Here is a 56,093-nt window from a genome sequence, read left to right as displayed (position 1 = left end):
ATAAAGCAATCCTAGGCAGGTACCGAACGAAATACCGAGGGCGATACGCTTCGACCATTTGCCCACCAGCCTTCTTGACGATACCGTCTTCCACCTGCCTGTCGGCAACGGTGTGAACGTATGCACGCCGGAGTTTTCCGTTAGGGGTCTCGCGCATTCCACTCCGTAAGCACGGCGCGCGTCGTCGTTGCGTAGATGCCCCCACGCCCAGTTCACGCGCGTGGCCAGCGACGCTTCCCAATCCTCGCCGCGGCGATCCGGATGCAACCAGCGTTGCAGCCAACGATAGTGTTCGCGAATACGTTCCTGCGTGGTGTCCTTGCGCACACCGAGCACCCGGTACGCGTCGGCGTCGGGCTGGAACAACGCCTGTTGCAGATAAAACCGCGCTGCCTCAACTATATCGACTTCGGTTTCGTTGACCTCGCCGGCCAGATCGTGCAGGAGAGGCTGGGGCGCCGACGCCAGCTGGATGACAACGCCGATATCCTGCGGCAATTCCATGCCGCGCAGCGCATGGCGCTGAACGGGCGCGCGATACAAAGCAAGTGCGAGCTCCAGCGCTTCGCTTGCCATCGCCGACCCTATTTCTTGTTGAGCTTCAATGTGTCGCCATAACTATAGCCGTAGTAGTTATAGCCGTATGCCACGGTCTTGTAATTGTGCTGATTGATCATCGCCCCGATCAGGCGCGCGTGTGCTCCCCACAGCCGCTTGATCGACGATTTCGCCGAGGAAATCCGGGTTCCTCCCGCCTTCGTGACCAGCAAGGTACCGGTCGCGATATTCGCCAGCACCGGAGCATCGGCGATGCCCAGCACCGGCGGCCCATCGATGATGATCTGATCGTATTTTTCCCCCGCCGTGAGCAGCAGGGAAATCATTTTCGGCCCGGCCAGCAGTTCGGTCGGATTGGGTGGCACCGGGCCTGACAAGATAAGGTCAAGACGCGGGTTTTCCGTCTTCATGACGGTCTGCGCCATGGTGGATCCACCTGCAAGCAGGTTGCTCAGCCCAACGTCTGCCGACACGCGCAGTGTTTTGCCCAGCGACGGGCGGCGCATGTCGCCTTCGATAAGCAGCACACGTTTACCCAGCTGCGAAAGTCCCCGCGCCAGTGTCAGTGCCGCTGTCGACTTGCCTTCGCCAGGAGCCGGACTGGTAATCAGCAACACCTTCGGCGTACCACGATCAGTGGAAAACTGCAGCGCCGTACGCACTGAACGGTAGCTCTCGGAAAACGCTGAGCGTGGGTCTTTCTGTACCTCCTCGGTCGACTCCTTGTTGAGCTTCGGAATGATACCGAGCACCGGAAGGTGCAGATGCTTTTCGATATCCAGCGGCGTTCTCAGGGTGTCGTCGAGATACTCCAGCAGCAGCGCCATCAGGATTCCAAGCATGGAACCCAACAGCAAACCGACGCCGAGATTGCGCGATAGACTGGGCGCATAACGTCCACCGGGAACTTCGGCGCGATCCACGATGGAGATATTGCTGGATTTGACGCCACCCGCGATGCCGATTTCCTTGTAGCGCTGCAGCAACGCGTTGTAGAGCTGACGGTTCGTATCCGCGTCGCGTTTGAGGATGTTGTATTGGATGCTGCGGCTGTCGACATCGAGAGTCTGCACTCGCAGCTTGTCGATTTGCGCCTCGAGCATTTTTTGCTGCGCGACGGCAGCGTCATACTCTGCCTTGACTGAGGAGCGCACATTGGCGAACTCGCCCGCAATCTGTTTTTGTACGTTGTCGATCTGCCCCTTCAGGGCCAACATGGACGGATAGTCCGGCTTGTACGTCTGCAAGTTGTTTTGGTACTGCGCCTGCAGCTGCGCGTGCTGCTGCTGAAGGGTCAGCAGAACAGGATTGCCGCTGAGCATGTCTGCCGGCAGCGCCATGCCGCTTGTCGACTTCGCGGCATTCCAGCGCGCCTCCGCACGAATACGCTGATCCTGCGACTTCGCCATTGAAGCATTGAGGTCGGAAAGATTTTCCGCGACGAGCGAAGTACCGTCCTTGGTCGGTACGATATTTTCCTTCTGTGCGAATTCGACCAGCGCCCGCTCCGAGTCCTCGAGGCGCGATTTCAACTGCGTCAGTTGCTCCTCCAAGTACTTCTTCGCATAGGACGAAGCGCCGAACTGCCTATCCATGGTCGATGCGATAAATCCATCCGCGACGGCATTCGCAACCTGGGCGGAGAATGCCGGGATGACGCTGTCGAAATTGATTTGCACTAGGTGCGAGTTGCGCACGGGGTCGATCGACAGGCCACCTTGGACTATGCCGGCGGCGGCGCGCAACTTTCCGGCTTTGGCACCTGGAGCGGAGTCGAGATCCTTGCCCGGAGATTGGGGCTGATTGGTCGCATGTGATCCAAACCCCAGCAATCCGAACAGACGTCGCCACCACGTTGGCGCTGCAAGTCGTTGGCCCACGCCGCTGTCTGTCAGATTCAGATCTTCAGCCACGCGCTCGGCAAGCGAACGGCTTCGCAACAATCCGAATTGGGTCTGGTTATAACTCGGGTCGTAGTCGATATCCGTCTGCGACACGCCGTGGACATCCATGACCTGGATACTGTCCTTTTCGATCTGGATGACCGCCGTTGCCCGGTAGATCGGGGTGGTCAGCAGCGTCTGGATCAGGGCCAAAGCGACGACCGTCGAAATGATCCCAAGAATCAACCAGCGTCGCTTTACCAGCAACTGCCAGTATGCGAGCAGGTCGATTTCGTTCTGTTCCGCGCCGCGTTGACTATCTGAAATCTGTGGCGAAATGGATTGGCCGGGATTGAGTACGGCTACTTTGCGACCTGCTCCCTGGGGGTCTTGGCGGATTGGGAATTGATCCTCGCCGCCGCCAGGCGGGACCGGAAATTTGTCGTCTCTCATCGTGCTTTCTCGTCCGGTAACCGTACAGAAACTAAAGCAACAGGAACAAGCCGATTATCGGGATGGCTTCGAGTACCCTGCGCTCCGCGGACTTGCTTCCAGACTGCTCCACCACAATCACGTCATCGCCAAAGACTTGCGGATCCAAACTCCTTCCCGCCTGAATTTGGCGCAGATCGAACAGGGCCGCCATCTTCTTTCCTTCAATCTGACGGAATACCACGACGCCTTTCAAGTCGGCGAGTGGATCCAACCCGCCTGCAATGGCGACTGCCTGGAGCAGTGTCGTTTTCCCGGTAATCGGATAGATACCCGGGTTTTTCAGTGAGCCTTCCAAGGTGATTCTCTGGCTCGTGAACTCCTTGACGAAGACGCTGACTTGCGGGTTTTGCAAATAACTCTTTGCCAATAGATCCGCGAGAGCTTGCTCGAGCTCGGGAATGGTGTGTCCCCCCGCCTGCACCCCACCGATCAACGGCAGGGAAATCTGCCCGTTCGAGTTGACGCGAACGGTCCGGCTCAGGTCGGGCACACCGAAGACCGTGACATCGAGCAGATCCTGCGCGCCGATACGGTAGTCCGACTGCCCCTGATAGGCACCGGAAGCATTCGTCGTATCCGGCGGCGGCAGTGGAACGCCCGCCGGATGGGTCGTGCGTACTGGCACCGAATCGCAGCCAACGAGCACGATGGCCACGAAACAAGCGACAAAAAAGCGAAAAAACAGCAACTTCATAGGTACGTACTTGCCCTTCCGGGCCGCGGATTATGCCCTACCGAGCAAGGATTTCCAAAAGCTTCGCGAGGTTTTCGAAGGGCTCGGCCTGTCGAACCGTACCAACAAGTCGCTTGGGCTCATGTCGTCAACGATACCCTGAGGCCGCGTGACGACCATCCGCTCGGCCTCATCTGCGCCGACACGCCGCGCCGCGGCCTCGCGTCCTTCGCTCAGCAGCGGAGGACGTCGTGCCGAATGATGCGAATCGGTGGCAATAATATGAACCATTCCCTCGTCCAGCATTTTCTCGGACCAATATTTGGGAGATTTTCCGAATCGCCCGGTCAGGCTGCCCGAGGTAAGTTGCATCCAGACGCCCATTTCGACCAACTTCACAAACTCCTCGTAGTGGTCTTCGATCCATGTCAGCCGTTCAGGATGGGTGATGACCGGCACATACCCCGCGACCACCAACTTGAATACCGCATCCTGAAACCCCGGCGGTGCGACATGATGCGGTGGTTCGAGCAAGAGGTAGCGTGAGCCCGCCAGCGTGGGCACCCGCCCGGCGCGGATGCTGGCGGCCAGATCCGGTTCGAGATGCACGTCCGCGCCTTCCACCAGGCGCAGCGGAATTTCACGCTTGTCGAATTCGCTCCGCAGATTCGCGATCGCGGCGCGAATGCCGCTGGCCGTATTTTCGTACAACCCCGGATAGATATGCGGTGTGCACGCAATCGTACGGATGCCGTCGTTCGCCGCGATCCGCGCCATGGCCAGCGACATATCAAGGTCGGCTGCGCCGTCATCGATCCCGGGAAGTATGTGGCAATGAAGATCGATCATCGATTGGGGGAGTACGACGCAAGCAGGTTGTTCCGCCTGCAGATGTATCGCGCTACGACAGCTCCGTGTTTACCCGCTGATCCGACTCCGACGGGAACTCGGGATCATCGGTACGCAAAAGGATCGGGCGGCGAAGCCATTTGAAGAACTTTATCGCACGAGTCCGGCGAGCGCTCATCCAATACCACAGCACACACAGTCCGACAAAGGCAATGACCAGAAAAACATGCGGTACATGCAGGCGCAGCAATTGAGCAGCCGCCAAACCGCAGCCACAACTGAACAGGGCAAGGTCCACTGCCGCTCGCGTGGGTCCGAACCCGCTCTCGATCATCAGGTGATGGATATGATCGCGGTCTGCCGAAAATGGGGATCGCTTGCTGCGCAGTCTGCGAATCATCAGTACCAGGCAGTCGATGATCGGGACGAGAATCAACCACGGACCCAGCACGGGGCTCACGGGATGCGCGGGATTCTGCGTCAAGCGCACGGCGAAGCACGCGAGCGCCAGACCGAGAAAGGCGCTGCCCGCATTGCCCATGAAAATTTTCGCGCGCGGCTGCCAGGGAAAACGCAGGTTGTAGATCAGGAATCCCGCCACGGCGCCAATGAAGACCGGCAGCCGAAGAGATACAGCCGTATTGCCCGAATACAGCGCTGCGGCCTCGAACATCAGCAGGGCGCTGAGTACCAGCAATCCGGCCAATCCATCTGCTCCATCGATCATGTTGATCGCATTGATGATGCCGATGGTTATGAATACCGTGAACGGTACCGACAGCAATCCCAGCGAACCGGGCGGCAGGCCAACGATGTCGCCCAGTTGCTCGACGCGAATGCCACCCAGATAAACCATGACCAAGGCGGCGATCGCCTGTCCTCCAATCCGGGTTTTCCACGACAAATCGTGTTTGTCGTCCAGCACACCGACCAGTATCACAATGGTTGCAGCGAGCGCGAAGCCAAGCGAAGCGACACCGCTGTCGCCGACAAAGAAGATTCCCGCGATCAGCACGCCCCCCAGCATGGCGATGCCACCGGTCGCCGGCGTAGGACAACAGTGATCCTTGCGCCCGGCCGGATGGTCGAGCAGACCCAGGCGCCGCGCATGCGGGGTCAGCAGCCACAGCCCCAGGAGAGTCAGGGTGAACGCGACCGCGCAGCTGTAGAAGTCTCCAACTTCAAGCACGAATCCCCCATCTACCTTGCAAATGATCCTGTTCGAGCAGCGGCTATTGTGACGCTGCTTGTCTGACTGTGACGTTACCGGTCTACAGGATTCTGCGATCCTTGTCCGCCAGCCATTCAAGTTCCATCGATGATCCGGCCGGGAACGGGTCTTCGATTTCTACTTACCGAGTGCGTTTCGACTTAGCGACACAGGTCTCTAACCTGCTTTTCTGACATCGACAAGATGGCCCCGCTCCATTCGCAGCACACTATCTGCCAGAGCCAGACTGGCCGGTCGGTGGGTGATCAGTACCACCGTACGCTGGCTTAACAATTCCTTGCTCTCCTCGATAAACTCCCGCTCTCCCTCAGGATCGAACATCGCGGTCGCTTCATCGAGGATCAGTACAGAAGGATTCCTAAGCAAGGCTCTTGCCAACGCGATGCGCTGTTTCTGACCGCCGGAAAGCTTGATGCCCTGATCGCCGACAACCGTCGCATAACCATCCGGCAGACCGGCGACAAAGTCATGCGCGCGCGCCGCACGCGCCGCATCCTCGATTTGCTGGCGCGTCGCGGCGGCAAGCCCGTAGGCGATGTTGTCGTGTACAGAAGCGTTGAACAGCAAAACGTTCTGCGAAACCAGGCCGATATGTCCACGCAGGTTGCGCAGGCTGAGCTCGCGCAAATCGTGGCCATCGAGCAGGATGCGTCCGCTGTCGGGATCGGCAAAACGCAGCAACAGATGCACCAAGGTGCTCTTGCCGGCTCCGTTCACCCCGGTGATTGCCACGGTTTTCCCAGGCGCAATGTGCAGGTCGAGTTCATCCAGTACGTTCCCGCGTCCCGGATATCCGAAGTTTACCTTTTCAAAGGTGATCTCCCCTTTCACCGCCGATAGCTCCAAGCGGCCATCGTCAGGTTCCGGCATCTCGCCAAACAGTGCGACCAGCCGTTGCGCCGCACCGCGTGCCGATTGCAGCCGCCCATAGACGCTGGCGAGGCCGCTCATCGGTTGGGTCAGCAACAAACCATAGAGCAGCAGACTGACGAGATCGCCTGCGCTCAGGAAACCTTGCGCCACGTCGCGGCTCGCCAGCCACAGGAGCAGCAGCACTGCGAACGCCGAAACCACGCGTACGATCGGGCCTACTCGCGATTCGAGTCGCGCCTGGGTGATCTCAAGATCGCGCAGCACATGCGTCTGCGAAGTGAACCGATCGGATTCCGCAATTTCGCCGGCGTAGGCTTTCACGATCGGCAGCATCACCAGGTTCTGCTCCGCAATCGCGCTCTGGTCGGCATAGGCCTGCATGACCTCGTTGCCCAATGGCCGCAGTCGTCGCCCGATCAGGCGCAATGCAATGAACAGGACTGCGATCATCACAATGGCGCAGAGTCCGATCCAAGGCTCGATGCGCAGCATCATCAACGCGGCGCCCGCGCAGGTCACCAGCAAGGGCAGCAACGGGGTGGCGGTCTGGGTGACGAAATATCCGAGGCGGCTGACGTCCTGGGTCAATAGCGACAGAACCTCGCCACGGCGCCGATCATGATACCACTGCAGGGGCAAGGATTGCAGATGATCGAAACCGCGCGTGCTGACGTCGGCGATCAATTCCACGGTGGTTTTTTGCAGACGCAATTCCGCCGCGTAACTCAAGATGCTCTGCACGGCGAACAGAAGGAACCACGCCAGCAACAGGTAGGTCACATCCTCATGACGCAGGATCGCGCTGGAAAACCTTCCTGCCAGCCACGGGTTGACCAAAGCCGCGAGGCTCTGCAACAGGGTCAAAACCAGGGCGATACCCAGCGCGCAGCGATAGGGCCGCAGGAGTCCGAACAAAAAACAGTAATCCGCCGCCTCGCCAGGACGAGGCGCTTGTGTGCCTGCCACTTTGCTTCCGGAAGCGGTCGGCTCTACCCTAGCAGACGTCATTCAACCTACTCATCTCAACGAAACCTTCATGACCGCCTCCGCGACCAAGATCACCCTCGCTTCGCGTGTCCGGCCCTCGGCAAGTGCGCTGATTCAACCTACCGGCGATGAAGCCATTGTGCTTGATATCACAGGAGAGCGGTATTACGGCCTCAACGAGGTCGGCGCGCGACTATGGGCCTTGTTGATCTCCAATCCGCTGCTGGAGGACGCGCATCATCGTTTGCTCGATGAATACACAGTGACCGCGAGCGATCTGGAACGCGACTTGATCACGATCGTTGACCATCTCGCCGAAGCAGGATTGGTGAGTGTTGATTGAGTTGTCTCGCCATTGGTCGCGTTGGCGGCAACTGCCACGAGCCGAACGGCGCACCCTCGTTGCCTTTGCGCTCGCCCTGCCTTTGATCGATATCGGGATTCGAGCTTTCGGTTTGAAGCGTACGCAAAACGGACTCTCCTGGCTGGCTCGCAAGACGGTGCTTCGTCCGTGCTCAGGCGACGATCTGGTCAACGCGAACCGGCTGGCTGAACTTGCCAACATTGCCGGCACCCACGGCATCTACCACATCAGTTGTTTGCGCCAGGCAGTCCTCGTGCAACACCGGTTGCGACGGCAGGGTCTGCCCGTGAAACTACGTATTGGCGCAAGAAAAATTATCGATAGCGCCGTCGAAGCGCACGCTTGGGTCGAACTCGAAGGTGTTGCTCTGGGTCAACGGGACCTGGGTTACTCGGCGTTTCCCGACATGGATCAGCCGTCGCCGTGACGAAAAAATGATCACTCTCGGACGATGAAAGCGATCTGTGGTTTTTTCCGCCTCGATGGCGCGCCGGCAGATCCCTCGCAATTGGCGGCGATGCGCGCCGCACTCGTATTCAACCCCGCTGTAAATCCGGCGTCATTCGACGGTCTTACAATCGGGCCCGCTGCACTTGGCACGGCCGAATGGACCCGCGTATCGGCAAACAGCGACGAGGGCAACCTTGCGCACGACACGCAATCGGGTTGCGTGGCGGTCGTCGATGCACGCCTGGATGAACGCGGCAACCTGATCAAGCGCCTCGATCTGGGCGATGCGGCCGCGCACTCGACGCAAGCCAAGATCATCCTCCATGCCTATCTGCGCTGGGGCGAGCAGTGTGCTGCCGCGTTATACGGCGATTTCGCGTTCGCGATCTGGGATCCACGTCATCGGCGCCTGTTTTGCGCGCGCGACATCATGGGTGTGCGCCCGCTTTACGTTCACCACAGACCAGGAAAACTGTTCGCGTTCGCATCACGCGCGCAAGCGTTGCTGAGTTTGCCCGATGTACCCAACGACTTGAACGAGGGCCGCATTGCCGACGTACTCGTGCAACAACTCGAAGGCATCGACAAGACCTGCACGTTCTTTAACGCCGTGCAACGCCTGCCACCGGCCCATTTCGTCGCAACACAGTCCGATCGTAGTCAGCAGCAACGGTACTGGCGTCTGCAACCGGGCTTGATTGCGCACGTTCCAGCCACCGACGCGCAATGGGCCGCTGGTCTCACTGAAGTGCTCGAACACGCCGTGGGCAACCATCTTGCTGGTGGTGACCGTGTCGGCTGCATGCTCAGCGGGGGTCTGGATTCTTCCACCTTGGCCGTCATCGCCAGGGACCAGCTTGCCGCGGCCGGCAACGCGCTACTGCCAACGTTTTCCAGCATCGGGAATGATCCTGACTGTCTGGAAACTCAGGCGATCCGTGCCATGCTCGAACTGCCCGGATTCGCTCCCACGCTGATCGATCCCGATGCGCTGGAAACGATGCGCGCCGAACTCATTGCGGCAGTTCAGGAATCTGAAGAACCGTTCGATCATTCGATGCTGCTGATCCATGCCCAATACATGTCCGCGGCGCGAAACAAAATCGACGCGCTGATGGATGGCATCGATGGCGATACGCTGTTCTCCGAAGCGGGGGGGCTCAAGCGCCAATTGCGGGCTGGACATTGGCTCGCCGCCTGGCGCAACGCGCGCGGCGACCAACGCATTTACCCGGGTCTGCCCGCGTGGAAGAGCCTCGCTTTCGCCGCGCGCAGCGCGCTGACGCCCGATTGGCTGCGTCAACGTACGCGACAGCAGCGCTTGGGTTTGCGAACCCGCGACTGCGTCAGGACGACTGTGATCTCACCCGATTTTGCGGCCCGCATCGACCTGCAGGATCGACTGCAGCGGTTCGATGGCTGGCAAGGCGTGACCCCACGCGACGTTGTCTCCCAGGCGCTGCAGTCGCTCGACCAAACTTACACGACCTGCGGTATCGAGCGTTATCACCGTGTTGCCGCCTGGCATGGCGTCGATCCCCGCCATCCATTCAGCGATCGCAAAGTTCTGGAATTCTGCGTCAATCTTCCGGATGCGCAGCGCATGGCCAACGGTTGGAGCAAGTATGTATTGCGTCGAGCCATGCAATCGCGTTTGCCGGAAACAGTCTGCTGGCGCCTTGGCAAACAACATCTGGGCTGGAGTCTGATCGAGCAGTTGCTGTTGAAAAATGCCGAGGATGTGCATCAATGTCTGGCCGCTTACCGCAACGTGCTAATCCCCTACGTCGATATGCACAAGCTGGATCTTGCACTGCGCCAGTGGCAACAACCAAAACAGTACGCCGCGCGAAACGCTGTATTCGACACACTGACCCTTGGCGGCTGGCTGGCGCATCGCGCATCTGCGGGTGGGTAACGTCGCCTGTTCCTCGACTAGGCAGCCAAATGAGGCAAACGTTCCACCCTAGTCGTGCCCAGGTGACCGATGCGTCTGAATACCCTCCCATGTTTCGAGCCGAGGCCAGCTTGAAGAGATTCGCAATCTGTTATATGTTGGAACCAACAGTAGGGGTGCCTGTCATGGTTGCGGATCGTAAATCCAATGAGTTGGCGGAAGGCGTTTTGCAACGGAAAGCTTATGCCGCACCGCTCGTGGTGCTATATGGAGCCGTCACCGATCTCACCGCTGCCGGATCGGGCAGTTCAAAAGAAGGCATAAACGGCGGCGGCAATTGCAATCAAAGCCCGCGCAAGGCGCATTGCTAGCGCCAATCGGCTCGGCTTGGCTGCGCCTGTAGCCTCAGCGAATCACTTTGCGCTGCACGAGTCCTATCTGGCTCAGAAATTCGACCCGTTGCCGCGACTCGATCAAACTCGGTACGCCATTGAAGTTGGCGCGAGGGGAGTAACACTCCACCTGATGGCCGCGAGCGGTTGACCTCGGTGATCTATCTTTTCGCGGGCCATACCGTCTCATCTGCCTTCGTCTTACTGGGACTGCCGGTCGCGCCGGCTGTTTGCGGACTAGCGGATTTTCGTGTCGTCATCGAGGATGCGGGCGATTCGCTCGCTGCCGAGACCACATGGCAGCATCGGTGGCGCGATCCGTTCGGCAATATTTCGTTGTCGTTCGCACGATGTGGTGACTCGCTTGTCCTGCATTTCCCGGACGCCGCCAAAGTAACTGCCTCTCCTGATGGCACGGTTGCGGTGTCACGCGCACCCAGGGCGAGCGACGAGACCCTTTGCCACGTCCTGCTCGATCAGGTCCTGCCGCGATTGCTGGCCCACCGCGGCCATCTGGTCGTGCATGCCGCTGCCGTCGTAGATGACGACCGCCACGGCATCGCGATCATCGGCGACAGCGGTCGCGGCAAATCGACTCTGTCTGCTGCCCTGGCGGCAAGCGGCTGTCGTTTGCTGAGCGACGATTGTTTGCTGCTCGAATTGGACGAACGTGCCGTACACGCCATCCCCAGTTATCCGGGCCTGCGCTTGTTGCCGGATTCGCTCACGGCGCTGTACGGCGAGACGCCTCCGGACACGAGCCCGGTCGCGCACTACACGGACAAACGTCGCCTCGCGCGTACCGACAACCGCAAACCGCAACCATCGACGGTGACGGCCATGCTGCTCCTGCAGCCACCTGTGGACAGCGCTGAAATTCGGATCGACCCGCTGTCGCCGCAACAGGCCTGCATCGAATTGGTGCGCAACGCGTTTCAACTCGATCTCGGCGATATGCAGCGCGCTAGCAAGCTGTTGGCGCAGGCCGCGGAAATTACGCGCCGTGTACCGGTCTTCTCCATCGCGTATCCACGCCACTACGCTGCACTGCCCAACGTGACTGAGCAAATCCGCACGTTGATTTCGACAATTGCGGCGAGGCCGCCGGATCCAGACAGAATGTGAAATCGTCATTATTGGTGGGCCGTGCTGGATTTGAACCAGCGACCAACGGATTAAAAGTCCGCTGCTCTACCAACTGAGCTAACGGCCCTGATCCAACAAGACAACGCGTCATGCATGAACGCGGTGATAACCGAGCGTGGCGGCACCTGCAGTCGCGCTTTGCGGGCCGCGCAGTTTAGTAGTCGCAGCGCAAATCAGCAAGAAAAGCCGGCCGAACCCGTCGTGCCGACGGCATATTCCGCGATGTCAGCGATAGCGCGTCGGATCGGCGACTCCGGCGTCGGTGAAGCCCTGCGCACGCAAGCGGCAGGCGTCGCAACGGCCGCAGGCACGACCTTCGGCATCGGCCTGGTAGCAGGACACGGTGGTGGCGAAATCGACGTCGAGGCGCAGACCTTCGCGCACGATATCGGCCTTGCTCAAATGGATCAGCGGCGCGTGAATGTGCAACTGCGCGCCTTCGACGCCGGCCTTGGTCGCCAGATTGGCGAGCTGCTCGAATCCGGCGACGAACTCAGGGCGGCAGTCCGGATAGCCGGAATAGTCGATCGCATTCACCCCGCAGAAAATATCGTTGGCGCCGAGCACCTCGGCCCAGCCGAGTGCGATGGCGAGCATGATCGTGTTGCGCGCGGGCACGTAGGTGACCGGAATGCCCGCAGCCGCGTGCTCGGGCACCGCGATTTCAGCGGTCAGCGCCGAGCCGCCGATGCTGCGCAAATCCACTTTTACCGTTTTGTGCACAGCGCCGAATTGCGCGGCGACGCGCTGCGCGCCGGCGAGTTCGGAAATGTGACGCTGGCCATAGTCGACACTGAGGGCGTGGCAGGCGAAGCCTTGCGCGCGCGCGATCGCGAGCGTGACGGCGGAGTCCATGCCACCTGAGACGAGTATGACTGCGCGTGCTTTTTTTATTTCTTCGAACATATTGATGCAATGGATTCCAGTGGATGAATAAAGCGCCCCCATCCGACTGCCGCCACCTTCCCCCGCTTCGCAGGGGAAGGATTCGCGGCCCGGCGCTCTCCCAAGTCCCGAGTCCCGAGTCCCGGCTCTCTATCTTCCGGACACCTCGCCCCACAACAACTTGTGCAACTGCACCTGCATGCGCACTTCGATCCGGTCGGCCAGAATCCATTCGGCCAGTTCGCGTGACGCAAGCTTGCCATGCACCGGCGAGAACAACACTTCACAACGCTCCGTGAGATCGCGTTCACGCAACACGCTCAGCGCCCAGTCGTAATCGGCGCGATCCGCGAGCACGAACTTGACTTGATCCTGCGGCGTCAACAGCGCGAGATTGCTCCACAGATTGCGCGCGACTTCGCCGGAACCTGGCGCCTTGAGATCGACGACCCTGGTCACGCGCGGATCGACCTGCGCCACGTCGAGCGCACCCGAGGTTTCCAGCGAAACCTCGTAGCCCGCATCGCACAGCCGTTGCAGCAAGTCGAGACAGCGCTTCTGCGCGAGCGGTTCGCCGCCGGTCACGCACACATGCCGCGTTTTATACTTTGCCACTTCCTGCACAATGTCGCTTATCTCGCGCCATTCGCCGCCGTGGAACGAATATTCGGTATCGCACCAGACGCAGCGCAGCGGGCAACCGGTCAGGCGCACGAACACGGTCGGCCAGCCGACGCAGCGCGCCTCGCCCTGCAGGGAGTGGAAGATTTCTGTGATGCGCAGCCGGTCGCCTGCGGCTGCGGCGGTTGCGTTCGACATCGCGCCTGCGTCGTGGTGCATGGCGCGTTCGGCCGCGCCGGTCCGCGGACCTAGTGCCGCTCGAGCTTGAGCGCGCGCAGGCGGCCCTGCGCGAGGTTCGCTTCCTGCGTGCCGGGATATTTCTGCCCGACCTCATTGAGCGTCGCCTCGGCCTTGTCCCACTGCTTCAGTTCGTACTGGCAGTAGCCGACCTTGAGCAAGGCGGCCGAGGCTTTCTGGCTGTTCGGAAACTGCGCGAGCAACTTGCTGAAGGTGTCGAGCGAAACCGGATAGTTCGCGGTGACGTAATACGACTCGCCGAGCCAGTAGTAGGCATTGGGCGTCAGGTCGCTGTTCGGATACTTGCCGATGAACGCCTGGAACTGGCGCGCCGATTCCGCGTAGCGGCCGTCCTTGAGCGCGCCGAAAGCCTGATCGTAGGCAGCTTTCTCATCGCCCCCGCCCACTGCCGGGTTGCTCAACTGCGCAGTCGGTGCTGCTGCAACGGCTGGCGCAGCATTCTGTTCAGGCGCAGGTGGTGGCGCTGCATTGCCTGCTGTGGCGGCAGTTCCGCCGAGCGGCACGTCCTGCATCTGGTTGTTGGCGGGCGCCGGGGCCGGCGCTGCGGCAGCCGCACCGGGTGAGCGTCCTTCGAGCCGCGCGATGCGTGAATCCAGATCGACGTACTTGTCGTTGCTTTGCTGCTTCAGCTGATCCAGCTGATGCTTCAGTTCCTCGTTCTGGCCCTGCAGGGACTGTATCTGCGCCTGCAGCGCATTGATCTGATTGACCAGATCGACGCTGCCCTGTGCCTGCGTCTGCTGCTGTTCGAGTTTGTCGACACGCTCGGCCAAGCTCGCACGCTGGGCGTGGGCGGGAAGGGAAAATGCGACGGCGGCCCCGAAGGCCGCCGCGCAAATGGAACGAGTCACGCTTGTGTGCATCGAATTACTGCTTCGCGGTGTAGACGATCTCGACGCGGCGGTTCTTCTGCCAGCACCCTTCACCGTGTTCGCGGCAGACCGGACGCTCTTCGCCATAGCTGACGACATTGAGCTGACTGGTCGACGCACCGGCGGCGGACAGCGCGCTGGACACCGAGTTGCCGCGGCGCTCGCCGAGGCCAAGGTTGTATTCACGCGTACCGCGCTCGTCGGCGTTGCCTTCGAGGGTCACGCGCGCACTCGGAAACTGACGCAGGTAGGCGGCATGGCAGGCAATCGCGGCCTCGTACTCGGAATGGATATCGGTCTTGTCCAGATCGAAATAGACGATGCGCTGACGCAGGCAGGAGTCGGAATCCAGGCTATCAACGGTGTAAGAGCCGGCCCTGGCGGGTGCGGTCGTGGTGGCGGCGACTTCATTCGCCGGCGCCGGCGGTGCGGGCTTCTTCTGGTTGCTGGAACATGCGACCAGGGTTGCACTTGCCACAGCGGCGGTCAGGATGACGCGAAACGGGAGCTTCATGTTATTTGCCTCAATCGGTTATTCAGGGGGTAGGTTGCTTGCTTCGACTTCCTTTCGAACTACAAATTATTGTCCACGCTGCCGGTATGGCGACCAAGCTGGCGAACGAACATCTCCGTCGGCCAATACGAGCCGCTGACGCACACGTCCGTCGGCCGATACAGCGTAGAGCACATCGCGAGAACCCTCCGTCGCGGCGTACAGAATCATGCTCGCATTCGGGGCGAAACTGGGCGATTCGTCGAAATTACCCGTCGAAACGACCGTGGAGGTGCCCGAACTGCGATCTAGAACAGCAATATGATACACATTTCCGTTGCCTTGCGACATAGCGATCTTCTTGCCGTCAAAGCTTACCGACGCTCTGGCATTGTACTCGCCGCTGAACGTGATACGCGTGCCGTCGCCGCCGCTACTGGCTGAAGTCTCATAGATCTGCGGCTTGCCCGAGCGATCGGAGGTGAAATAGAGGCTCTGGCCATCCGGCGTCCAGGTCGGCTCGGTATCGATCGAGAAGTGCTTGGTGATCTGGGTCAGATGCCGGCTGCCAAGGTCCAGCACGTAAATGTCGGGATTGATGCCGTTCGACAGGGCCAGCGCAAGCTTGCTGCCGTCCGGCGAAAACGCCGGCGCGCCGTTGATGCCCTTGTTTGCCGACACGACCTCGCGCGAACCAGTGGAAATGTCCTGGATATAGATCGAGGAATTGCCGCGCTCGAACGACACGTAGGCGAGCTTGCGCCCGTCCGGCGACCATGCCGGCGACATCAGCGGCTGCCGCGACGAGACCACGGTCTGCGGGCCGTAGCCGTCGGAATCGGCCACCATCAAGGCGTAGGCCGTGTTGCTGCCGCTGCCCTTGGCGGTGACATAGGCGATGCGCGTCCAGAATGCGCCGCGCACACCGGTGATTTTTTCGTAGATGATATCGGCAGCCTGATGCGCGATGCCGCGCAGATCGCTGCGCTGGCCGCTGATCGAGAGGGCTGCGAGCTTCTTCTGATCGCCGACCGTGTACAACTCGAAATCGACGGTTGCCTCGCCGCCAGTGCCGCCGGTCACCCGGCCCACGACGATGTAGTCCTGCTTGAGCAGGCGCCAGGTCGGGAACTTGATGTCATCGCCGCGCGCGGGGAATTCGATGATGTCGCTCTTGGCCAGCGAACGAAACTGGCCGCAGCGGTTCAGGTCGCTGCGGATCACGTCGGCGACATCGGTCTCCGGCGGCGTGCCGCCACCCTCGTTGGCAAACGGCACGGTCACGATCGGAATCGCCGAGGCATTGCCGTTGGCGATTTCCAAAGTCAGGCCCTGTGCGAACAGTTGCGGCGCGCACAGGCCGAGTATCAGTGTGGCAAGCCATAGTGAAAGTTGCTTGTGCATGTTCTAGTTCCCTTCGTATTTGAAGATGAAAGTGATTTCGCGCTGAAACACTTTTTCGTAACCCCTATAGGGTAACGGTTGCGCCTTGGTAACTGCTTGCTTGATCGACTCTTGCGTGATTTGATCCGCGTTGCACGGCGTACCGATATTTGCCGAGATCACAGTACCACCGGGAATCTGAACAATACGCACAGCACAGCGTAATCCGGTGGGTGCCGTATCCGGCCGATTCCAATTATCAGTTACTACCTTGGTGATCGCTGAATTGTATGCAGCGGCCAAACTCGCATCCTCACCATTCGCTCCTGTTTTCGCCACTGCCGCATCGGGCACATCCGCCTGCTTGGGCTGCGACTGCTGCTTCTGCAGATCGTCCAGCTGCTTCATTTTTTCCTGCGCCAGCCGCGTCTGTTTCGCCGCCTTGTCGCGTTCCTTGTGGATATCGTCGAGCTGCTTCTGGATCTGCTGCTGCTTGGCTTCGGCTTCCTGGCGTTTTTTCTCCTCGTCGAGCAGGATCTGCTGCTGGCGATGCTTCTCCTCCTGCTCGCGCTTGGCCTGTTCGGCCTTCTGCTCGGCGATTTCCGCGATCTTTTCCTGTTCCTTGTTGTCGTTGCGCTGTACGGTCGGCGGCGGCTCTTTCACTTCCGGCGGCTTGGGCGGTTCCGGCGCGGGCGGCGGCTCCACCGGCTTGGGCGGCGCGGGCTTCGGCTTGCTCGGCGCGCGCGCGCGCGGTGCGGCCGACGGGCCAACGATCTCCGCGTCGATCGTCGGACCTATCATCGCCACCGGGCGCGCACTCTGCGTCCACAGCAAGCCGACGAACAGCGACGCGAACACCGCCAGATGCACCATAAATGCATACAGATAGGCGCGTGTTTTGTCCCTGATAGTCTCCATCTGACGTCGCGCAGCCTTACTTTTTCGCGTCTGCTTGCTGGCCGTTACCTGGCTGGCTCATCAGCAGCAGCTTGGTCACGCCGCTGTCTTTCAGGCCCGGCAGGATCTGGTAAACCTGCCCGTACAATGCGCGCTCGTCGCCGCCCAGCAGCACCGGCACCTGCGGATCCTGGCGCACGACCGCGGCGACCTTTTTGATCAGGTCTTCGGGACTGATCTCCTCGCGCGGCGAGCCGCCAAGCGTGAGGTAGAACTTGCCGTCCTTGTCCACGCTGATCAGGATCGGCTCCTTGTCGATCTGCACCGCTTTCGCGGTCGATTGCGGCAACTTGATGTCCACGCCGAGATTGAGCAGCGGCGCAGTGACCATGAAGATGATCAGCAGCACGAGCATGACGTCGATATACGGCACGACGTTGATTTCGGCCTTGAGTTTGCGTTTTTTGCGAGTGCGCATGTCTAGGGTTTCAACGGATTGGGCATCTGCGCAGGTCAGGCTGGATCGTCGGAATGCGCCTGGCGCTGCAGGATCGAGGAAAATTCCTCGACGAAGGCGTTGTAGCGCGTGGCGATGCGCTCCAGCCGGGTCTGGTAGCGGTTGTAGGCCCACACCGCGGGAATCGCCGCGATCAGGCCCATCGCGGTCGCGATCAGCGCCTCGGCGATGCCGGGCGCGACCGTTGCGATGGTCGCCTCCTTCATGTTCGCAAGACCGACGAATGCGACCATGATGCCGGCGACGGTGCCGAGCAGGCCGACATACGGACTGATCGAACCGACATTCGCGAGAAATTCGAGATTCTGCTCGAGCCGGTCGATCTCGCGGCTCTCGGCCACGCGCATGCCGCGCTGCGCGCCTTCGAGCATAGTGCGCGAATCCATCTGGCGGCGCTGGCGCAGACGCGCGAATTCGCGGAAGCCCGCCTCGAAAATGCTTTCGATGCCGGTGACCGCGCCGCTGCCCGCGGTGACTTCGCGGAACAGGCCGGCGAGATCGGCGCCGGACCAGAAACGCTCCTCGAATTCGTCCGCACCGCGCATCGCCTTGGTCAGCATGGCGCGCTTGCGGAAGATGATCACCCAGGACATGAAGGAAAAAATCAGCAGGATGGCCATGACCACTTTGACGAAGATACTGGCTTGCAGCATCAGGTCGAGAATATTCAGACCGCCGTTCATTGTTATTTGTTCTCCACAAACAAGGTTTTCGGGATGCGACAGGGTTTGAAGTCGGCTGCCGCGACACACGCCGCGCGTACCCGCGCGCGCGCGATGACGGCGCCATCGCTGCGCCGAAGTATACATTGCGTGAAAGTCATCGAAGCTGAACGACGCTCCACGGGTTCGAGTTCGACATCGAGTTCGTCGTCGAGTTTCGCCGCCTGCAGAAACTCAATCGACATATCGCGCACGACGAACGCAATGCCGAGATCGGCGCGCACGCGGCTCTGATCGATGCCCTGCGCGCGCAACCACTCGGAACGCGCGCGTTCGAGGAAGCGCAGATAGCTTGCATGATAGACCACCCCGCCGGCATCGGTATCTTCCCAGTAGACGCGGATGGGCCAGGTGAAGGCCGGGCCCGGGACTAGGGACTCGGGACTCGGAGAAGCGGACCGCGCGGGAGTCATGGCGAAACCATTTCCATTGAAACGATTGAAGATGCAGGATGCGTGCGCACGCGCAGCACGAATTCTTGGCTCATGCTTTTTCCCCGAGTCCCGAATCCCGAGTCCCGAGTCCCGAATCGTCCTCGAACAAATCTTCCACGACGGCGCGTTTCGGCGCCCTCAATCCCAGATGCCGATACGCCTTGCTGGTGACCATGCGGCCGCGCGCAGTGCGCATCAGGAATCCCTGCTGGATCAAATACGGTTCGAGCACGTCCTCGATCGTGCCGCGCTCTTCGGACAGCGCTGCGGCGAGCGATTCGACGCCGACCGGGCCGCCGTCGAAATGGTCGATGATCGTGCCGAGCAGACGGCGGTCGAGCGCGTCGAATCCGGCGGCGTCAACCTTGAGCATTTCCATCGCCGCGATCGCAACCTCGCGCGTGATCTTGCCGCTGGCCTTGACCTCGGCGAAATCGCGCACGCGGCGCAGCAGCCGGTTCGCGATGCGCGGCGTACCGCGCGCGCGGTTGGCGATTTCCACAGCACCGGCGTCGACGCAGGCGATGCCGAGAATTTTCGCCGAGCGGCGCACGATCGCGGCGAGTTCGTCGGGTGTGTAGAACTCCAGACGCTGCACGATGCCGAAGCGGTCGCGCAGCGGACTGGTCAGCAGGCCCGCACGCGTCGTTGCGCCAATCAGGGTGAACGGCGGCAGGTCGAGCTTGATCGAACGCGCGGCCGGGCCTTCGCCGATCATGATGTCGATCTGGTTGTCTTCCATCGCCGGATAGAGGATTTCCTCGACCACCGGCGACAGGCGATGGATCTCGTCGATGAACAACACATCGCGCGGCTGCAGGTTGGTCAGCAGTGCGGCGAGATCGCCGGCGCGCTCGATGACCGGGCCCGAGGTCGAACGCAGATTGACGCCAAGTTCGTTGGCGATCACATGCGACAGCGTGGTCTTGCCCAATCCCGGCGGGCCGAAGATCAGCACGTGGTCGAGCGCCTCGCCGCGGCGCCGCGCGGCCTCGATGTAGATCCCGAGCTGCTCGCGCACCGTTTGCTGGCCCAGATATTCGGCGAGCTTTCTCGGTCGGATCGATGCCTCGATCACCTCGTCTTCGGGCATGGCAGTGGGGGAAATGGCGCGGTCGGTCATGCCAAGGATTATGGCACGCGCCGGCGTGGAGACGGGTAGCCGGGTAGACGAAGAGACGGAAGAGTTCAGATGCAAACGTTGCGCTCTGCCGTCTCTCCGTTTGCCCGACTCTTCGTCTGCCCGTTTCTCATATCTCCACCCTCGTTCCCAGTTCGATCATGCGATTGCCGGGAATGCGGAAGAAGGTCGTCGCGGACATGCCATTGCGGGTGAGGAAGGCGAACAGTTTCTCGCGCCACAGCGGCATGCCGGCGTGCGCGCCGGCGATGACTGTCTCGCGGCTGAGGAAGAAGGTCGTGTCCATCATGTCGAAGCCGAGTCCTTTCGCTTCGCAGCTTTGCAGCGCGAGCGGCACGTTGGGGTCTTCGGCGAAACCGTAGCGGATGACGACCTGGTAGAACTCGTGCCCGAGCGCGGTGATCTCGGTGCGCTCGCCGTACTCGGCGGTCGGCACATCGAGCGTGCCGATCGTCATGAGGATATTGCGTTCGTGCAGCACCTTGTTGTGCTTGAGGTTGTGCAGCAGGGCGCTGGGTACGCCCAGCACGTTGGCGGTGAGAAAGATCGCCGTGCCGTGCACACGCAGCGGCGGATGTGCGACGACGCTTTCGATGAAGGGCTCGAGCGCGAGTCCGCTCTGGCGCAATTCGCGTACGACCAGATCGCGTCCCTTGCGCCAGGTCGTCATCACGGTGAACGCGACCAGAGCGATCACCAGTGGAAACCAGCCACCTTCTTCGATCTTGACCGCGTTCGCGCTGAACAGCGAGGTGTCGATGCTGACACCGACGATGCCAAGACCGATCACGACCCAGCGATTCCATCCCCACAGGCGGCGTTGCACGACCAGCGCCAGCAGACTGGTGATCAGCATCGTTCCGGTCACCGCGATGCCATATGCCGCAGCGAGATTGTCCGAGCTGCGAAAACCAAGCACCGCAGCAATCACACTCACAAACAGCATGCGGTTGACCCAGGGCAAGTAGATCTCGCCATGCATTTCGCGTGAGGTGTGCTTGATTTCCAGTCGCGGCGAATAGCCGAGCTGGATCGCCTCGCGCGTCATCGAAAACGCGCCGGTGATCACCGCCTGCGAGGCGATCACGGTCGCTATCGTCGCCAGCACGACCATCGGCAACTGGAACGTGTCGGGCACCAGGTGATAGAACGGATTGTCGACCGCGGAAGGGTCGTTCAACAGCAACGCGCCCTGGCCGAAATAGTTGAGCAAGAGCGAAATAGAGACCAGGCCGAACCAGTCGAAGCGAATCGGGTTCTTGCCGAAATGACCCATGTCGGCATACAGCGCTTCGCCGCCGGTAATTGCCAGCACGACGCCGCCAAGCGCCAGGAATCCGTGCCAGCCATTGGCAAGGAAAAACGAAAGGCCATAAAACGGATTGAGCGCGAACAACACGTGCGGTTGGGTGATGATCTCCTTGAACCCGAGCACGGCGATGATGATGAACCAGATCAGGGTGATCGGCCCGAACACGGCTCCGACCTTGCCCGTGCCGCGGCTTTGCACGGCGAACAAGACGGCCAGGATGAGGATCGTCACCGGCACGACCCAATGCGAAAGCGACGGCGCGGCCACCTTGAGGCCTTCGACCGCCGACAGCACGGAAATCGCCGGCGTGATCACGCCGTCGCCATAGAACAGCGAAGCGCCGAGCAGGCCGAAAATCACGATCCAGCGGCGCAAGGTGACGTTGTCGCGCGCACCACGATGGGCGAGCGCCATCAAGGCCATGATGCCGCCTTCGCCGCGGTTGTCGGCGCGCATGACGAAGACGACGTACTTCAGCGACACAATGACCACGAGCAGCCAGAACACCAGCGACAGCACGCCGAGGATGTTCGGCTCGGTAACCGCCACGCCCTCATCGACGAAGGTGCTGTGGATGGTGTAAAGCGGACTCGTGCCGATGTCGCCGAACACGACGCCGAGCGCCCCCAGCGCAAGGCGCGCGAACGCCTTGCGACGATCGGATTCGGTCAGAACTTGCCCAGGCGTGCGTTGCATGATTGGCTCTATGCTGGGGATTTAAGCGGATTAACGCAATGCCGCCTTGAGCGCCTTGCGGATGATCGCCTCAGCGTCGTCTCCTGCGGCGGCGACCTCCTTGACCAGACGCGCGACTTCCGCCGGCTTGTAGCCCAGCTGCTGCAAGGCGCTGGTCGCCTCGCTCACTGGATCTTTCGCCACCCCACCAGCGCCGCCGGAAAACGCAAGCGCCATGCCCTCGACGCGATCGCGCAATTCGACCACGATGCGCTCGGCCGTTTTCTTGCCGATGCCTGGAATGCGCGTGAGCGAGGCGATATCGCCCGATTGCACGAGACGCGCGAATTCGTCGGTGGAGACGCCGGAAAGCACGGCCAGCGCGGTCTTCGCGCCGATCCCGCTGACTTTCTGCACGGCGCGAAAAAGCAGCCGTTCGGCTTCGCGCAGAAATCCGTACAGCGCCACCGTGTCCTCTTTCGTCGCATAGTGAACGAACAAAGCGACTTCGCGGCCGGTTTCCGGCAGATCGAAGATCGTCGACATCGGCGCCTCGACCTCGTAGCCAACGCCGCCGACATCGATCACCAGCCACGGCGGCTGTTTCGAAGCGAGGGTTCCGCGCAGGCGGCCGATCATGATTCCGACCATCCTGAGCGCGTCGAAGAACGCCGTCTCCAGGCGCTGCGCCGGGCACCGGGAATATCCGCACCCCTCATATCGGCGGCGACCGCAGCGCCGATGCGCTGCATGCTCGCGCGCGTATGCGCATGGGTGAGCGCGATCGCCAGCGCGTCGGCCGCATCAGCCTGCAATTTCTGCGTGATGTTCAAAAGTATACCCACCATGTGCTGCACCTGGCGCTTCTCCGAAGCGCCGCCGCCGACCACGCACTGCTTGATTTCGCGTGCCGAGTATTCGGCGACGCTCAACCCCTGGTTGGCCACCGCGCAGATCGCCGCGCCGCGCGCCTGACCGAGCTTGAGCGCGGAATCGGGATTGCGCGCCATGAACACGCGCTCGATCGCCACCTCGCTGGGCCGGTGCTCGGCGATGATCGCGCAGACCTCGTCGAAAATCTGTTTCAGGCGCAGGGGAAAGGTGTCGTGGCCGAGCAGCACCACGGCGGCATGGAACACGTGGCTCGTGCGCCCGGCGGCATCCACATCGATGATGCCGATGCCGGTGCGCTGCGAGCCGGGGTCGATACCCATGATGCGGGTGCAGGAGCCGGGACTCGGGGCTCGGGGTTCCGGGCTCGGCAAAGCGGGTTTGCGCGCAGACATGGCTTCCAGAATCAACTGCTGCAAGACAACGATGCAGGGATCGGCCCGAAATTCTCCGGATTTTGCCGAGTCCCGAACCCCGAGCCCCGAACCCCGAACCCCAATTCCATCGCGGCATCGAACATACGCAAACACTTTATCACGGGCGCGCGAAGCGCCGGTTACGCAGGAACGAGACCGTCTGCGCCGCCGCCTCGTCGGAGAACAGCAGGCCGGTGTGCGTGGCCGGAACCACACAATGATCGGCCAGCCCGGGCAATTGGGTTTCCTCCACGCTGACCGTGCCGTCGTGCGGCGACGGCAAGCCGCCGAACACCAGGCCGAGGCCGAACGGCAGCCGGCCGGCGATCGCGCCGACCGGGCGTTTGACGTTGCATCGATCCAGGCCCGCGAGCAGCACGTCGAGGCTCTTGCCGATCACGAATGCGCCGCCCGGCAATTCCGCGATGCTGCGCGCGACCGCACTGCCGCGCAACGGCGAGCCGAGACAGACCACGCAACCCGGTGCCAGATCGGGCATCTGTTCGAGCGCGCGCAAGGCCATCAAGCCGCCGAGGCTGTGGCCGACGAAATGGATCTTGTCCTTGCGCCCTGTTTTTGCCTCGACTGCGCGTGCAAACGCAATGAGCTTCTCGATGCTCGACTCTGGCTCGTGCAGCACGCTCGCGTAATCGAACAGATCGACCTCGTAGCCTTCGCGTTCGAGGCGGCGGCGCAGCGCGGCGAGGGTAAAGCCCCGCATCCACAATCCATGCAGAAGAATGACGTGTTCGCTCACGCGCTAGTCCGTTCAGGTTTTTTGCGGCTTGGCCACGCGCACATGCAGTTCCTGCAGCTGCGCCTCGGCGACATTCGACGGCGCGCCGGTCAGCAGATCCTGCGCGCTCGCGGTTTTCGGAAACGCGATCACGTCGCGGATCGAATCGGTGCCCGCGATCAAGGCGGCGATACGGTCGATGCCGAAGGCGATGCCGCCGTGCGGCGGCGCGCCGTATTTCAGGGCTTCGAGCAGGAAGCCGAACTTCGCCTGCGCCTCGTCGGCGCCGATGCCGAGCAGCTCGAACACGCAACTCTGCATCTCGGGGCGATGGATACGGATCGAACCGCCGCCGATCTCGTTGCCGTTGAGCACCATGTCATAGCCGCGCGAAACCGCGCTGGCGGCATTGGCTTTCAGATCGGCAACGTCATCGACCCTGGGCGCGGTGAACGGATGATGCAGGGCGCCGTAGCGCTTCGCGACGTGGTCGTATTCGAACATCGGGAAATCGGTGACCCACAGCGGTTTCCAGCTGTTCTCGACGAGACCGTTGTCGCGTCCGACCTTGAGGCGCAAGGCGCCCATGAAATCGCTGACCGTCTTGTACGGGCCGGCGCCGAAGAAGATCACATCGCCGTTCTGTGCGCCGACGGCCTTGAAGATGCCGTCAAGCGCCGCATCGTCGAGAAACTTGGTGATCGGCGAAGTCAGCCCTTCGCGCCCCTTGGCGAGATCGTCGATGCGGATCCAGGCCAGCCCTTTCGCGCCGTACTTGGCGACGTGCAGGCCGAGGTCGTCAAGGTATTTGCGCGGCTGGCTCGCGCCGTTCGGCAGACGCAGCGCGGCGACGCGACCGCCGGCATCGTTGGCCGGGCCGCTGAACACCTTGAACTCGACGTGTTTCACATGCTGCGCAACATCGACCAGTTGCAGCGCAATGCGCAGATCCGGTTTGTCGGAACCGTACAGGCGCAAGACTTCGGCATAGGTCATGCGCGGAAAGGATGCGTCGAGTTCGACGTCCGCAACTTCCTTGAACACGTGACGGATCATCGCCTCGACCGTGTCCTGCACCTCGCGCTCCTCGACGAACGCGAACTCCATATCGAGCTGGGTGAATTCCGGCTGGCGATCGGCGCGCAAATCCTCGTCGCGGAAGCAGCGTGCGATCTGATAATAGCGATCCATGCCGGCCATCATGAGCAACTGCTTGAACAGCTGCGGCGACTGCGGCAACGCGAAGAACTCGCCCGGATGCACACGCGAAGGCACGAGATAGTCGCGCGCGCCCTCGGGCGTCGCCTTGGTCAGGATCGGCGTTTCGATGTCCTGAAAGCCGCGCACATCGAGATAGTGACGCAACGCCGAGACCAGCCGCGTGCGCATGCGCAATCTGCGCTGCATTTCGGGCCGGCGGATATCAAGATAGCGGTAGCGCAGACGCGCGTCCTCGCCTGCGGCGTCGTCGAGCATGAAGGGGAGCGGCGCTGCGGCATTGAGCACTTCAAACGTACCTGCGAGCACTTCGATGCGCCCGGTGCGCAGGCGCTCGTTGACCTGGGCGTCGGGACGCATGCGGACTTTTCCGCGGATGCGCAGGCAGAATTCGTAGCGGACTTGTTCGGCCACCGAAAATGCCGTGGCATTCTCCGGCTCGATGACCACCTGGACGATGCCTTCGTGATCGCGCAGGTCGACGAAGATCACGCCGCCATGATCGCGGCGGGTATCGACCCAGCCGCAAAGCGTGACATCGTGATCGATCAGGGTCTCGTCGACGAGACCGCAATAGTGCGTGCGCATTGAAACCAGCTCCGAATCCAAAACCCGCCCCGCGGGCAAACAACCGGGCCGCGCATCCTACGAAGGTTTGTGCTGCACTGCAAACTAAAACGCCCGCCAAGACGGCGGGCGTTTCAATTGCACAGTGCGGTCAAGGACGCCGCTTTGCGACTGCCGCCATCACAGACGACGGCATTGAGCCGATATCAGCGCCAGCGCCGATCAATCAGAAATTCAGCGCCGCAACCCTGATCCACCCACACGCCACCGCGATTCCAGCCCCAGGTGCGGCCTTCGATGCAGGCCGAACTGGAGGTTTGACGCTGGACCGAGACGCGTCCGCCGCCGCCGACGTCAACCGCGCAAAAGTTATAGCGGTATTGCGGACTGCCGCAACTCACGGCGAACCGGTTATCCCAACCCGGACCTGGCTGCCAGGGACCGCCCTGACCCGGGCCTGGCCCGCCTGCATAACCGCGGGCTGGAACGAAACGACCGGCACAGCCTTTGTCTACCCACACGAAACCGCGCCGATCCACACCCCAGGTACGACCACGCACGCATTGCGTATCGGAAAGCTGACGAGCAAGTTGCGCTTCGCCCCGCCAGGGCATTTCGCAACGCTGATAATTGTAGTTGCGGCTGGCGCACTCCACTACATTGCCGTAACCATTGCCGTAACCACGGTCGCCGTAAGGCTGGGCCTGCAAGGTTGTGGTTGGCAACAGCCCGGCGCAGAGAATCACAAGTACGGAAAAAATTCGAATCGACATCGCTTACTCCCATTGACCTACCCCAGCCGAGTGTAACCCAGAGCGGTTGACAGGGAATGCGATGACCCACTCCAGAGAAATGTCGTTTAGCCCGCAGTCGGAAAACCGTTATTGATCCGGCCCATAAATACGCTCGTCCTGAGCCGGTCGAAGGACGCTGCCAAGTGGGTTTCGACTGCTCAACCCGAAACGGACTCCTGATCTGTTCGGGCCGAATCAATAGCTGCCGTTCGCCGCAGAACAATCGACCCTCGCCCGCGCATACTCAGTTGCCGTCCACCCGCCGCATGCCGCTTCCGCCGTTGGTTTCGCTGTCCGCGCGCCACGTCAGTGGCCAGCGTGTGGCTCACGCAGGTTAGGAGGCGTAGACTCACTCGCGGGTCCAACGAAGGAGGATGTTCCATGCTAGTTCAAAAATTGGCATCGGCAATAATTGTAGCGGCGGGTCTGTCAGTAAGCGCTGCGGCTTTGGCGCAGCCTGCGCCCGAAGGCCGTTACCACGAAACACATGATGAGGCCGTGGAATGCGCCAGCCACAACGACAATTACCAGCGCTGCGAAGTGCCGTGGAGCGACGCGCGTCTCGCTCGCAACCTCTCCGACACACAATGCGTGCGCGGGGAAAACTGGGGCTTCGACCGGCACCGTGGTTTCATCTGGGTCGACAAAGGCTGCAGGGCACGTTTCATAGCGTCCGGTACTACCCAACGCCCCGAATACGGCAATGAATGGCGCCCCGGCCCGGAATGGGATCATCGCTTTTCGATGACCTGCGAGAGCACCGACTCGCGGCAACGTTTTTGTGCCGTGGACGCTGGTGGTGGCGGACGCGTATCACTCGAGCGCCAGTTGTCGTCAGCAGCCTGTGTCGAGGGTGAGAGCTGGGGGTGGAATCGCGGAGGCGTCTGGGTGAGCCGCGGCTGCCGCGCCACGTTCACGATCGATCGCCGCTGGCATTGAGTCGGGCTTCGAGGTTCCGACACCTGGCGCTTTTCGGCGCCAGGTCGCTGTGAGATAAGAATGCGAACACCCGCCGCGCGGCGGGTGTTTCGTTTCAGCAGCGAGCGAGGGGGGTCGGATGCGCGTGTTTTTGCGTCCGACAGGGTCCTTGTTGATCGCGACGGTGCGCTGCGCGAGTGGTCAGTGTATTTCGTCGTTATCGCGACTGCTTGTTCACCGACGAAGAGTCGCCCTTCGGCTTCGCCGATTCGGTTGCCTTCTTCGCAGCGCCAGCCGATTCAGTCGCGGTTGGTTTGTCTGCAGCCCGTTTCGCCGCCCCATCGCTTTTCGGCGCAGTGTCGGGCGCCGCTTTGGGTGCGTCGTCGCTGCCGGTGAGATTGCGCTTCTTGTCGCCCTGCTTCTTGAAATCGGTTTCGTACCAGCCGCTGCCGCTCAGGCGGAACGCCGGCGCAGTCAGACGGCGATGCACGCGCGCCGCGCCACATTGCGGGCAATCGCTGGGATCGGGATCGCTCAATTTCTGCAGGCGATCGAAACGCGTGCCGCAGGAAGCGCATTCGAATTCGTAAATCGGCATCGGTTGTTCCGTCGTTTCTGAAAAGCGGAGCGCGAACCCAATTGGGCAAGCCCGTACAAGCTGAGGACTCTACACATAAATTCAAGTCGGCGCGGCGGTATCGCATATCCGAAGCGTGTTCGCGCGTCGCAGCGGCAGCGGTTTTTGTGCATACTGCCGGCTGCTTCAGCGGAGCGGCCTATGCGCAGCAACGACAGCGATATTTCGATCAGTCGGCGCCAATTGCTGGCGCGAATTGGCCAGACAGCCGGCGCGGCGATGATGTACCAGGCCATGTCGACCCTCGGGCACGCGAAGGAATCGACCTATAACAGCGCAATCAACCTCAAGGGCGCACCGCCCGGAACGTCGGTCCTCATTCTCGGTGCGGGCATTGCCGGGCTGGTCGCGGCGTATGAATTGAGCCATGCCGGCTACAAGGTCAAGATACTCGAGTACAACCATCGCGCCGGTGGTCGCGCGTGGACTTTGCGCGGCGGCGACGAGTACACCGAACTGGGCGGCTTCAAGCAGAAATGCGAATTCGACCCGGGGCTGTACATCAATCCCGGCCCGTGGCGCCTGCCCTATCATCACTATGCGATGCTCGACTACGCCAAGCGCCTCAAGGTGCCGCTCGAGCCGTTCAACCAGATTAATGTCAACGCCTACCTGCATTCCCCGACTGCGTTTGGCGGCAAGCCGCAGCGCGTGCGTCAAGTGCGTGCGGACTTTCAAGGCCATGTCGCCGAACTGTTGAGCAAGGCGACCAACCAGGGTGGACTCGATGCCGAGCTCGGCAAGGAGGACAAGGAGAAACTGCTGGAGGCCCTGCGTAGCTGGGGCTTGCTCGACAAGCAATACCGCTACACCACCTCGGAATTGACCAGCGGTAAGCGCGGCTACGATGTGGAGCCCGGTGGCGGCCTGATGCCGCGCGCGGTTCCCTCCACACCGCTCAAGCGTGACGATCTGCTGCAGTCGAAATTGTGGGGCTACCTGACCACACCGATCGACTACGACCTGACGCCGTCGATGTTCCAGCCGGTCGGCGGCATGGACCGGATTGCGATGGCGGTGTACCGCGAAGTCGCACCGCTCGTGCAGTTTGGCGCAAAGGTTACGGCGATCGACCAGAACGAACACGGCGTCGAGGTGTCCTGGGTCGATGCACAACGCGGCGGCGAGACCCGGCACGCAAAAGCCGACTGGTGCCTGTGCACGATTCCTTTGCCGATCCTCGCGCAGATACCGGTCAAGGCCAGTGAGGCGATGCAGGCCGCAATCGGTGCAGTAGCCTATGAGAGCGCGGTGAAGGTCGGCTTGCAGATGAAGCGCCGCTTCTGGGAGGAAGACGAGCGCATCTATGGCGGCATCACCTACACCAATCTGCCGATCCAGCAGATCGCTTACCCGATGGCCGGATTGAATCAGCCCGGCAAGGGTGTGCTGCTCGGCGCCTACATGTTCAGCGCCAACGCGTTCGAGTTCACCTCGATGACGCCACAGCAACGCGTGCGCGCCGCGGTCGAACAGGGCGCGCAGATCCACCCGCAGTACCACACCGAGTTCGAGAATGGCATCAGCGTGGCCTGGCATCGCTCGCCGTTCACGCTCGGTTGTTTCGCGCATTGGGAAGACAATGTGCGCGCCAAGCATTATGACAACCTGTGCGCGATCGATGGCCGCCTCGCGCTTGCGGGCGAACATACCTCGTTCATCAATGGCTGGCAGGAAGGCGCGGTGCTGTCGTCGCTCGATGCGATCGGCCGCATGCATCAGCGCATCGTCGCGACGCGGAGTCCGGCATGAAAATGTATACTTCTGCCCCGCGCCGCAGCCGTCGCCCGCTGCTCGGATTCGCCCTGCTGCTACTGGCCGCGATCGCACCGACGCACGCCGATGAACCGCCGCCGTTTTCGCCGCGGGTGACCGTCTTCTTCAGCCCATTCGTGCACAAGGACGGCGCGACCCTGTACCGCGCCGTCTGCCAAGGTTGCCATATGCCCGATGCGAAAGGCGCCAGCGGCGCGGGCAGCTATCCCGCGCTCGCCGCCAATCCCAAGCTCGCCAGCGCGGCCTACCCGGCGATCACTGTGGTGCACGGACGGCACGGCATGCCGGCGTTTGCGGATTATCTATCCGACGCGCAGGTCGCCGAGGTGGTCAACTACGTGCGCACGCATTTCGACAACCACTATGCCGATGCGTTGAGCGCGGACGACGTCAAGAAACTGCGCGCAACTCCGTGAAGCTGCCGGCGGCCGCCGGCAGCTCCGCCCCTTCGTCTAATCGAAATCGCGCGTGACGCGCATGCCGATCGTGCGCGGCATCGTCGGGATGATGTACGTCGTGCCGCCGCAGAAAGTCGCCTGGCACTCGGCGTAGTTGCCGATCTCGCCGCGGTTGTCGAAGGCGTTCTTCATATAGACGTCGAACGACCACTTGTCCTTCTTCATGCCCGCGGAGACGTCGACGGTGGCGTAGCCCGGCAGGTCGCCGAGGATGCCGCCTTCGAGCGTGCGCAGGTCCGAACGCCGCCGCCCGGTGAAGAAGGCGGCGCCCTGCACGTAGGCTTCGTTCTCGAACAGGTTGAAGCTGTAGCGCGCGGTGAAGTTGCTCTTGATCTTCGGCGTGATCGGCAGTCGTGCGCCCTTCGGCGCGAGCGGCGCGGCGCAGTCGGTGATCGGGTGCTCGTTGACGTCCAGCGTTCCGCAATAGTTCTCGGTCAACTCCGCGTGGTAGAGCGCGATGCCGCCCGACAGCATGAGGTTGTAGGACGCCGACCAGACGAGATTGGACTCGAAGCCGCGGATGCGCGCCTGGTTGGCGTTGCGAATTTCGGTGAGGCCGTTCGCGCCGACAACGGCGAACTGGAAGTCTTTCCAGTTCTCCTGGAATACCGCACCGTTCCAGCGCAGATGATGATCGAACCACTCGGTCTTCCAGCCGAACTCGTAGTTGGTGAGGAAGTCGGGCTGATACGGCGGCAGCGTGCCGCGCCGATTGATGCCGCCGGGACGGAAGCCTTCCGACCACGTGCCGTAGAGCATCTTGTCGTCGTCGAGCTTGTAGGTCAGGTTGGCGCGACCGATGTGGTCGCTGTCGGTGGTCTTCTTGGCGAATTCGAGGCATGGCGCGTCGAGGAACGTCGTGTTCGGGATGCACGCCGCCTCGCCCTGGCTGCTGCTGTAGCCTGCGGCATAGCCGAAGAAGCCCTTGAGGCTGTCATCAGTATGGAAGAAGCGCGCACCGACCGTGCCGGTGAGGCGATCGGTGAAGTCGTACGACATCTCGCCGAAGATCGCCGAATCGTTGTCGTTGCGGATCTGCCGCGTCAGCCAGATCGTGTTCGGCCAGCCCGTGACCGACAGGTCGGGGCCCAGATTGTCGATCAGATAGTCCTGCAGGATGTTGTGCGACTGCCGTTGGGCAAACACGCCGACCGTGTAGCGGAAGCGCTCGTCCTTCGGCGACGACACGCGCAGCTCGTTGCTGGTCTTGCGGTACTTGTCCGCGGCATGGATGTGCTGGCTCGGGTCGATCAGGTTGCCATTCTTGTCGTGGATGTAGGCGCCGTAGCCGAACAGCGTGTCGTACCAGAACGAGTAGTCGCTGTAGTCCTGGTCGTAGTGGTCGCTGCGGTCGAGGTGGGAAATGCTGTAGACCACATCGAAATTGCCGATCTTGCCCTGCACGGTCAGTGCGGACTGGATCCAGCGGTCTTCGAAGTTTTCGGGGAAGAAATGGGTGACCTTGAGGTCGCCGACATGCGGATCGAACGCATTGACGCCCAGACCATGCGCGCCCTGCCCGACCACGGTCGGCGTGATCGACCAGTCGTCGTTGAGGTCGATCTTGAGCGCCGCGCGCGCGCCGCGCGTGTCGGTGAAGTTATAGTCCTTGCGCGCGGCGCTCGCGTTGTTGATTGTAATTGGTGGTATCTGCGTGCCTGCCAGTGGTGGCCCAACACCACCGGGATAGATTCCGGTATAGGTGCGCGTGCCCGGCACGTTGTCGATGTAGCCGGCGTCCTGCTTGGCCCAGCCGACCACGCGCAGCGCAATCCACTGGGTCAGCGGCAGGTTGACGTAGCCCTCGGTGAGGAAGCCCGTGCTGCCATGGTCGATGGCGTTGACCTCGGCGCTGACGCTGGCCGAGAACGCCGTGGGATCGGGCTTGTTCGTGATGATGCGGATCGTGCCCGATTGCGCGCCTGCGCCGTACAGCGTGCCCTGCGGACCGGCCAGCGCCTCGATGCGTGCGATGTCGTAGATGTGCGGGTCGATGTTGCCGACGATTGTCGTGATCGGTTCTTCGTCGAGGTAGACGCTGACGCTCGGCCACGGTCCGGAATGGTTGCCGTTGCTGCCCGACTCGACGCCGCGCATCGAGAACTGGCCGAAGCCCGGCGAATACGCGCCCTGCGACGAACTCGTCGACAGGCTCGGCAGCAGCTTGACCCAGTCGTTGAAGTCGCTGACGTTCATCTCGGTGAGCTTGTCGGTGCTCAGCACGTCTATGCTGATCGGCACCGCCTGCGCATTCTCGACGCGCTTCTGCGCCGTAACCGTGACCTCGCCGAGCTGCGTCTGCTTGGCGCCCGTGGCCGGGGAACTCGACTGATCCTGTCCCGCCTCGCTCGCCGCGAACGCCGGAGCGAAGCAGACGAGGCTGATCGCCGCCGCTAGCGGCAGACGCGCGAAGGTACGACGTCGAGCATGAGACCTGTTCTTTGCGGTCGATATTTTCATGTGCGATTCCCCGGGGCTGTCAGTGGTTTCTCTACGGAACGACTTTCGAACGCGGACCAGCTCACGAGTGCTGGCCCAAGCGCTTTCTTCAACGGATCGAGCCACGGCTCGTAGTGCAGCCACTGATCGATGCCGTCCTTGTAAATTGGCCGCCTCACCTGTTCGGAACTTGCGGTGCGCACGGGTCGGTCGTTCTCGAAGAAGCGCAGGCAGGCATCGTCGAACGGCAGCCCGCAGTATGCGAGCAGCCGGCGCACCTCGCCTTCGGTATCGGCGATCATGTCTTCGTAGATCACGCGGTGCACACGCCCCGGCAGCACGCCGTCGAAGTGCGTCATGAGGTCGACGTAGTCGCGGTAGTAGAGACCGAGGTCTTCGAGGCTGTAGCTGAAATTCTGTCCACGCGCGAAATGCTGCTTGAATCCCGACCAGCAGCACGCGAGCGGATGGCGGCGCGCGTCGATGATCTTCGCATTCGGCAGGATCAGGTGGATCAGGCCCACGTGCGCGAAATTGTTCGGCATCTTGTCGATGAAGAACGGTTTGCCGAGCTTGCGATGGATGCGCGTGCGCTCGAGGTATTGCTCGCCGAGTTCGCGCAGCTCGCCGCGATCCAAGCGCGCGAGTGCGTCGTGATAGGCGCCGGGCAGGAGCCCAAGTGCCCCGGAGGCCATGGATGGCCGGGAGGGGCCTGCCGTGCGGCGCAGCGCGCGCGTGATCGAGATGAGCTCGGGCAGCTCCATCGTACCCTCGACCGCGGAGTGGCTCGCGAGGATCTGCTCGATCAGCGTCGAGCCCGCGCGCGGCAGACCCACGATGAAGATCGGATCGGGCGCCGCGCTGCCGCTGCCGCTGCGTGCGCCGAAGAACGGCGCCGTGTACAGCGCGCGCGCGCGCGCGATCCGCGTGCTCGTGTCGTCCGCGCTGTACGGCACCTTCGCGAGGCGCAACGCATTGCCTTTCGCATAGTGATCGAACGAAGCCGTGTATTGCGCGCGGTCCTCGAGCGCCTTGCCGAACGCGAATTCAAAATGCAGGCGGTGCTCGTCGGAGAGATCGGCGCGCGCGAGTGCGGCGCGCATCGTTTCGATCTGTGCATCGTCGAAGTGGAAGGTCTTGAGGTTGGCGAGGCTCCACCACGCCTCGCCGAAAGCGGGATCGATCTCGATGCAGCGCGCGTACGCAGCCACCGCGCGCTCGGCGTGACCGGCGGTCTTGAGTGCGTGGCCGTAGCTCAGCCAGACCTGTGCCTGGCGCGCGTGCGCGTGCAGGAGATCGGCGTAGATCGCAATCGCCGGTTCGTATTCGCCGATGCGGCAAAGCACGGCCGCTTTGAGATTGCGATAGGTGGAATTCTTTCCATCGTCGTGCAGCAGTCGTTCGAGTTCGGCGAGTGCTGCCTGCGGCTTGTTGGCCCGGTGCAGCACAATCGCATAGTTGTGCCGCGCTTCGTGGAAACCCGGCGCGAGTTCAAGACAACGCTCGAGCAGGTTCACCGCATCCTCGCTGCGATCCAAACGCATCGCGAGTTCCGCGAGCATGCGGATCGCAACGACGTCGGTCGGCGCCTGCTTGAGCTGTGTGCGCAGGCGCGCTTCGGCTTCGGGAATATTGTTTGCGTGCAGCGCACCCGCCGCGGCCATCAGCACGGGATCGTGCACGGCATAACGCACATGCTGCAGGTAGGCGCTTTCCGCGCCCGCGCGATCGCCCGCGATATCCAGATGATCGCCGAGCTTGCGCCAGGCTTGCGCACGCCGGGGATCGAGGGCGGCGACGCTGCGCAGCGTTGCCACTGCGGCGTCTGGCGAGGCCTGGTCACCCACAGCAACGATCATGCGCCTTCCCACATGCGTGTCGGCGCAAGCATACGGGCTGCCTCCACGAGTGGCAACGGGCTCTTGCATCGACTGAAAAAATAAAAGCCCGGCAAGTGCCGGGCTTTTTCATCGAGACTGAGCAGGTCAGTGAGGACGTGCCTGCTACCCGCTCATGATTTCGCAAACACCAGGCGCCCTGCCCGCACATCGACCGCAACGGTATCGCCCGGATGGAACTTGCCTTCGAGAATTTCCTTCGCCAGCGGATTTTCCAGCTGCTGCTGGATCGCACGCTTGAGCGGCCGCGCGCCGAACACCGGATCGAAGCCGACATTGCCGAGCAAGTCGAGCGCCTTGTCGCTGAGGGTGAGTTGTAACTGCCGCTCGGCCAGACGTTTGGCCAGATAGTCGATTTGGATACGTGCGATCTGGCGAATCTGCGCCTTGTCGAGAGCGCGGAACACGACGATTTCATCGAGGCGGTTGATGAATTCTGGCCGGAAGTGCGCCTGCACGACACCCATCACCGCGGCTTTCATCTTGGTGTAGTCCTCTTCCGAGCCGTCAGCAAATTCCTGGATGAACTGCGAGCCGAGATTCGAGGTCATCACGATCACCGTGTTGCGAAAATCGACGGTGCGCCCCTGGCCATCGGTCAGGCGGCCATCGTCGAGCACCTGCAGCAACACGTTGAACACATCGTGGTGCGCCTTCTCGACCTCGTCGAGCAGGATCACGCTGTACGGACGCCGGCGCACCGCCTCAGTGAGGTAACCGCCTTCCTCGTAGCCGACGTAGCCCGGCGGTGCGCCGATCAGACGGCTCACCGAGTGTTTCTCCATGAACTCGCTCATGTCGATGCGCACCATCGCCTCGGTGGAGTCGAACAGGAATTCGGCGAGCGCCTTGCACAGCTCGGTCTTGCCGACGCCGGTCGGACCGAGAAACAGGAACGAGCCGTTCGGCCGGTTCGGATCGGACAGGCCCGCGCGCGAACGGCGGATCGCATCGGCAACCGCGCGCACCGCTTCATCCTGACCGACGACGCGATGATGCAACGCGTCTTCCATGCGCAGCAGCTTGTCGCGCTCGCCTTCGAGCATCCTCGATACCGGAATACCGGTCCAGCGACTGACGACCTCGGCGATTTCCTCCGCGGTCACGCGCTGCTGCAGCAGCTTGAAGCCCTTGGCCTCGGCCTCCTGCGCTGCGTGCAATTGTTTTTCCAGTTGTGGAATTTTTCCGTACTGGTTTTCTGCGACCTTGGCCAGGTCGCCGTGGCGCTGTGCGGTTTCGATCTCGGCGCGCGCGGCTTCGATCTGCTCCTTGATCCTGGTCGTGCCCTGCACGGCGGCTTTTTCCGCCTTCCACACTTCGTTGAGATCGGAAAACTCGCGCTCGAGTTTGCCGATATCAGTCTCCAGATCGGCGAGGCGCTTTCTGGACTCCTTGTCTTTCTCTTTCTTCAAGGCTTCGCGCTGGATTTTCAGCTGGATCAGCCGGCGCTCGAGCCGATCGAGTTCCTCGGGCTTGGAGTCGATCTCCATGCGGATGCGCGACGCGGCCTCGTCCATCAGGTCGATGGCCTTGTCCGGCAACTGCCGATCGGCGATGTAGCGATTGGACAGCGTGGCTGCCGCCACGATCGCCGGATCGGTGATCTCGACGCCGTGATGCAGCGCGTACTTTTCCTTGAGGCCGCGCAGGATCGCGATCGTATCCTCGACGCTGGGTTCGCCGACGAACACTTTCTGGAAGCGGCGTTCGAGCGCCGCATCTTTTTCGACGTACTTGCGGTATTCGTCGAGCGTGGTCGCGCCGATGCAATGCAGTTCGCCGCGCGCAAGCGCAGGCTTGAGCATATTGCCCGCATCCATCGAGCCTTCGGCCTTGCCCGCGCCGACCATCGTGTGCAACTCGTCGATGAACAGGATGACATTGCCCTCTTCCTTGGCCAGATCCTTGAGCACGGCCTTGAGGCGCTCCTCGAACTCGCCGCGGAATTTCGCGCCGGCGATGAGTGAGCCCATGTCGAGCGACAACACGCGCCGGCCGCGCAAGCCTTCGGGCACTTCGTGGTTGACGATGCGCTGCGCGAGACCCTCGACGATCGCGGTCTTGCCGACGCCGGGTTCGCCGATCAGCACGGGATTGTTCTTGGTGCGCCGTTGCAGCACCTGGATCACACGGCGGATTTCCTCATCCCGGCCTATGACGGGGTCCAGCTTGGACTTCTCGGCGCGCGCGGTCAGGTCAATTGTATACTTTTCCAGAGCCTGCCGCTGATCCTCGGCATTTTCGTCCGCTACCTTGTCGCCGCCGCGGATTTTCTCGATCGCCGCTTCGAGGTTGGCCTTGGTTGCGCCGGCGGCCTTCAGGGCCTGACCAACTTCGCCCTTGTCGTCCAGCGCGGCGAGTACAAAGAGTTCGCTGGCGATGAACGCATCGCCGCGCTGCTGCGCGAGCTTGTCGGTGACGTTGAGCAAGCGTGTCAATTCGTTGGAGACATTGATATTGCCTTCCTGTCCCCTGACCGCCGGCAGGCGCGCAATTGCCTCGCCCATGCGCTGGCGCAGAACCGGCACATTGACGCCCGCCTGTGAGAGCAGCGGCGCGGTCGAGCCGCCCTGCTGATCGAGCAGTGCGCTCAGCAAATGCGCCGGTTCGAGCATATTGTTGTCGCGTCCGACGGCCAGGCTCTGGGCATCGGCCAGCGCCTGCTGGAAACGCGAGGTGAGTTTGTCCATGCGCATCGTTGATCACCAGAAAGTAAAGGCGGCTTCAAGCCGCGAGATGGCTACGGATATGCGGGACCTGCCAAATATTTCAACCGGGATTCAAACGCTTGCGGCGAAATCGTCGATCCCGGGCCGGTTCGGCGAAAGCACGCCATGTGCGGCGCAAGGCTGTTAGACGCCGCCGACCGCGTTATCATGCGCCAGGGGTTGCATCTGCATTGGACCCCTTGCAACCCCTGCCACCGTATTCATCGTTCGCATAAGGAGGTTGGCATGTTCGACGCACTCATCCGCGAAATCTCGCAGCGCTTCGGTCTCGGCGACAAGGCCGAGGGCCTGATCAACTCGCTGGTCGGCCTGATTTTCGATCCCAACAGCGGCGGTATCGCCGGTCTGCTCGCCAGGTTCCGCGAGCAGGGCTTGGGCGATCTGTTCTCATCCTGGCTCGGCGGCTCGGCCGGCCTGCCAACCGCGATCAATTCGCAGCAGCTGGAAAGCGTGCTCGGCTCGGTCCATGTGGGCGCGATCGCCGACAAACTCGGCATCGCCCGCGGCACGGTGACAGCGGCGGCATCGGCAGCGCTGCCCAAGATCATCGGCGCGCTGACTCCAAACGGACAACTGCCGACCTCGATCCCGGCTGCGGTCAGCGCCATGCTCGGCAGCCTTGGTGGACTCGGCACGGCCGGCGCCGGTGTCGCAGATACCGCGCATGCCGCAGCTTCGACGGCGGCTTCGGCAGTCGAAGACACCGCAGGCGGCTTGGGCTGGCTCAAGTGGCTGGTGCTCGCCGCAATTATCCTGGCGCTGGGCTATTGCGTGCTCAATCGCCAGCCGGCGCCCGCCCCTGCTCCACCTGCGGCCAGCACACCGGCAGCGCCCGCGCCCGCACCAGCGCCACCCCCGACCGCTGCACCCGCAGAAACTCCGGCTCAAGCCGTGGTCGCTGATGCCAAGAGCGCATTGAGTGCACTGGTTCCCGGCAAGTTCAGTGCGGACGATCTGGTCAAGGCGCTGAATCTGATGGCAGTGCATTTCGACACCGGCTCGGCCACGATCAGCGCCGACAGTCTGGATGTGCTCACGGCAGCGGCGAACGCGTTGAAGGCCGCGCCGGCCGGCTCCAAGGTGGAAATCGGCGGCTATACCGACAACACCGGCGACGCCGCGGCGAACCTCAAGCTCAGCGACGATCGCGCTAATGCAGTGCGCAGCAAACTGGTCGAACTGGGTGTGTCTGGCGACATCCTTGTGGCCAAGGGCTACGGCGACGCCAACCCGGTGGCCGACAACGCGACCGAGGATGGCCGCGCAAAAAACCGCCGCATGGAATTCACCGTACCGCACTGATAGCGGCGAGAGGCAGGTACACACGAGCCGGCGTGCGCATGCGCACGTCGGCTTCCTGTTCCGCAATACGAAGAACAGCCTCGGCGTCAGTCGGCGATCCAGATCATGCTGGCGAAGCGACCGGTGATTCCGTCGCGCCGATACGAGTAAAAACGCGCATCGGTGAAAGTGTCGAACTCGCCGCCGTGAACGTGCGTCACGCCAAGCGCGTGCAGGCGGCGCCGCGCCAGAGTATACAAATCGCAACGCCAATGCTCCGCCCGTGTTGGCACAAAAGCCTGCGCGTTTGCGGCGTCCTGGGCGACAAACGTTGCGCGGACGTCCTCACCAACCTCGTACGAACGCGGCCCGATCGCCGGCCCGAGCCAGACCCGCAGCTTGTCGCGTGGCGCATGCAGATTTTCGATGCAGCGCTCGATCACACCCGCGGCGAGACCACGCCAACCGGCGTGAATCGCCGCGATTTCCGCGCCATCGTCCGCGCACACCAGCAGTGGCAGGCAGTCGGCAGTCAGCACCGCGAGCACCACGCCGGGCGTGCGCGCAATCGCGGCATCGGCGCGCGGCGATTCTTCATCCTGTGTGGACGCAACATCAAATATCTGCACGTGCGTGCCATGCACCTGACGCAACCAGCGTGGTGGCGAAGGCAGATCGAGCAAGGCCGTCAGCGCCGCACGATTGAAATGCACATCGTCGACATCGTCGCCGCAATGCGCGCCGAGGTTGAACGCCGCAAACGCCGCCCGCGACACGCCGGACAACGCGCGCGTGGTCACTGCCGTACGCACGCGCGGCACGGCCGGCCAATCCGCAACGATCACGATCACGCCGCTTTTGCGTCCGCGCGCAATGCACTTACCAGCGCGGCGAAATCCGCCGGCGGCTCGACGCTCACGCTGACCAGCGCGCCACCGACCGGATGCGCGAATTCGAGCTTCTCCGCATGCAGCGCCTGGCGCCGGAAGCCACGCAGGGCTTCGATCAATTCGGCGCTCGCGCCTTTCGGCAATTTGAGCCCGCGGCCGTATTGCGCATCGCCGACCAGCGGATGCTTGATATGCGCCAGGTGTACGCGAATCTGGTGCGTGCGCCCGCTTTCCAGACGGCATTCGACCAAGGTGTTGGCACGAAAACGCTCGCGCACGCGATAGTGGGTCAGCGCCGGTTTGCCGGCCGGCCCATCGACCACCGCCTGTTTCAGGCGATCGCGCGGATGCCGACCGATCGGTGCATCGACGCTGCCGCCCGCGATCAGCGCCCCCACGACCACCGCGGCATATTGCCGGTGCACGTCACGCGCCTGCAATTGCGCGACGAGCGTGGTGTGCGCCCGCAAGCTGCGCGTGACGACCATCAAGCCTGAGGTGTCCTTGTCAAGGCGATGCACGATGCCGGCGCGCGGAATCTCCGTGAGTCTCGCGTCGAAATGCAGCAACGCATTCTGCAGCGTGCCGGCTGGCTGGCCGGCGCCCGGATGCACGACCAGGCCGGCCGGCTTGTTGATCACCAGCAGATCGGCGTCCTCGTAACGGATATCCAGATCGATCTGTTCCGGCCGCAGCGGAACCTCCTGTCCTGGCCGCGCATGCAGCGCGACGATCTCGCCGCCGCGCACGATCTGGCGCGGCGCCACCTGCGCGCCATCGAGCAACACGTCGCCGGATTTGATCCAGGCGCTGAGCCGCGAGCGCGAATAATCGGGGAACAGTTCGGCCAGTGCCTGGTCCAGCCGTCGCCCCGCCGCAGCGGCCGGAATGGGCAGTGTCGTGATTTCGTCCTGGGTTTGCATGCTGAATATAGTCTGGCTGGTCGGTCGTCAGGTTTTCGGGTGGACCTGACTTTGGGCTATTATCGCCCTCTTTGTCATCGTCAGGCGTCTGCTGTTCATGCGAATGTTTCCCATGCGAATTTCTCCGCTCGTCAAATTCTGTCTTCTGCTGCTGATCGTGTTCGCGGCCGGCTGCCACCGCGGCGACAAGAAACCCGATGACGCCGAGGTGCTGCCGGTCGACAAGATGTACGACGTGGCCAAGACCTCGCTGATGAATGGCAACCTGACCAAGGCGACCCGGTATTACCAACGCCTGATCGCGCGCTTCCCGTTCGGTCCCTACACCGAGCAGGCGACGATCGAACTGGCCTTCACCCAGTACAAGGACGGCAAGAACGAAGACGCGTATTCCACGATCGGCCGCTTCATCAAGACCTATCCCACGCAGAAGCACGTCGACTATGCGTATTACCTGCGCGGGGTCATCAATTTCGATCGCGATCGCGGCTTCCTCGATCGCTACGCGAATCAGGACATGACCAAGCGCGACCAGGGCAATACTTCGCAGTCGTTCTCGGATTTAAACGAGCTGATCACGAAATTTCCCGACAGCCGCTACGCACCGGACGCGCGCCAGCGCATGATCTATCTGCGCGACAACCTGTCCAAAGCCCAGGTGCATGTCGCGATGTACTATCTCGAGCGCGGCGCCTATGTCGCGGCGATCAACCGCAGCAAGGATATTCTGGAAAAATACGAGCGCACGCCGTCGGCCGGCGACGCGCTGGCGATCATGACGCTGGCGTACAAATCGCTGAACCAGGAAAAGCTCGCTGCAGACACCGAGCGTGTGCTCAAGCTCAATTATCCCGATCACCCGTACTTCCGCGGCTCGTGGCCGTCGTACGGGCATTGGTGGAGCCGGATGGTTCCGTTTAGAAGTTAGTTGCCAGTGACTAGGGCAGAGGCCTAGGGCTGATGGCTGAAGATCAAGAACGGTGGGCCTTTCTGCTTTTCAGCCCTCAGCCCTGGGCCCTCAGCCCTCGCTCCTCCGTTCACACGCTCCTTGTAGCTACCGCGGGCGGCACGCGGGCGGCGCGCGTCGCCGGACCGAGCACGGCAATCTGACCGAGCAGCCACAGGCAGACGAAGCCGATCGGCACGTAATGCCAAGGTAGCAGTTTGGCCCCGTCGATGTGGGTCATCAGCCAGAAACTAAAGGCATAGGCCAGCACGCCGCCAACCAGCAGCCCGCCTGTGGTGATCAGGAAATTCTCGGTCAGGAAATAGCGCATGATCGATCCGCGCGTGGCGCCGAGCGCTCGGCGCGTGCCGATCTGCTTGGTGCGCTGCGTGACCCAGAAACTCGCCATGCCGACGATGCCAAGGGCGGTGATCGTCAGCAGGGCAACAATGACGCTGCCGAGGATGATCGCCATTGCGCGGTCGCCGGCGTAGGCGCGCGCGCGTACCGCTTCCATACTGCGCATGCTGCGCACGATACGACTGGGATTGGATTCGCTGAGCCTGGTCTCGACCATCTTCATCACTTCGTCGCGCCGTCCCGGTTGGGCGCGCACGACGTAGCTGGTTCCATTGCCGTAGGCAAGATGCGTGGGCCACAACACCGAATATTCGATGTCGCTATCTTCATCCCAGGGTTTTTGCAATGCTTCCACCACGCCGACGATCGTAGTCGGCGCTTCATCGTCATAAATCACCTTGCCGACCGCATCGCCGTCCGGGAACAGCTTTTGCGCCAGCGCGCGCGTCACGATCGCAACCGGCGCGGTCTTGCGGTCGTTCATGGTCATGAAGGAAATTTCCTCAGGCTTGAAATTGCGCCCGCCAGCGAGCTTGAGTCCGTAGGCGTTGATCGCGTGATCGTCCACCATGTAATAGGCCGTCCGCGCCGTCGCGGTCTTCTGCTTCGGCTGCAGACTCAAACCGCCGCCCCAGCCGCTGCCACCCATCGGCACCATGCCGTTGCTCATTGCGGCGTCGACGACGCCAGGCAGGCTGCGCAGGAGGCCAAGGTCGGCGTCGGCCGTGGCCTTGACGTTGAAGCCATCGCCAAAGCCGTAGCTGCCGATGATAAATGTGTCGGTCTCGTTCATGCCGCTCGGTCTGGCCATTCGAATCAGGCGTTCGTGGATGATGAACAGCGAATTGCAGACGATCGCCAAGGTCAATGCGACCTGCATTCCGATCAGGATCATCGCTACCTTGCTGCGCATCAGGGCGGACAGGATGGGACGGATTTCCATGACGACTCCGAAATTCTGGCCTTCTGCACGCGCAAGAAGGTGGCGCCAAGCGCCGGATAGGGGGAAAGCTACTGCGTTTTCAACTGCGCAGCCGGCGCAACTTGGCACGCCCGCCATGTTGGATAGACCCCGGCGATGATGGCCGCTGCGATCGCTAACACGATCGTCGTGGCAACCATCTGCCAATCAAGCTGTGCCGCGGTCTTGTAGTTGGCATAGAGCACACGCACTGCGATCAGACCCAACCCCGTGAGCAGCAGGCCGATAATCCCGCCGGTGATTCCGATGACGCTCGATTCGGTGAGGAACTGCGCGAAAATCTGCCGCCGACTCGCGCCGAGCGCGCGGCGCAGTCCGATTTCACCGGCCTTGCGCGTGAATTTCGCCAGCAACAAGCCGATCGTGTTGACCAGACAGACGACGAGGAACGCAAAACCCAGGCCGGTCTGCACCTGCATATCGCCGGACACAACTTTCTGAATCTTCATCCATTCGGTTACGTCGGACAGGCGATTGTTGAGCGGGCGCGGAAAACGGCCGAGCTTCTTTTGCTCGCTGACGTAATTGTCGAGAAATGCCTTGTACTGGGTCTTTTTTTCCGGGCTATCGAGCTGCACCCAGAACTCGATCCAGATGCACTCCGATTGCAGATAAGCGTCGAATCCATCGCCTGACGGCTTCCAGCAACTATTGTTGCCGCTCGATCGCTTTTTCAGATCGATGCCAGTCGTGAACGGAATGAAGTATTCCTCGGGATCGCCAAAGGTACCGGTAGTGAGATCGTAGAACTTGAAACGCAGCGGCCAGTCGTCGAGCACGCCAACCACTTTGTAGTCGTTTCCGTCCATGCGCACGGTCTTGCCGGTCGAGTCGGCGCCGCCGAATAATTTCTCGTTCGTGTCGCGCGTCAGTACGACCACACGAGCATGACCATCGTCCTCAGCCTTTGTCCACGGCCGGCCGTACTTGAATGGCGGCTCGAACATCGAGAAAAAATCGGCGAACGTGACGCGACCAAGCGAAAGGAAAGGCTTGACCTCCGGATTTTCCGGCTGGATCGGCAACGCAAGCTTGTACATAGCCGCTTGCTTGTCGGCCTTGGCCGCCTGCATCAGCGCAAGCGCATCGCGGTAGGTCACCTGATCCGGCGGCGTGCCATCGTCGTTGAACGGGTTGTCCGTATCCCAGCTATCGAGCTGCACGATATTGAGCTTGTTGCTTTTCCACGGAATAGGATCGCTGCCCATCAGATGGAGCACGGTGAGCGTGGTCATGCTCGCCGCAATGCCGAGCGCAATGCCAAACACCATCAGCGCGGTCAGCACTGGATTGCGCCTGAGGCTGCGCAGGCCGAGTTCGAGGTAATAGGCGAACATGGGCAATCCTTTGTTCAGGCGACAGCGATGGCGGCGGTATTGTCGTCACGGTTCGGCGAGCGCAGTTTCGGCTCGTCGTCGAAGTCGGTGACCTGGCCGTCGATGATGTGCACGTTGCGCTGCGCGCGTGCAGCGAGTTCCGGATCGTGGGTCACCATGATGATGGTCGTGCCCTGACGATTGATTTCCTCGAGCAATTCCATCACCCCGCGCGCCATCAGCGAATCGAGGTTGCCGGTCGGCTCATCCGCCATCAGCAGACGCGGCGAGCCGGCCAGCGCGCGCGCGATCGCGACGCGCTGCTGCTGGCCGCCGGACAGCTCCGATGGATAGTGCTTCATGCGCGAAGCCAGGCCGACGCGACCCAGCGATTCGTCGATGCGCTTCTTGCGCTCGGCCGCATTGAAGCGCCGATAACGCAGCGGCACGTCGACGTTGTCGAACAGGTTCAGGTCGGGAATCAGGTTGAAGCTCTGGAAGATGAAACCGATCTTCTCGTTGCGCAGCTTCGAACGCGCATCGTCGTTCATTCCGCGCACGTCGACCCCGTCGAGCCAGAATTCACCGCCACTGAATTCCTCGAGCAGCCCGGCGATGTTCAGAAACGTGGTCTTGCCCGACCCGGACGGCCCCATCACGGCGACGAATTCGCCGTCGCGCACATGGATCGAGAAATCGCGCAACGCGTGCGTCTCAACCATATGGGTTCTGTATACTTTGGAAAGATGCGACATTTTCAGCATTGTGTAACTCCGAGTACGTAATTCACAAGTTTTTGTTCGGGGAGACGGGGAGACGGGGAGACGGATAAACGGATAAACGGACAGACGGACAGACTGGCCGGCGGCGAACCTGACTCTCGTACTTCCGTCTCTTCGTCTCTTCGTCTCTTCGTCTCCCCGTCTATCCGTCTCCCCGTCCTTCAATTCAACACCACCTTCTGCGCACCGTTGAACGAATCGGTGCCGGAGATCACGATGCGATCGCCTTCCTTCACGCCGGAGACGATCTCGACCGCGTTCAAGCTGGTTGCGCCGATCTGGATCGGCTTGCGCTCGGCAATGCCGTCGTGCACCAGATAGGCGACGCGGCCCGCTCCGGAATCGACGAAGGAGCCGCGCTCGACCATGAGCACGTTCGGATGCTCGTCGATCAGGATGCGCGTGGTCAGGCGCTGGTTCTGACGCAGGCCCGGCGGCTTGCGCTCGCCGAAGCGCACGCGCGCGACGACCTGACTGTCGACGACTTCTGGCGATACCGCCGACAACTCGCCAGTATACTTTTCCGCACCGTCGGCGATTTCCGCCGGCATGCCGATCGCCAGATCGTGCGCGAACACCTCGGGCACCTGCACTTCGACTTCGAGCGAGCTCAGATCGATCACCGTCACCAGGCCGGTGTTCGCGGCCACGTTCGCCTTCTGCTGCACCAGCAACTGGCCGACCTGGCCGGCAACCGGCGAGCGCACCTTGAGCAGATCGACCTGGCGCTGCAGATCGGCGACCAGCAGCTTCTGCCGGTCGAGCGCGAGACGCTTGGTCTTCTGCTCGAACGCACCGGTCTCGGTCACCAGGCCCGCATCGGCCTGCGCATGGGTCACGTCGAGGTCGGCCTTGGCCAGCGCGTCCTGCGCGCGCAGCACGTTGATTTCGGGAATCGCGCCGGCCTTGAACGCGCGCTGGTTGCGATCGACTTCGCGCGCCGCGGTGATACGGTCGATCTGCGCCTGATCGATGGTTTTTTTCGCCAGCAATTGCTTCTGCCGGTTGTCGATGCCGGTGCGCTCGACGTCGACCTCGACGCTGGACAGCGTCGCCTGCTCCTGCTCGAGCTTGTTCTTCAGTTCGGGGCTGTCGACCTCGGCCAGCACCTCATCTTTTTGCACCTTGTCGCCGGCATGCGTCAGCAGGGTGATCGTGCCGGCCGCAGTCGCATACAGGGTCGGGCTCTGCGCCGCGACAATCTTGCCTTGCGCCGAGATATCGCGCGTGAGCGTGCCGCGTTTGACCTGGGCGATGCGCAGACTCGTACTGCTCACCGAAGCGCCTGCCGAGATCAGACGCCCGACGGTCGGCACAACCCAGATCAGCGCCGCGAGCACGGCGGCGCCTACCGCGCCGATCACCACATGGCGTTTGCGCGATGGGGCGGCGTCGATGCGGCGATCCTGGGCCGAGGTGTCTCGTATCATTGCGACGCATGTTCCGAGTTAAGTACCGGAAGTGCGCCAGCAAAGTGCGTGCCAGCGTTTGCGGCGCGCGTAATACATTGTAGTAATTGAGATTTGCTTATTTGCGGGCAACACCGGAAATGTCCGCGGACAGGCGGCGGACAACCGCCCGTCTTACCCTTCTCCCGGCGGGAGAAGAAAAAGCTTCAGGCACTTGCGACCTTTGGCCCTGCAAGTGCATCTATAGCCACGTGACGCCGTCCTCATTCCATCTGGAGCTGCCGCCGAGCCTGATCGACCGCGCCCGCAGCGGCGAGGTTGCGGCGTTCGAGATCATCTATCGGCGCTTCGAACGGCCGGTATTCAATCTCGCATTGCGCATGCTCGGCGATGCGGAAAGCGCGCGCGAGATCCTGCACGACGCCATGCTCAAGGTGTTTCAGCGCATCGGTCAATACCGCAGCGATGCGCCGTTCTGGGCGTGGCTGCGGCAGATCGCATTGAACGAGGCCTTGATGCGTTTGCGCCGCGACAAGCATTTCAACGATCGTGTGGAGCTGACCGATGTCGTCGACGAATCCGCACCGCCTTGGGTGCGTGCCGATTCGGTGGCTCTGGAGCGCGCGCTCGGTCGCCTGTCCGCGCTCACGCGCAGCGTGTTGTGGCTGTATCACGTCGAAGGCTATGCGCATCACGAGATCGCCGAGCAGCTCGGCAAGAGCGTGAGTTTTTCCAAATCGCAGGTCGCGCGCGGGACGGCGCGCCTGCGCGAACTACTCGAACCGTCCGTGGAATCCGTGTCATGTCTGATCCAAACATCTCCAACGACCTCGGCGCTCGCGAGTTGATCGCGCTGCCCGATGCCCTGCGTGCGTTGCCGGTCGCGGCGCCGTCTGCGAGCGCATGGCCCGCGCTTGCCGCGAGTCTTGCTGCGCAAAGGAGCCGGGACTCGGGACTCGGGGCTCGGGACTCGGCGCCGCGCCGGATCCGTCGCTATGCGCTGCCTGCGGCGCTGGCGGCCGCTGTCGCACTCGCATTCGCGACAACGGTCTTGCTGCGCGCACCGGGGCCGCGTGGCAATTCGAGCGACGCGCTTGCGACCAAGTCCGTGGCGTCCGCATCTTCTGTACACAATGCAACAAATGAGGCAAACGGGACGAATGCAAGCACGCAGACGACGTTACAGACGGAAAGCTTCGCCGCACTGCAAGCACGTTCGCACACGCTGGAGCGCTGGCTGCACGACACCGGCAAGGACTCGGCGCCGCAGTCGGCGCAGGATCTGGCTGCAGGCGCGGAGATCGAAGACATGATCGGTCTCATCGACGTGCAGCTGAGCACGAGCGATGCGTCGGAAGAAACCGCGTCGCTGCCGCTCTGGCGCCGCCGCGTCGCCCTGCTCGAGGATCTGTCGACGCTGCGCTATGGCGCGAACCTCAGGCAGTTCAAGTCGGGCATGTTTGCCAGCGAAGCTGCAGGCGACGGCCGCAACGCCAGTGCGACCTGGAACAATTGAAGGACATCGTGATGAAGCATGCAATGTATACAATTCCCTTTCTGTTTTGCCTGGCACTGGGCGCGAGCCCGGGCCGCGCCGGTGATCCGCCGGCTGCGGCACCGCGCGCCAATGTCATGACCGACGTCGATGGCGACGCGCCGGCCAAGGTCGATGCGGAGACAGCACGGCGCGATCTTGAACAGATGCGTGTGCAGATGCGTGACCTGTCCAGGCGCATGGCCGACTTGTCGATGAAACTCGGCGATGTCGGTCCGCGCGCTTATGCCTATCGTTATGTCGGCGATCCAGATCGCGGCATGATCGGCGTGGTGCTGACCAAGGACGAACATGGATTCCGCATCACCGCCGTCACACCGGGCGGTCCCGCGGACAAGGCCGGGGTCAAGAACGGCGATGTGATCGTGGCCGTGAACGGCGCCGATATTGCCGGCAAAACATCCGGCCAGGGGAAAACGCCCGCGCAGACATTGCGCGATGTGAAGATCGACCAGGAAGTAAAGCTGACCCTGCTGCGCAACGGCAAGAAACTCGATATCGCGATGAAGGCCGAACGGCGTGAGCCGTACAATCTGGCCGGAGCGTTCGGCGGCAAGCTGGGCGAGCTTGGCAAGCTCGGTGAACTGGGGAAAGCCGGCGAAGATACGGATGGCGCCGACCTGCCTGCCGATGTGAGCGAACGCGTCGAGGAGCAGGTCGAACGCGCGACCAGCGAAGCGGAGCGCGCCACGGAGCGTGCCCAAATGACCCAGGAGCAGACCCAGCGCATCAGCGAACACGTGATGGAGCACGCGCAACACGCGATCCAGAATCTGAGCATGTCGATGCCGTGGTGGGGCCTGAATCTGGCCAGCCTCAATCCCGATCTGGGCGCCTACTTCGGCGCGGATCATGGCGTGCTGGTGCTGTCGGCGGATGCGGATGCGTCGAAAACGCTCAAGTCAGGCGACATCCTGCTCGCCATCGACGGCAAGAAGATCGAGCGGCCCGAAGATGCGCTGCGCCTGCTGCGCGAGCAGCCGGCCGGCAATACGCTCAAGGTCGAGGTGCTGCGCCAGCGCAAGGCGCAGATGCTGAGCATGCGCGCACCCGAGTTCAAAAGTATATTTGTACCGCCGCCACCGCGTGCTCCGCGCCCCCCGGTGCCGCCGCCGGTCGCTGCGCCAGCTCCACCCGCGCCGCCGGCGCCCGTCGCTGTGCCAACCGCGCCCCCAGCGCCGCCAACACCGTCTACCGCGCCGCGGGCTGCAAAGCCCGCAAACGCACCAGACGCGCCGTCCGCTTCACCGGCAGCCGGGCGCAGCATCGCCTGATTCGAGCGCCGTCCGCAGCGGCGGGCGGCGAACCCCGGATAACCCGCCAGCCCTCGCGCAAGTGCGCCCGGCGCGACCGACGCGCCGGATTCTCAAATGCCATGGTTCGCAACTCTGCTGAATTGTGCAGATAAATTTGCGTTTCTTTACACCAGACAATCTGGCAATACATTCGCTTATCGGCAAAAATCATGTGACCAATGGTGCCGGAGCCCGCGTGAAGCGCAATCCCCTGCTCGTCCCCGCCGCTCTTGCCGCGGTCGCATCCGTTGCTGCCATCGGTTACTACAGCGGTCGAACGGCTGCGCTGGCGACCCTGCAGGTTAGGGTCGATACGCCGGCGGCCAAAGCCGCGGATGCGACAATTTCCACAAAGGGAAAAGGCAGCATCGGCACCACGGCTACGTACACAGCCGCAAACCGCAGGTCCGCCACGGGCCGTCTGCTCACCAGCGCCGTCTCCAACCCGAGCGCGACCGCGCCATTGCCGCCGCCCAACGCACCACTCAAGCAGACGTTCGCCGAACTCAAGGCGCGCGCCGACGCGGGCGATGCGGCAGCCGCCTCGCGTTTGTTCCACGACATCCAGAATTGCGCCGAAGTGCAGCGCATCAACCAGATGATGCCGAATTTCGCCAATCGCGTGCTCAATGGCGATCCTTCGTCAATGTCGCCAGGCGCCGCGCAGCGCAGCGACCGCATGCTCGGCATGATCCAGAAGAATCTCGACTTCGCCCAGGACAACGCGGCGCTGTGCGCGGATGTCGGCCCCGACGAAATGGCGGCCCTCGTACCGGCGACCCTCGAGGCCGCACAAGCCGGCGACCCGCGGGCGGCCAATTGCTACGTCGGCGCGAATCTCAACAACTGGCCGGGTGTGCTCGACAACCCGAACTGGATCTCCGACTACAAGGCCAATGCCCTGCCGCTCGCCACGGCCGCGGTGCAACAGGGCGACTGGCCCATGGTCGGACTCATGGCCTCGGCCTATGCCGGCGGCGTGCGCTCGAACACCATGCTCACGCAGGTGACGGGAGCCAATCCCGTGCAAGCCTATTCCTATGCCAAGCTCATGAGCCTCGGCCAGCCGGCCGGCAACACCTCGAACCGCGCGACCAACAATTTGACCAATCTTGCCAGCCAGCTTTCTTCGGACCAGCAACAGGCCGCCGACGCCTGGGCGCAGAACGCCTACCAGCAATATTTCGCCAGCACACCGCGCCAACCGGGCGAGGTCGGCAACGCGATGCGCTCCTGTCAGGTGGGACCGTAGGCCGCACACGCGCGGCCGCCGAACGCCGCCGGTGATCGCGTGCTAGATTCGCGTTCGCACACTCCGTTAACTTTCCCTGCTGCGGTCGTTTCGATCGCGAAGCGTATGACTTGCAAACCCTGCTGATTTCCCTCGTCACGGTCGCCCTCGGCGAGTTCGGCGACAAAACCCAGTTGCTCGCGCTGATCCTTGCCGCGAAGTACCGCAAGCCATTGCCGATCTGCCTCGGCATCCTCGCCGCAACTCTCGTCAATCACGCTCTTGCCGGCGCGTTCGGTGCGTTGATCAGCGCCTGGCTGAGTCCGCAGACGCTGCGTGTGCTCGTCGGGCTGAGTTTTCTGGTCATCGCCGCGTGGACGCTGAAGCCGGACAAGGCCGACGAGAGCGACGCCGAACACGGCACCGCGCACGGCGTGTTCTTCACCACGGTCGTGAGCTTTTTCCTCGCCGAGATGGGCGACAAAACGCAGATCGCGACCGCGGTACTCGCCGCCGAGTATCACCCGCTCTGGCAAGTCGTCAGCGGTACCACGCTCGGCATGCTCATCGCCGATATACCAGTGGTCTGGCTCGGCGCACGTTTCGCCACGCGCGTACCGCTGCGCGCGGCACGCATCGGCGCGGCACTGTTGTTTGCCGCGCTGGGTGTGTGGATTTTGTTGCGTTGAGCAGCGGGGAGACGGATAGACGGGAAGATGGATAGACGGAAGAGCTTGTTTTCCCACTCACCACTTCCGTCTCTCCGTCTCCCCATCTCCCCGTCTCCCCGTCTCTCCGTCTCTCCGTCTCTCCGTCTCTCCGTCTCCCCGTCTCCCCGTCTCCCACCCGCCTTGCAGACCCCTGCCCCTTCATCTACGCTGCCACGACTTCGCCGGGGAACCTACATGAGCTTGAAATTTCGCCTGATCGTGATGAACTTTTTGCAGTTCTTCATCTGGGGAGCGTGGCTGATCACGATCGGCGTGTACTGGTTCCAGAACAAGCATTGGTCGGGCACGCAGTTCGGGGCGATCTTCTCGACGATGGGCATCGCCTCGCTGTTCATGCCCTCGCTCGCCGGCATCATCGCCGACAAGTGGATCAATGCCGAACGCCTGTACGGCGTGTTCCATCTGCTCGGTGCGGCGATGCTGTTTATCATCCCGACGATCGGCGACCCCGGCACGCTGTTCTGGGTGATGCTGCTGACGATGATCTTCTACATGCCGACGATCGCGCTGGCGATCACGGTCGCCTACAACGCGATGAAAGACTCCGGCATGGATCTGGTCCGCGACTACCCGCCGATCCGCGTCTGGGGCACGATCGGCTTCATCGCGGGAACCTGGACGACGAGCCTGCTCGGCCTGGAAGCCTCATCGGGTCAGTTCTATGTCGCCTCGGCCTCGGCGGTGGTGCTTGGCCTGTACGCGTTCGTGCTGCCGCCGTGTCCGCCAAAACTCGATCGCGCGCACAGCAAGACGCTCGCCGACTCGCTCGGCCTTACCGCGTTCGCCTTGTTCCGCAACAGCAAGCTCGCGATCTTTTTCATCTTCGCCATGCTGCTCGGCGCGGCGCTGCAATTGACCAACGCCTACGGCGGTACCTTCCTGCACGATTTCGACAAGATCGACGCCTACAAGGACCTGTTCGCGGTGAAGCACTCGGGCATCATCATTTCGATTTCGCAGTTCTCCGAAACGATGTTCATTCTCGCGATCCCGTTTTTCCTCAAGCGCTTCGGCATCAAGATGGTGATGCTGATGAGCATGGTCGCATGGACGTTGCGCTTCGGCATGTTTGCCTACGGCGACCCGGCGAGCCTGTTCGGGCTGTCGATGATCGTCCTGTCGTGCATCGTCTACGGCATGGCTTTCGACTTCTTCAATATCTCCGGCTCGCTGTTCGTCGAAGGCCAATGCGATCCGAAGATCCGCGCCAGCGCGCAGGGCCTGTTCATGCTGATGACCAACGGCATCGGTGCGGTGCTCGGCAGTTCGATCAGCGGCGTCCTGATCGACCGCTATTTCACCGCCGCCGACGGGGCCAAGGACTGGTACCACATCTGGATGACCTTCGCCGCGTATGCACTGGTCACCGCAATCGCCTTCGCCGTACTGTTCAAGCACAAGCACGAACCGGGCGCGGTCGGCATGGCGCAGATCGCGCATTGAGTCCGCGCGTATTCTCTGTCGCGCCTCTCGAATCATTCCAGCACGATGACGGACCAAGCTGATCTCGTCGGCGCACAGCAGGCATTCGCGGCGGGCGACTACCTGCGCGCGCAGCAGCTCGCGCTGAGCCATCTGCGCAAGGTTCCGACGTCGTTGCCTGCGCAAGGCGTGCTCGCCAATGCCAGCAACGCCTTGCAGAATTTCGCGCAGGCGATGGCCGCGCTGGAGGTGCTGCACACCGCGCTGCCGCGCGATGCCGCAATTCAAAAGGCGCTGGCGATGGCCTGCAACAATCGCGGCTCGCAGCTCTACCATGCCGGCGATCTCGACGGCGCCGCCGTGCTTTACGAGCGTGCGACCCAGCTCGACGATGCACAGGTACTCGCCTGGACCAACCTCGCCGCCTGTGCCGCGTTGCGCCGCAAACATGAACTCGCCGTTGTCTGCTACCGCCGATTGCTCGCGTTCAATGCGCAAGACATCGATGCCGCGATCGGTCTGGCCAAGGCCTTGCGCGCACTGGGACAGGAGCAAGAGGCGGACGCCGCACTCGACGCCATCGCCACCACCGCGGGCGACGGTGCGCTGGCGCTTGAGTTCGAACGCATTGGCGCGCCCGAGCGTGCCGCGGCGATCTTCGCCACTGGTGACCCCCACTTTGGTTCCAAGGCCCATGCGCTGATGGCGCAAATGCAGGAGGCCTGCGGCAATTTCATCGGCGCGCGCAGAAACTTCACCTGTATCGCGCAACATGCGGGCGGTGACGCGCGCACGCTTTTCCGCGCGGAGCGCGATGCCGCGCTGGCGATGCCCGCAATCTTCACGAGCCCTGAGGATCTTGCCGCTGCGCGCACCGACTACGCCCGGCGCATGCAGCAATTCCTCGACGACTGGCCACCCACACGCCTCGCCAGCCGCGGCGTCGGCCTCGACGACTTGAGTCACCCACGCTTGCGCGTCGCCTATCAGGGCGGTGACGACCTGCCGCTCGCGAGAAGTTACGGCGCCTGGCTCGCAGCAAGTGCCAGCCACGTGTCGCCGAACATTACCTCCCAGCACGCCGCGCGGCCAATTCGGCGTGTCGGTCTGGTCAGCGCGCGCTGGACACAGAGCACGATCGCAGCCTATTTCGGCACCTGGCCCGGCGCGCTACGCGCAGACGGACTGGAAATATATTTGTACAGTTATTCCAAACATGAAGACATCGTCAGCCGCGGCATCGCGGCGCAGGTGGACCACGCCGCGCGCCTGCCCGACGACCTTGCTTCCGCGGCGCACCAGTTGCGCGCGGACCAGCTCGATCTGCTGATCTACCCGGAGATCGGTCTGGACGGCAGTCCCGAGGTGCTTGCTGCACTGCGCCTGGCGCCGCGGCAATGGGCCGCATGGGGTCATCCGGTCACCACCGGACTGCCGACGATCGATTGTTATCTCAGCGTGGCGACGATGGAGCCCGCCAACGCGCAAGACGACTATGCCGAGCCGCTGGCGCTGCTGCCGGGCATCGGCACGCAGTTCCCGCGCGCACCCCAGGCGGTGCCGGCAGCGCGCGAAAGTCTTGGTCTGCCGGCAGGCGGTGCGCTGTATCTCGTGCCACATCCGCCGGTCAAACTGCACCCGGATACCGACGAAGTGATCGCGGGAATTCTGCGCCGCGACCGCGCTGCACGTGTCGTCTTCATCGACGACGAAATCCCCGCGCTCACGCGTCTGCACCGACGGCGCATTGAAAATCGTCTGGCGACCGTCGGCATCGAGTATGGGCAGAACCTGTTCTGGCTGCCGCGACAATCCACCGATGGATTCCGCGCACTGATCGCCAGCGCCGATATCGTGATCGATGCGCTGCATTTTTCCGGTGGCGCCACGACCCTCGATACACTGGCGCAGAACACGCCGATCGTCACCGTCGAGGGTCGCTATATGCGCGGCCGCCAGACCGCGGCGATGCTGCGCATGCTCGAACTGCCGGACCTGATCTGTGCGGATGCGAACGCCGCTGCGGCGCGTGCCGTGGAGATCGCGCAGAACACCGACGAGCGCGCCCGCCTGCATGCGCGCCTCATCGAGCGCACGCCGCTGCTGTTCGAGCAGACCGAGCCCCTCCGTGCGCTATGCGCGCTCGTGCGCGAGGCCAGTGCAGCCAGCTGAACTGTGCGCTGCGGACGCTGACGGCGGCGCCTGCTAAAATCCGCGCATGCGCATCGGCCCTTACTCGATCGACCCGCCCATTGCGCTCGCGCCAATGGCCGGGGTCACCGACAAACCGTTCCGCCGGCTTTGCAAAAGGCTCGGCGCGGGCTTGGCTGTGTCCGAGATGACCACGAGCGATGCGCGCCTGTGGACGACGCGCAAGTCGCTGCAGCGCATGGATCACGCGGGCGAACGAGATCCAGTCTACCAGCAGCCTATCAGCGTACAGATCGCCGGTTACGATCCGGGCATGCTGGCCGATGCCGCGCGCTACAACGTCGATCACGGCGCGCAGATCATCGACATCAACATGGGCTGCCCAGCAAAAAAAGTCTGCAATGTATACTCCGGCTCGGCATTGCTGCAGGACGAAGTGCTGGTCGCGCGCATCCTTGAGGCGACGGTGAAAGCCGTCGATGTTCCGGTCACGCTCAAGATCCGCACCGGCTGGAATCACGATAACCGCAACGGCGTGCGCATCGCGCGGATTGCGCAGGACAGCGGCATCGCTGCACTGGCCGTGCACGGGCGCACGCGCGCGGACCTGTACAACGGCGAGGCCGAGTACGACACCATCGCCGCAATCAAGGCCGCGGTGTCGATTCCCGTGTTCGCCAACGGCGACATCGATACGCCGCAGAAAGCGCGCGCGGTGCTCGACTACACCCGCTGCGACGGCCTGCTGATCGGTCGCGCCGCGCAGGGCCGGCCGTGGATTTTCCGCGAGATCGCGCATTTTCTGGCGACGGGAAAAACGCCGACGCCACCGTCCACGGATGAAATCAGCTCAATCCTGCTAGAACATCTCGAGAATTTGTACGCCTTCTACGGCGAGCAGCAAGGCGTGCGCATCGCGCGCAAGCATCTGGGTTGGTACGCCAAGGACCGACCCGAGAACATCGCGTTCCGCGCCGTGGTCAATCGTGCCGAAACCGCGAGCGAGCAGTTGCGGCTGACGCGCGAATATTTCGCGATGCTGGACGTGCCGCTCGCGCGCGCGGCTTAGAGCATTTTTCGACTCAAGTGCTTACACAGTAGCGCGACCTGCATTTCACCTCCCCCTTTGTGGGGGAGGTCGGCACGCGCAGCATGCTGGGAGAGGGGATGGCGCCGAAGGCGCCCGCGCGGGCGCTACCCCTCTCCCCAACCCCTCTCCCGCAAGGGGAGAGGGGCTATAAGGCAAAGTCACAGTTGTACCCACTACAACCGAAAATGCTCTAGTACGACTTCTACTTCGTTCCAAACAATCGATCGCCCGCATCGCCCAGCCC

The 56,093-nt window shown here is 62.4% G+C and carries 51 protein-coding genes and 1 tRNA gene; 19 read left to right on the top strand and 33 right to left on the bottom strand.

Going from position 1 to position 56,093, the window contains the following annotated elements:
- The 6 genes from VIE67_RS10985 to VIE67_RS10960 all read right to left on the bottom strand — a co-directional run.
- On the bottom strand, positions 1 to 576 hold a 576-nt coding region (locus VIE67_RS10985; protein WP_332026131.1), incomplete at its 3' end, for a J domain-containing protein.
- Between the two features lie 8 nt (positions 577 to 584).
- On the bottom strand, positions 585 to 2,894 hold the full coding sequence (locus VIE67_RS10980) for a GumC family protein (protein ID WP_332026129.1): 2,310 nt from the start codon (positions 2,892 to 2,894) through the stop codon (positions 585 to 587).
- 31 nt (positions 2,895 to 2,925) lie between these two features.
- Positions 2,926 to 3,630 (bottom strand): polysaccharide biosynthesis/export family protein, encoded by a 705-nt coding sequence (locus tag VIE67_RS10975; RefSeq protein WP_332026127.1) that lies wholly within the window; start codon positions 3,628 to 3,630, stop codon positions 2,926 to 2,928.
- Positions 3,631 to 3,660: 30 nt separating this feature from the next.
- Positions 3,661 to 4,458, bottom strand: a complete 798-nt coding sequence (locus VIE67_RS10970; RefSeq protein ID WP_332026125.1) for a tyrosine-protein phosphatase — start codon at positions 4,456 to 4,458, stop codon at positions 3,661 to 3,663.
- A gap of 52 nt (positions 4,459 to 4,510) precedes the next feature.
- Positions 4,511 to 5,767, bottom strand: a complete 1,257-nt coding sequence (locus VIE67_RS10965) for an MraY family glycosyltransferase (protein WP_332026123.1) — start codon at positions 5,765 to 5,767, stop codon at positions 4,511 to 4,513.
- Between the two features lie 78 nt (positions 5,768 to 5,845).
- On the bottom strand, positions 5,846 to 7,477 hold the full coding sequence (locus VIE67_RS10960) for an ABC transporter ATP-binding protein (protein WP_332026121.1): 1,632 nt from the start codon (positions 7,475 to 7,477) through the stop codon (positions 5,846 to 5,848).
- Positions 7,478 to 7,598: 121 nt separating this feature from the next.
- Here VIE67_RS10960 and VIE67_RS10955 point away from each other — a divergent pair, with 121 nt between their 5' ends.
- The 5 genes from VIE67_RS10955 (at position 7,599) to VIE67_RS10935 (ending at position 11,777) form a co-directional block, all read left to right on the top strand.
- A complete protein-coding gene (locus tag VIE67_RS10955) occupies positions 7,599 to 7,892 on the top strand; it encodes a PqqD family protein (RefSeq protein WP_332026119.1) in 294 nt (97 codons plus the stop codon).
- On the top strand, positions 7,882 to 8,340 hold the full coding sequence (locus VIE67_RS10950) for a lasso peptide biosynthesis B2 protein (protein ID WP_332026117.1): 459 nt from the start codon (positions 7,882 to 7,884) through the stop codon (positions 8,338 to 8,340). Before VIE67_RS10955 ends, VIE67_RS10950 begins: the two co-directional genes overlap by 11 nt.
- Before the next feature lie 24 nt (positions 8,341 to 8,364).
- A complete protein-coding gene (locus tag VIE67_RS10945; protein ID WP_332026115.1) occupies positions 8,365 to 10,281 on the top strand; it encodes an asparagine synthase-related protein in 1,917 nt (638 codons plus the stop codon).
- Positions 10,282 to 10,445: 164 nt separating this feature from the next.
- A complete protein-coding gene (locus tag VIE67_RS10940; RefSeq protein ID WP_332026113.1) occupies positions 10,446 to 10,631 on the top strand; it encodes a hypothetical protein in 186 nt (61 codons plus the stop codon).
- Positions 10,632 to 10,799: 168 nt separating this feature from the next.
- A complete protein-coding gene (locus VIE67_RS10935) occupies positions 10,800 to 11,777 on the top strand; it encodes a hypothetical protein (RefSeq protein ID WP_332026111.1) in 978 nt (325 codons plus the stop codon).
- Between the two features lie 12 nt (positions 11,778 to 11,789).
- Here VIE67_RS10935 and VIE67_RS10930 read toward each other — a convergent pair.
- From VIE67_RS10930 to VIE67_RS10850, 17 genes are all read right to left on the bottom strand, one after another.
- Positions 11,790 to 11,865 (bottom strand) — tRNA-Lys (locus VIE67_RS10930).
- 158 nt (positions 11,866 to 12,023) lie between these two features.
- On the bottom strand, positions 12,024 to 12,704 hold the full coding sequence (queC, locus tag VIE67_RS10925; RefSeq protein ID WP_332026109.1) for a 7-cyano-7-deazaguanine synthase QueC: 681 nt from the start codon (positions 12,702 to 12,704) through the stop codon (positions 12,024 to 12,026).
- 129 nt (positions 12,705 to 12,833) lie between these two features.
- Entirely contained in the window at positions 12,834 to 13,502 is a 669-nt protein-coding gene (gene queE / locus VIE67_RS10920; RefSeq protein WP_332026107.1) for a 7-carboxy-7-deazaguanine synthase QueE, read from the bottom strand.
- A 50-nt stretch (positions 13,503 to 13,552) separates the two neighbouring features.
- Positions 13,553 to 14,335, bottom strand: coding sequence for a tol-pal system protein YbgF (gene ybgF, locus VIE67_RS10915; RefSeq protein WP_332026105.1), 783 nt, complete (start codon positions 14,333 to 14,335; stop codon positions 13,553 to 13,555).
- 94 nt (positions 14,336 to 14,429) lie between these two features.
- Positions 14,430 to 14,948 carry a peptidoglycan-associated lipoprotein Pal gene (gene pal, locus VIE67_RS10910; protein ID WP_332026103.1) on the bottom strand — a complete coding sequence of 173 codons (519 nt, stop codon included), beginning with the start codon at positions 14,946 to 14,948 and terminating at the stop codon, positions 14,430 to 14,432.
- Between the two features lie 66 nt (positions 14,949 to 15,014).
- On the bottom strand, positions 15,015 to 16,331 hold the full coding sequence (tolB, locus tag VIE67_RS10905) for a Tol-Pal system beta propeller repeat protein TolB (protein WP_332026101.1): 1,317 nt from the start codon (positions 16,329 to 16,331) through the stop codon (positions 15,015 to 15,017).
- Between the two features lie 3 nt (positions 16,332 to 16,334).
- Positions 16,335 to 17,228: a cell envelope integrity TolA family protein gene (locus VIE67_RS10900; protein WP_332026099.1), complete on the bottom strand. Its 894-nt coding sequence runs from the start codon at positions 17,226 to 17,228 to the stop codon at positions 16,335 to 16,337.
- Positions 17,229 to 17,244: 16 nt separating this feature from the next.
- Positions 17,245 to 17,685, bottom strand: coding sequence for a protein TolR (gene tolR, locus VIE67_RS10895; RefSeq protein WP_332026097.1), 441 nt, complete (start codon positions 17,683 to 17,685; stop codon positions 17,245 to 17,247).
- Positions 17,686 to 17,720: 35 nt separating this feature from the next.
- Positions 17,721 to 18,407: a protein TolQ gene (tolQ, locus tag VIE67_RS10890; RefSeq protein ID WP_332026095.1), complete on the bottom strand. Its 687-nt coding sequence runs from the start codon at positions 18,405 to 18,407 to the stop codon at positions 17,721 to 17,723.
- A 2-nt stretch (positions 18,408 to 18,409) separates the two neighbouring features.
- Entirely contained in the window at positions 18,410 to 18,859 is a 450-nt protein-coding gene (ybgC, locus tag VIE67_RS10885; protein WP_332026093.1) for a tol-pal system-associated acyl-CoA thioesterase, read from the bottom strand.
- Positions 18,860 to 18,929: 70 nt separating this feature from the next.
- Complete coding sequence (ruvB, locus tag VIE67_RS10880; protein WP_332026091.1) at positions 18,930 to 20,003, bottom strand: Holliday junction branch migration DNA helicase RuvB; 1,074 nt, start codon at positions 20,001 to 20,003, stop codon at positions 18,930 to 18,932.
- 127 nt (positions 20,004 to 20,130) lie between these two features.
- Entirely contained in the window at positions 20,131 to 22,029 is a 1,899-nt protein-coding gene (locus VIE67_RS10875) for a potassium transporter Kup (protein ID WP_332026089.1), read from the bottom strand.
- 30 nt (positions 22,030 to 22,059) lie between these two features.
- Entirely contained in the window at positions 22,060 to 22,647 is a 588-nt protein-coding gene (ruvA, locus tag VIE67_RS10870) for a Holliday junction branch migration protein RuvA (protein ID WP_332026087.1), read from the bottom strand.
- Positions 22,644 to 23,222: a crossover junction endodeoxyribonuclease RuvC gene (ruvC, locus tag VIE67_RS10865; RefSeq protein ID WP_332026085.1), complete on the bottom strand. Its 579-nt coding sequence runs from the start codon at positions 23,220 to 23,222 to the stop codon at positions 22,644 to 22,646. Before ruvC ends, ruvA begins: the two co-directional genes overlap by 4 nt.
- A 211-nt stretch (positions 23,223 to 23,433) precedes the next feature.
- Positions 23,434 to 24,072: an esterase/lipase family protein gene (locus VIE67_RS10860; RefSeq protein WP_332026083.1), complete on the bottom strand. Its 639-nt coding sequence runs from the start codon at positions 24,070 to 24,072 to the stop codon at positions 23,434 to 23,436.
- A 12-nt stretch (positions 24,073 to 24,084) separates the two neighbouring features.
- On the bottom strand, positions 24,085 to 25,857 hold the full coding sequence (gene aspS, locus VIE67_RS10855; protein WP_332026081.1) for an aspartate--tRNA ligase: 1,773 nt from the start codon (positions 25,855 to 25,857) through the stop codon (positions 24,085 to 24,087).
- Between the two features lie 185 nt (positions 25,858 to 26,042).
- Positions 26,043 to 26,609: a DUF3011 domain-containing protein gene (locus VIE67_RS10850; protein WP_332026078.1), complete on the bottom strand. Its 567-nt coding sequence runs from the start codon at positions 26,607 to 26,609 to the stop codon at positions 26,043 to 26,045.
- Positions 26,610 to 26,828: 219 nt separating this feature from the next.
- On the opposite strand from VIE67_RS10850, the gene VIE67_RS10845 reads away from it, so the two are divergent.
- On the top strand, positions 26,829 to 27,569 hold the full coding sequence (locus VIE67_RS10845) for a DUF3011 domain-containing protein (protein ID WP_332026133.1): 741 nt from the start codon (positions 26,829 to 26,831) through the stop codon (positions 27,567 to 27,569).
- 196 nt (positions 27,570 to 27,765) lie between these two features.
- Here the strand turns inward: VIE67_RS10845 and VIE67_RS10840 are convergent, their stop codons facing one another.
- A complete protein-coding gene (locus tag VIE67_RS10840; protein WP_332026076.1) occupies positions 27,766 to 28,146 on the bottom strand; it encodes an FmdB family zinc ribbon protein in 381 nt (126 codons plus the stop codon).
- Positions 28,147 to 28,326: 180 nt separating this feature from the next.
- Between VIE67_RS10840 and VIE67_RS10835 the strand changes: the two genes are divergently transcribed.
- Both VIE67_RS10835 and VIE67_RS10830 read left to right on the top strand, forming a co-directional pair.
- Positions 28,327 to 29,937: a flavin monoamine oxidase family protein gene (locus tag VIE67_RS10835; RefSeq protein ID WP_332026074.1), complete on the top strand. Its 1,611-nt coding sequence runs from the start codon at positions 28,327 to 28,329 to the stop codon at positions 29,935 to 29,937.
- Positions 29,934 to 30,377: a c-type cytochrome gene (locus VIE67_RS10830; protein WP_332026071.1), complete on the top strand. Its 444-nt coding sequence runs from the start codon at positions 29,934 to 29,936 to the stop codon at positions 30,375 to 30,377. The genes VIE67_RS10835 and VIE67_RS10830 overlap by 4 nt, the downstream gene beginning before the upstream one ends.
- A 36-nt stretch (positions 30,378 to 30,413) precedes the next feature.
- Here the strand turns inward: VIE67_RS10830 and VIE67_RS10825 are convergent, their stop codons facing one another.
- The 3 genes from VIE67_RS10825 to clpB all read right to left on the bottom strand — a co-directional run bounded on the left by VIE67_RS10825 (position 30,414) and on the right by clpB (position 37,452).
- Complete coding sequence (locus tag VIE67_RS10825) at positions 30,414 to 32,879, bottom strand: TonB-dependent receptor domain-containing protein (RefSeq protein ID WP_332026069.1); 2,466 nt, start codon at positions 32,877 to 32,879, stop codon at positions 30,414 to 30,416.
- On the bottom strand, positions 32,876 to 34,717 hold the full coding sequence (locus tag VIE67_RS10820; RefSeq protein ID WP_332026067.1) for a tetratricopeptide repeat-containing sulfotransferase family protein: 1,842 nt from the start codon (positions 34,715 to 34,717) through the stop codon (positions 32,876 to 32,878). Before VIE67_RS10820 ends, VIE67_RS10825 begins: the two co-directional genes overlap by 4 nt.
- Before the next feature lie 152 nt (positions 34,718 to 34,869).
- Positions 34,870 to 37,452: an ATP-dependent chaperone ClpB gene (clpB, locus tag VIE67_RS10815; protein ID WP_332026065.1), complete on the bottom strand. Its 2,583-nt coding sequence runs from the start codon at positions 37,450 to 37,452 to the stop codon at positions 34,870 to 34,872.
- Here clpB and VIE67_RS10810 point away from each other — a divergent pair.
- A complete protein-coding gene (locus VIE67_RS10810) occupies positions 37,445 to 37,612 on the top strand; it encodes a hypothetical protein (RefSeq protein WP_332026063.1) in 168 nt (55 codons plus the stop codon). The genes clpB and VIE67_RS10810 overlap by 8 nt on opposite strands.
- A 98-nt stretch (positions 37,613 to 37,710) precedes the next feature.
- Positions 37,711 to 38,787: an OmpA family protein gene (locus VIE67_RS10805; protein WP_332026061.1), complete on the top strand. Its 1,077-nt coding sequence runs from the start codon at positions 37,711 to 37,713 to the stop codon at positions 38,785 to 38,787.
- A gap of 86 nt (positions 38,788 to 38,873) precedes the next feature.
- Here VIE67_RS10805 and pgeF read toward each other — a convergent pair whose 3' ends face one another.
- Together pgeF and rluD are read right to left on the bottom strand one after the other, a co-directional pair.
- Positions 38,874 to 39,617: a peptidoglycan editing factor PgeF gene (pgeF, locus tag VIE67_RS10800; protein WP_332026059.1), complete on the bottom strand. Its 744-nt coding sequence runs from the start codon at positions 39,615 to 39,617 to the stop codon at positions 38,874 to 38,876.
- A complete protein-coding gene (rluD, locus tag VIE67_RS10795; protein ID WP_332026057.1) occupies positions 39,614 to 40,579 on the bottom strand; it encodes a 23S rRNA pseudouridine(1911/1915/1917) synthase RluD in 966 nt (321 codons plus the stop codon). The genes pgeF and rluD overlap by 4 nt, the downstream gene beginning before the upstream one ends.
- 112 nt (positions 40,580 to 40,691) lie before the next feature.
- Between rluD and bamD the strand changes: the two genes are divergently transcribed.
- Positions 40,692 to 41,507: an outer membrane protein assembly factor BamD gene (gene bamD / locus VIE67_RS10790; protein WP_332026055.1), complete on the top strand. Its 816-nt coding sequence runs from the start codon at positions 40,692 to 40,694 to the stop codon at positions 41,505 to 41,507.
- 109 nt (positions 41,508 to 41,616) lie between these two features.
- On the opposite strand, the gene VIE67_RS10785 is transcribed toward bamD, so the two are convergent.
- The 4 genes from VIE67_RS10785 to VIE67_RS10770 all read right to left on the bottom strand — a co-directional run bounded on the left by VIE67_RS10785 (position 41,617) and on the right by VIE67_RS10770 (position 46,395).
- A complete protein-coding gene (locus VIE67_RS10785) occupies positions 41,617 to 42,828 on the bottom strand; it encodes an ABC transporter permease (RefSeq protein WP_332026053.1) in 1,212 nt (403 codons plus the stop codon).
- A 68-nt stretch (positions 42,829 to 42,896) separates the two neighbouring features.
- Positions 42,897 to 44,204 (bottom strand): ABC transporter permease, encoded by a 1,308-nt coding sequence (locus tag VIE67_RS10780; protein ID WP_332026051.1) that lies wholly within the window; start codon positions 44,202 to 44,204, stop codon positions 42,897 to 42,899.
- Between the two features lie 14 nt (positions 44,205 to 44,218).
- Positions 44,219 to 44,947: an ABC transporter ATP-binding protein gene (locus VIE67_RS10775; RefSeq protein ID WP_332026049.1), complete on the bottom strand. Its 729-nt coding sequence runs from the start codon at positions 44,945 to 44,947 to the stop codon at positions 44,219 to 44,221.
- A gap of 179 nt (positions 44,948 to 45,126) precedes the next feature.
- Positions 45,127 to 46,395, bottom strand: a complete 1,269-nt coding sequence (locus VIE67_RS10770; RefSeq protein WP_332026047.1) for an efflux RND transporter periplasmic adaptor subunit — start codon at positions 46,393 to 46,395, stop codon at positions 45,127 to 45,129.
- A gap of 230 nt (positions 46,396 to 46,625) precedes the next feature.
- Between VIE67_RS10770 and VIE67_RS10765 the strand changes: the two genes are divergently transcribed.
- From VIE67_RS10765 to dusB, 8 genes are all read left to right on the top strand, one after another.
- On the top strand, positions 46,626 to 47,222 hold the full coding sequence (locus tag VIE67_RS10765; RefSeq protein ID WP_332026045.1) for an RNA polymerase sigma factor: 597 nt from the start codon (positions 46,626 to 46,628) through the stop codon (positions 47,220 to 47,222).
- Entirely contained in the window at positions 47,177 to 47,890 is a 714-nt protein-coding gene (locus VIE67_RS10760) for a hypothetical protein (RefSeq protein WP_332026043.1), read from the top strand. The genes VIE67_RS10765 and VIE67_RS10760 overlap by 46 nt, the downstream gene beginning before the upstream one ends.
- 11 nt (positions 47,891 to 47,901) lie before the next feature.
- Positions 47,902 to 49,203 (top strand): PDZ domain-containing protein, encoded by a 1,302-nt coding sequence (locus VIE67_RS10755; protein WP_332026041.1) that lies wholly within the window; start codon positions 47,902 to 47,904, stop codon positions 49,201 to 49,203.
- A 217-nt stretch (positions 49,204 to 49,420) separates the two neighbouring features.
- Positions 49,421 to 50,476, top strand: coding sequence for a hypothetical protein (locus tag VIE67_RS10750; RefSeq protein ID WP_332026039.1), 1,056 nt, complete (start codon positions 49,421 to 49,423; stop codon positions 50,474 to 50,476).
- A gap of 110 nt (positions 50,477 to 50,586) precedes the next feature.
- Positions 50,587 to 51,144: a TMEM165/GDT1 family protein gene (locus VIE67_RS10745; RefSeq protein ID WP_332026037.1), complete on the top strand. Its 558-nt coding sequence runs from the start codon at positions 50,587 to 50,589 to the stop codon at positions 51,142 to 51,144.
- A 216-nt stretch (positions 51,145 to 51,360) separates the two neighbouring features.
- Positions 51,361 to 52,629: a nucleoside permease gene (locus tag VIE67_RS10740; protein ID WP_332026035.1), complete on the top strand. Its 1,269-nt coding sequence runs from the start codon at positions 51,361 to 51,363 to the stop codon at positions 52,627 to 52,629.
- 45 nt (positions 52,630 to 52,674) lie between these two features.
- Positions 52,675 to 54,780, top strand: coding sequence for an O-linked N-acetylglucosamine transferase family protein (locus tag VIE67_RS10735; RefSeq protein ID WP_332026033.1), 2,106 nt, complete (start codon positions 52,675 to 52,677; stop codon positions 54,778 to 54,780).
- A gap of 46 nt (positions 54,781 to 54,826) precedes the next feature.
- Positions 54,827 to 55,828: a tRNA dihydrouridine synthase DusB gene (gene dusB, locus VIE67_RS10730; RefSeq protein WP_332026031.1), complete on the top strand. Its 1,002-nt coding sequence runs from the start codon at positions 54,827 to 54,829 to the stop codon at positions 55,826 to 55,828.
- Positions 55,829 to 56,093: the final 265 nt, after the last annotated feature.

It is taken from the genome of Rudaea sp., from assembly GCF_036560865.1.
Classification (GTDB): Bacteria; Pseudomonadota; Gammaproteobacteria; order Xanthomonadales; family Rhodanobacteraceae; genus Rudaea.
This window is presented reverse-complemented; position numbering and strand designations above follow the sequence as displayed.

Bases quoted from the DNA above. Each gene is read 5' to 3' on its own strand.
- VIE67_RS10980 (WP_332026129.1), bottom strand. From the start codon at position 2,894: ATGAGAGACGACAAATTTCCGGTCCCGCCTGGCGGCGGCGAGGATCAA.
- VIE67_RS10975 (WP_332026127.1), bottom strand. From the start codon at position 3,630: ATGAAGTTGCTGTTTTTTCGCTTTTTTGTCGCTTGTTTCGTGGCCATC.
- VIE67_RS10970 (WP_332026125.1), bottom strand. From the start codon at position 4,458: ATGATCGATCTTCATTGCCACATACTTCCCGGGATCGATGACGGCGCA.
- VIE67_RS10955 (WP_332026119.1), top strand. From the start codon at position 7,599: ATGACCGCCTCCGCGACCAAGATCACCCTCGCTTCGCGTGTCCGGCCC.
- VIE67_RS10945 (WP_332026115.1), top strand. From the start codon at position 8,365: ATGAAAGCGATCTGTGGTTTTTTCCGCCTCGATGGCGCGCCGGCAGAT.
- VIE67_RS10940 (WP_332026113.1), top strand. From the start codon at position 10,446: ATGGTTGCGGATCGTAAATCCAATGAGTTGGCGGAAGGCGTTTTGCAA.
- queC (WP_332026109.1), bottom strand. From the start codon at position 12,704: ATGTTCGAAGAAATAAAAAAAGCACGCGCAGTCATACTCGTCTCAGGT.
- queE (WP_332026107.1), bottom strand. From the start codon at position 13,502: ATGTCGAACGCAACCGCCGCAGCCGCAGGCGACCGGCTGCGCATCACA.
- pal (WP_332026103.1), bottom strand. From the start codon at position 14,948: ATGAAGCTCCCGTTTCGCGTCATCCTGACCGCCGCTGTGGCAAGTGCA.
- tolB (WP_332026101.1), bottom strand. From the start codon at position 16,331: ATGCACAAGCAACTTTCACTATGGCTTGCCACACTGATACTCGGCCTG.
- VIE67_RS10900 (WP_332026099.1), bottom strand. From the start codon at position 17,228: ATGGAGACTATCAGGGACAAAACACGCGCCTATCTGTATGCATTTATG.
- tolR (WP_332026097.1), bottom strand. From the start codon at position 17,685: ATGCGCACTCGCAAAAAACGCAAACTCAAGGCCGAAATCAACGTCGTG.
- tolQ (WP_332026095.1), bottom strand. From the start codon at position 18,407: ATGAACGGCGGTCTGAATATTCTCGACCTGATGCTGCAAGCCAGTATC.
- ybgC (WP_332026093.1), bottom strand. From the start codon at position 18,859: ATGACTCCCGCGCGGTCCGCTTCTCCGAGTCCCGAGTCCCTAGTCCCG.
- ruvB (WP_332026091.1), bottom strand. From the start codon at position 20,003: ATGACCGACCGCGCCATTTCCCCCACTGCCATGCCCGAAGACGAGGTG.
- VIE67_RS10875 (WP_332026089.1), bottom strand. From the start codon at position 22,029: ATGCAACGCACGCCTGGGCAAGTTCTGACCGAATCCGATCGTCGCAAG.
- ruvA (WP_332026087.1), bottom strand. From the start codon at position 22,647: ATGATCGGCCGCCTGCGCGGAACCCTCGCTTCGAAACAGCCGCCGTGG.
- ruvC (WP_332026085.1), bottom strand. From the start codon at position 23,222: ATGGGTATCGACCCCGGCTCGCAGCGCACCGGCATCGGCATCATCGAT.
- aspS (WP_332026081.1), bottom strand. From the start codon at position 25,857: ATGCGCACGCACTATTGCGGTCTCGTCGACGAGACCCTGATCGATCAC.
- VIE67_RS10850 (WP_332026078.1), bottom strand. From the start codon at position 26,609: ATGTCGATTCGAATTTTTTCCGTACTTGTGATTCTCTGCGCCGGGCTG.
- VIE67_RS10840 (WP_332026076.1), bottom strand. From the start codon at position 28,146: ATGCCGATTTACGAATTCGAATGCGCTTCCTGCGGCACGCGTTTCGAT.
- VIE67_RS10835 (WP_332026074.1), top strand. From the start codon at position 28,327: ATGCGCAGCAACGACAGCGATATTTCGATCAGTCGGCGCCAATTGCTG.
- VIE67_RS10830 (WP_332026071.1), top strand. From the start codon at position 29,934: ATGAAAATGTATACTTCTGCCCCGCGCCGCAGCCGTCGCCCGCTGCTC.
- VIE67_RS10825 (WP_332026069.1), bottom strand. From the start codon at position 32,879: ATGAAAATATCGACCGCAAAGAACAGGTCTCATGCTCGACGTCGTACC.
- VIE67_RS10820 (WP_332026067.1), bottom strand. From the start codon at position 34,717: ATGATCGTTGCTGTGGGTGACCAGGCCTCGCCAGACGCCGCAGTGGCA.
- VIE67_RS10810 (WP_332026063.1), top strand. From the start codon at position 37,445: ATGCGCATCGTTGATCACCAGAAAGTAAAGGCGGCTTCAAGCCGCGAG.
- clpB (WP_332026065.1), bottom strand. From the start codon at position 37,452: ATGCGCATGGACAAACTCACCTCGCGTTTCCAGCAGGCGCTGGCCGAT.
- VIE67_RS10805 (WP_332026061.1), top strand. From the start codon at position 37,711: ATGTTCGACGCACTCATCCGCGAAATCTCGCAGCGCTTCGGTCTCGGC.
- rluD (WP_332026057.1), bottom strand. From the start codon at position 40,579: ATGCAAACCCAGGACGAAATCACGACACTGCCCATTCCGGCCGCTGCG.
- bamD (WP_332026055.1), top strand. From the start codon at position 40,692: ATGCGAATTTCTCCGCTCGTCAAATTCTGTCTTCTGCTGCTGATCGTG.
- VIE67_RS10785 (WP_332026053.1), bottom strand. From the start codon at position 42,828: ATGGAAATCCGTCCCATCCTGTCCGCCCTGATGCGCAGCAAGGTAGCG.
- VIE67_RS10780 (WP_332026051.1), bottom strand. From the start codon at position 44,204: ATGTTCGCCTATTACCTCGAACTCGGCCTGCGCAGCCTCAGGCGCAAT.
- VIE67_RS10775 (WP_332026049.1), bottom strand. From the start codon at position 44,947: ATGCTGAAAATGTCGCATCTTTCCAAAGTATACAGAACCCATATGGTT.
- VIE67_RS10770 (WP_332026047.1), bottom strand. From the start codon at position 46,395: ATGATACGAGACACCTCGGCCCAGGATCGCCGCATCGACGCCGCCCCA.
- VIE67_RS10760 (WP_332026043.1), top strand. From the start codon at position 47,177: ATGTCTGATCCAAACATCTCCAACGACCTCGGCGCTCGCGAGTTGATC.
- VIE67_RS10755 (WP_332026041.1), top strand. From the start codon at position 47,902: ATGAAGCATGCAATGTATACAATTCCCTTTCTGTTTTGCCTGGCACTG.
- VIE67_RS10740 (WP_332026035.1), top strand. From the start codon at position 51,361: ATGAGCTTGAAATTTCGCCTGATCGTGATGAACTTTTTGCAGTTCTTC.
- VIE67_RS10735 (WP_332026033.1), top strand. From the start codon at position 52,675: ATGACGGACCAAGCTGATCTCGTCGGCGCACAGCAGGCATTCGCGGCG.
- dusB (WP_332026031.1), top strand. From the start codon at position 54,827: ATGCGCATCGGCCCTTACTCGATCGACCCGCCCATTGCGCTCGCGCCA.